At 70.1% G+C, this 48,170-nt stretch carries 41 protein-coding genes and 1 pseudogene (1 of these 42 only partly in view); 25 read left to right on the plus strand and 17 right to left on the minus strand.

The features are described from left to right. The 3 genes from pssA to moeA all read right to left on the minus strand — a co-directional run. Positions 1–826, minus strand: the 5' portion of a protein-coding gene (gene pssA / locus G406_RS0114450; RefSeq protein ID WP_156934870.1) for a CDP-diacylglycerol--serine O-phosphatidyltransferase. 119 nt of this gene lie to the left of the window's left edge; 826 of the gene's 945 nt are visible here — the first part of the coding sequence; the start codon lies at positions 824–826; its stop codon lies off the left edge, out of view. Positions 827–831: 5 nt separating this feature from the next. Beyond that, positions 832–1,551 carry a phosphatidylserine decarboxylase gene (locus G406_RS0114455; RefSeq protein ID WP_028934413.1) on the minus strand — a complete coding sequence of 240 codons (720 nt, stop codon included), beginning with the start codon at positions 1,549–1,551 and terminating at the stop codon, positions 832–834. A 1,086-nt stretch (positions 1,552–2,637) separates the two neighbouring features. Beyond that, entirely contained in the window at positions 2,638–3,867 is a 1,230-nt protein-coding gene (gene moeA / locus G406_RS0114460; RefSeq protein WP_028934414.1) for a molybdopterin molybdotransferase MoeA, read from the minus strand. 115 nt (positions 3,868–3,982) lie between these two features. Here moeA and G406_RS0114465 point away from each other — a divergent pair, with 115 nt between their 5' ends. Together G406_RS0114465 and groL are read left to right on the plus strand one after the other, a co-directional pair. Next, entirely contained in the window at positions 3,983–4,186 is a 204-nt protein-coding gene (locus G406_RS0114465; RefSeq protein WP_028934415.1) for a cold-shock protein, read from the plus strand. A 487-nt stretch (positions 4,187–4,673) separates the two neighbouring features. Beyond that, entirely contained in the window at positions 4,674–6,305 is a 1,632-nt protein-coding gene (gene groL, locus G406_RS0114470; protein ID WP_028934416.1) for a chaperonin GroEL, read from the plus strand. Positions 6,306–6,723: 418 nt separating this feature from the next. Here groL and G406_RS0114475 read toward each other — a convergent pair whose 3' ends face one another. Then, the gene (locus G406_RS0114475) at positions 6,724–7,704 is read right to left on the minus strand and encodes a helix-turn-helix transcriptional regulator (protein WP_028934417.1); all 981 of its coding nucleotides are present in this window, start codon (positions 7,702–7,704) and stop codon (positions 6,724–6,726) included. Between the two features lie 62 nt (positions 7,705–7,766). Here G406_RS0114475 and G406_RS0114480 point away from each other — a divergent pair, with 62 nt between their 5' ends. After that, a complete protein-coding gene (locus G406_RS0114480; protein ID WP_028934418.1) occupies positions 7,767–8,345 on the plus strand; it encodes a TIGR03086 family metal-binding protein in 579 nt (192 codons plus the stop codon). A 288-nt stretch (positions 8,346–8,633) separates the two neighbouring features. Here the strand turns inward: G406_RS0114480 and G406_RS59525 are convergent, their stop codons facing one another. Next, complete coding sequence (locus G406_RS59525; protein WP_156934871.1) at positions 8,634–9,224, minus strand: PspC domain-containing protein; 591 nt, start codon at positions 9,222–9,224, stop codon at positions 8,634–8,636. Positions 9,225–9,319: 95 nt separating this feature from the next. Continuing rightward, positions 9,320–10,987, minus strand: a complete 1,668-nt coding sequence (locus G406_RS0114490) for a DNA repair helicase XPB (protein WP_028934420.1) — start codon at positions 10,985–10,987, stop codon at positions 9,320–9,322. Positions 10,988–11,359: 372 nt separating this feature from the next. Here G406_RS0114490 and G406_RS53980 point away from each other — a divergent pair, with 372 nt between their 5' ends. The 4 genes from G406_RS53980 to G406_RS0114510 all read left to right on the plus strand — a co-directional run bounded on the left by G406_RS53980 (position 11,360) and on the right by G406_RS0114510 (position 17,197). Next, complete coding sequence (locus G406_RS53980; protein ID WP_051342089.1) at positions 11,360–15,388, plus strand: sensor histidine kinase; 4,029 nt, start codon at positions 11,360–11,362, stop codon at positions 15,386–15,388. Then, a complete protein-coding gene (locus G406_RS0114500) occupies positions 15,385–15,810 on the plus strand; it encodes a roadblock/LC7 domain-containing protein (RefSeq protein WP_028934421.1) in 426 nt (141 codons plus the stop codon). The genes G406_RS53980 and G406_RS0114500 overlap by 4 nt, the downstream gene beginning before the upstream one ends. A gap of 102 nt (positions 15,811–15,912) precedes the next feature. Then, positions 15,913–16,620, plus strand: coding sequence for a DUF742 domain-containing protein (locus G406_RS0114505; RefSeq protein ID WP_051342090.1), 708 nt, complete (start codon positions 15,913–15,915; stop codon positions 16,618–16,620). After that, complete coding sequence (locus G406_RS0114510) at positions 16,601–17,197, plus strand: GTP-binding protein (protein WP_084216053.1); 597 nt, start codon at positions 16,601–16,603, stop codon at positions 17,195–17,197. The genes G406_RS0114505 and G406_RS0114510 overlap by 20 nt, the downstream gene beginning before the upstream one ends. 220 nt (positions 17,198–17,417) lie before the next feature. Here G406_RS0114510 and G406_RS0114515 read toward each other — a convergent pair whose 3' ends face one another. Continuing rightward, complete coding sequence (locus tag G406_RS0114515; protein WP_028934424.1) at positions 17,418–19,697, minus strand: helicase-associated domain-containing protein; 2,280 nt, start codon at positions 19,695–19,697, stop codon at positions 17,418–17,420. Between the two features lie 31 nt (positions 19,698–19,728). On the opposite strand from G406_RS0114515, the gene G406_RS0114520 reads away from it, so the two are divergent. The 3 genes from G406_RS0114520 to G406_RS0114530 all read left to right on the plus strand — a co-directional run bounded on the left by G406_RS0114520 (position 19,729) and on the right by G406_RS0114530 (position 22,014). Then, positions 19,729–19,926, plus strand: a complete 198-nt coding sequence (locus tag G406_RS0114520; protein ID WP_051342091.1) for a hypothetical protein — start codon at positions 19,729–19,731, stop codon at positions 19,924–19,926. 10 nt (positions 19,927–19,936) lie between these two features. Further along, positions 19,937–20,512, plus strand: coding sequence for a nucleotidyltransferase family protein (locus G406_RS0114525; RefSeq protein ID WP_028934426.1), 576 nt, complete (start codon positions 19,937–19,939; stop codon positions 20,510–20,512). Between the two features lie 104 nt (positions 20,513–20,616). Next, the gene (locus G406_RS0114530; protein WP_028934427.1) at positions 20,617–22,014 is read left to right on the plus strand and encodes an NAD-dependent malic enzyme; all 1,398 of its coding nucleotides are present in this window, start codon (positions 20,617–20,619) and stop codon (positions 22,012–22,014) included. Between the two features lie 355 nt (positions 22,015–22,369). Here the strand turns inward: G406_RS0114530 and G406_RS59365 are convergent, their stop codons facing one another. Continuing rightward, positions 22,370–23,275 carry a LysM peptidoglycan-binding domain-containing protein gene (locus G406_RS59365; RefSeq protein WP_028934428.1) on the minus strand — a complete coding sequence of 302 codons (906 nt, stop codon included), beginning with the start codon at positions 23,273–23,275 and terminating at the stop codon, positions 22,370–22,372. A gap of 424 nt (positions 23,276–23,699) precedes the next feature. Here G406_RS59365 and moaC point away from each other — a divergent pair, with 424 nt between their 5' ends. The 3 genes and pseudogenes from moaC to G406_RS46840 all read left to right on the plus strand — a co-directional run bounded on the left by moaC (position 23,700) and on the right by G406_RS46840 (position 27,019). Next, entirely contained in the window at positions 23,700–24,179 is a 480-nt protein-coding gene (gene moaC, locus G406_RS0114540) for a cyclic pyranopterin monophosphate synthase MoaC (RefSeq protein WP_028934429.1), read from the plus strand. After that, a pseudogene (locus tag G406_RS59710) lies at positions 24,176–25,092 on the plus strand (molybdenum cofactor biosynthesis protein MoaE). Before moaC ends, G406_RS59710 begins: the two are co-directional and overlap by 4 nt. 385 nt (positions 25,093–25,477) lie before the next feature. After that, complete coding sequence (locus tag G406_RS46840) at positions 25,478–27,019, plus strand: DHA2 family efflux MFS transporter permease subunit (RefSeq protein WP_084216054.1); 1,542 nt, start codon at positions 25,478–25,480, stop codon at positions 27,017–27,019. A gap of 92 nt (positions 27,020–27,111) precedes the next feature. Here the strand turns inward: G406_RS46840 and G406_RS55630 are convergent, their stop codons facing one another. Then, positions 27,112–27,624 carry a transglycosylase family protein gene (locus G406_RS55630; protein ID WP_084216055.1) on the minus strand — a complete coding sequence of 171 codons (513 nt, stop codon included), beginning with the start codon at positions 27,622–27,624 and terminating at the stop codon, positions 27,112–27,114. Between the two features lie 524 nt (positions 27,625–28,148). Between G406_RS55630 and G406_RS0114565 the strand changes: the two genes are divergently transcribed. The 7 genes from G406_RS0114565 to G406_RS0114595 all read left to right on the plus strand — a co-directional run bounded on the left by G406_RS0114565 (position 28,149) and on the right by G406_RS0114595 (position 35,203). Next, positions 28,149–29,051: an AAA family ATPase gene (locus tag G406_RS0114565; RefSeq protein ID WP_028934432.1), complete on the plus strand. Its 903-nt coding sequence runs from the start codon at positions 28,149–28,151 to the stop codon at positions 29,049–29,051. Beyond that, positions 29,051–30,208, plus strand: a complete 1,158-nt coding sequence (locus tag G406_RS0114570) for a vWA domain-containing protein (RefSeq protein WP_051342093.1) — start codon at positions 29,051–29,053, stop codon at positions 30,206–30,208. The genes G406_RS0114565 and G406_RS0114570 overlap by 1 nt, the downstream gene beginning before the upstream one ends. Continuing rightward, on the plus strand, positions 30,201–31,346 hold the full coding sequence (locus G406_RS0114575; RefSeq protein ID WP_028934434.1) for an XdhC family protein: 1,146 nt from the start codon (positions 30,201–30,203) through the stop codon (positions 31,344–31,346). The genes G406_RS0114570 and G406_RS0114575 overlap by 8 nt, the downstream gene beginning before the upstream one ends. A 373-nt stretch (positions 31,347–31,719) precedes the next feature. Then, the gene (locus tag G406_RS0114580; RefSeq protein ID WP_156934872.1) at positions 31,720–32,037 is read left to right on the plus strand and encodes a hypothetical protein; all 318 of its coding nucleotides are present in this window, start codon (positions 31,720–31,722) and stop codon (positions 32,035–32,037) included. A gap of 90 nt (positions 32,038–32,127) precedes the next feature. Next, complete coding sequence (locus G406_RS0114585) at positions 32,128–33,342, plus strand: iron-containing alcohol dehydrogenase (protein WP_425414590.1); 1,215 nt, start codon at positions 32,128–32,130, stop codon at positions 33,340–33,342. Then, complete coding sequence (locus G406_RS0114590) at positions 33,339–34,568, plus strand: GAF domain-containing sensor histidine kinase (protein ID WP_051342094.1); 1,230 nt, start codon at positions 33,339–33,341, stop codon at positions 34,566–34,568. Before G406_RS0114585 ends, G406_RS0114590 begins: the two co-directional genes overlap by 4 nt. Beyond that, a complete protein-coding gene (locus tag G406_RS0114595) occupies positions 34,565–35,203 on the plus strand; it encodes a MadR family response regulator transcription factor (RefSeq protein WP_028934438.1) in 639 nt (212 codons plus the stop codon). The genes G406_RS0114590 and G406_RS0114595 overlap by 4 nt, the downstream gene beginning before the upstream one ends. A gap of 197 nt (positions 35,204–35,400) precedes the next feature. On the opposite strand, the gene G406_RS0114600 is transcribed toward G406_RS0114595, so the two are convergent. From G406_RS0114600 to G406_RS0114625, 6 genes are all read right to left on the minus strand, one after another. Further along, the gene (locus G406_RS0114600; protein WP_028934439.1) at positions 35,401–36,912 is read right to left on the minus strand and encodes a VWA domain-containing protein; all 1,512 of its coding nucleotides are present in this window, start codon (positions 36,910–36,912) and stop codon (positions 35,401–35,403) included. Continuing rightward, complete coding sequence (locus tag G406_RS0114605; RefSeq protein ID WP_028934440.1) at positions 36,913–38,076, minus strand: AAA family ATPase; 1,164 nt, start codon at positions 38,074–38,076, stop codon at positions 36,913–36,915. Between the two features lie 164 nt (positions 38,077–38,240). Next, on the minus strand, positions 38,241–39,533 hold the full coding sequence (gene mdo / locus G406_RS0114610) for an NDMA-dependent methanol dehydrogenase (protein WP_028934441.1): 1,293 nt from the start codon (positions 39,531–39,533) through the stop codon (positions 38,241–38,243). 217 nt (positions 39,534–39,750) lie between these two features. Beyond that, on the minus strand, positions 39,751–41,163 hold the full coding sequence (locus tag G406_RS46845) for a DHA2 family efflux MFS transporter permease subunit (RefSeq protein ID WP_245607116.1): 1,413 nt from the start codon (positions 41,161–41,163) through the stop codon (positions 39,751–39,753). Further along, entirely contained in the window at positions 41,160–41,375 is a 216-nt protein-coding gene (locus G406_RS0114620; protein WP_028934442.1) for a hypothetical protein, read from the minus strand. Before G406_RS0114620 ends, G406_RS46845 begins: the two co-directional genes overlap by 4 nt. 95 nt (positions 41,376–41,470) lie before the next feature. Beyond that, positions 41,471–42,850, minus strand: a complete 1,380-nt coding sequence (locus G406_RS0114625) for an amidase (RefSeq protein ID WP_028934443.1) — start codon at positions 42,848–42,850, stop codon at positions 41,471–41,473. A gap of 54 nt (positions 42,851–42,904) precedes the next feature. Here G406_RS0114625 and G406_RS0114630 point away from each other — a divergent pair, with 54 nt between their 5' ends. Then, on the plus strand, positions 42,905–43,303 hold the full coding sequence (locus G406_RS0114630; RefSeq protein WP_028934444.1) for a MerR family transcriptional regulator: 399 nt from the start codon (positions 42,905–42,907) through the stop codon (positions 43,301–43,303). A gap of 81 nt (positions 43,304–43,384) precedes the next feature. Beyond that, positions 43,385–44,557, plus strand: coding sequence for an FAD-dependent monooxygenase (locus tag G406_RS0114635; RefSeq protein ID WP_028934445.1), 1,173 nt, complete (start codon positions 43,385–43,387; stop codon positions 44,555–44,557). A 42-nt stretch (positions 44,558–44,599) separates the two neighbouring features. Here G406_RS0114635 and G406_RS46850 read toward each other — a convergent pair whose 3' ends face one another. Together G406_RS46850 and G406_RS0114645 are read right to left on the minus strand one after the other, a co-directional pair. Beyond that, a complete protein-coding gene (locus G406_RS46850; RefSeq protein ID WP_211241145.1) occupies positions 44,600–45,463 on the minus strand; it encodes an enoyl-CoA hydratase/isomerase family protein in 864 nt (287 codons plus the stop codon). Positions 45,464–45,562: 99 nt separating this feature from the next. After that, complete coding sequence (locus G406_RS0114645) at positions 45,563–46,039, minus strand: winged helix-turn-helix transcriptional regulator (RefSeq protein ID WP_037076620.1); 477 nt, start codon at positions 46,037–46,039, stop codon at positions 45,563–45,565. A gap of 79 nt (positions 46,040–46,118) precedes the next feature. On the opposite strand from G406_RS0114645, the gene G406_RS46855 reads away from it, so the two are divergent. From G406_RS46855 to G406_RS46860, 3 genes are all read left to right on the plus strand, one after another. Further along, on the plus strand, positions 46,119–46,706 hold the full coding sequence (locus G406_RS46855; protein WP_037076622.1) for a TetR/AcrR family transcriptional regulator: 588 nt from the start codon (positions 46,119–46,121) through the stop codon (positions 46,704–46,706). A 158-nt stretch (positions 46,707–46,864) separates the two neighbouring features. After that, positions 46,865–47,128: a hypothetical protein gene (locus tag G406_RS56810; protein ID WP_028934447.1), complete on the plus strand. Its 264-nt coding sequence runs from the start codon at positions 46,865–46,867 to the stop codon at positions 47,126–47,128. Further along, a complete protein-coding gene (locus tag G406_RS46860) occupies positions 47,122–48,024 on the plus strand; it encodes a Rieske 2Fe-2S domain-containing protein (protein ID WP_051342095.1) in 903 nt (300 codons plus the stop codon). The genes G406_RS56810 and G406_RS46860 overlap by 7 nt, the downstream gene beginning before the upstream one ends. Positions 48,025–48,170 lie beyond the last annotated feature (146 nt).

Genomic DNA, 48,170 nt, shown 5'->3' on the forward strand with positions numbered 1-48,170 from the left:
CGACCCTGCGGCGTAGCGCGGGCCGGACCCCGCCGGGGCGGGTACCGCGCAACGCACGGACCGCGGCCCGGCGCTGACGTGCCGCGACGTACCAGGCCTCGGGGTGGCGGGCCAGCCAGCGGTACCGGTACACCGAGTACGGAAGGTGCACCAGGTAGATCACCATCGCCACGATGAGTGCCAGTACCGGCAGTGTGATCAGCAGTGCGGCCGCGAGCCCGACCAGCACCAGCAGCGGCGCGATGAACTGTGGCGGTACCCGGATCGTCTTCATCGACAGGGTGTGCAGCCGGCTGATCATCAGGCCGGCGGTCAGCACCATCCAGATGCCGACCACGACCGGCGACGACCACGGGCCGGGGCCGAACTGCATGTCCAGCAGCAGCGGCAGCACAGCGACCAGTGCCGCGGCGGGCGCGGGGACGCCGACGAAGAACTCCTTCGCGTACGGCGGCTGCTCGGTGTCGTCCAGCAGTGTGTTGAACCTGGCCAGGCGCAACGCCGCGCACACCGCGAACACCAGCGTGACGACCCAGCCGAGCCGGTTGCCGTCCATGCACCACACGTAGAGCACAAGCGCGGGCGCGACGCCGAAGGACACGCAGTCGGCGAGCGAGTCCAGCTCCGCGCCCATCTTGCTGGTGGCGTCCAGCAACCGGGCGATGCGGCCGTCGAGGCTGTCCAGGATGGCGGCGGCACCGAGGGCGGCGATGCTCAGGTCGAAGTGCCCGGACAGCGCGAACTGCACCGCCGACAGACCGGAGCACAACGCGAGCACGGTGACGGCGTTCGGCAGCAGCCGCACACCCCTGTTGCCATTGGCCACGATGGTCAGCCCGTCTGGGTACCGTTGGGAAGCTCTGCGAGGACCGTCTCGCCGCCGATCGTGCGCTGCCCGGCCTCGACCAGCAGTCGCGCCCCGGCCGGCAGGTAGGTGTCGACCCGCGAACCGAAGCGGATCAGGCCGTAGGTCTCGCCCGCCGCCACCTCGGAGCCTTCGACGACCTCGCACACGATCCGCCGCGCGAGCAGCCCGGCGATCTGGATCACCGCTACCTGGCTGCCGTCGGTGCCGCGCAGCAGCATCGAGTTGCGTTCGTTGTCCTCACTGGCCTTGTCGAGGTCCGCGGAGAGGAACTTGCCCGGCCGGTACACGAGCCGCTCGACCCGGCTGTCGTACGGGATGCGCTGCACGTGCACGTCCAGCACGGACAGGAACACACTGACCCGGGGCAGCTTGACGTCCGGGAGCTCCAGCTCGACCGGCGGTGTGCACTCGTCGACGATCGCCACCGTGCCGTCGGCCGGCGCCACGATCACTCCGGGGCGAGTGGGGGTGACCCGGATCGGTTCGCGGAAGAACGCCGCGACGGCCGCGGTGGCGGCGATCCCGAGCCCGGTTCCCCTGCCGGTGACCAGCCGCGCCAGGAGCGCGGCCGCCCCGACGCCCGCGACGATCGGTCTTCCGCCCGGATGCATCGGCGGGATCGCCTCGCGGACCAGCCCCGCGATGTGGCTCAGGTGGTTCGGATTGTTCTCGATGCTGGCCATCGGCGTGCTTCGGGCCTCCGCGTAGACGGTAGTCGTTGGCTGAACCCTAGAGGACTGTCCTCATACTCTTCCGGCCCGGCGTCTCGCGGCCCCGGGTCCGGGCCGTCCCCGCTGGCTCAGCTGTGTTTCGCGGGGTGCAGTGGTTGTCCCCGCTGGCTCAGCTGTGTGTCGCGGGGTGCAGTGGTTGTCCCCGCTGGCCATCCAGTGTCTTGGCGTGGTCGGGCGGTATCAACCCCCGGCTGACGCCGGCCTCGCGCTGGTTCCTGGTTGCGCGGGTTCGGGGGCGAGGTTTCAGGGTTGACACCACCCGACCACGCCAAGTGCGGGCCAGGATCGCGGGGACGGGGGCAGTCTGCGCGCCCTTCCGGGCACGGCTGCGCCGCGCCCCAGTGAGGTGCACGGGTCGCACTGGCGGGGTCACGAGGAGGCGCCCCATCAGCCCGACCAGCCTCACCCGTCACATCTCGCAGAGCTTCGTGCTGCGTCGCAGATGATCCAACATCTGCGACACGACACAACGCTCTGCGAAGTGCCCCAGCCACAACGAACCCAGCCACGGCTGAGTTGGCTCCGCGAGTCTCCGAAGGAGTTCCGGCGAAGGCCGGGCAGTGAATGTCCGCTACCAGGCTCCCAACCCTGACGGCGGCTCCCAGGGCGACAACAAGCGCGCGCCCAACCGAGGAACGAGGTTTGTTTTTCTGGGAGCACCCCAGCGAGCGCCAGCGAGCCGGGGTGGTCACAGAAAAACTCCGCGCGAAAAAGGCCAGAAAAAAGGCCGGGGCCGTCATCCCCCGAGACGACGACCCCGGCCGTGGAACCGCTCGTCCGCTCCCCAGCGACAAGCGGTAGGTCTGTGGCCAGTGACTGGAACTCACTGCGTGCGCAAAGTATTCCCGAGCGTCCGCTCGGTGGTCCAGAGAGATCGGGCTAGATTCTCAGTAGTTGGACCATTTGGCGGAACGCTCTTACTGGTATTGACGTCCGGGACGCTCTCCGCGTTGCATCAGAGCAGAGTGATGTGCGTCACGCTCGGTTGAACGGTCATCAGCTGCGCGCCGTACAGTGACCGGCTGCTCACCGACGGTGTCAGCCGTCGAGCAACCAGACGTCGACCATCGTGTGCTGTTCGTGCAGGTCGTGGTCCGAGGGCAGGTCGATCAGGCAGTCGGCTCTGGCCATCGAGGACAGCAGGTGGGAGCCGGGGCCGCCGATCGTTCGCACGGTGCCGGTCTTCGCGTCCAGCTCGCCCCTGCGGAACTGCCGCTTGCCGGGCGGCGAGTGCAGGGTCTCGTCGAGACGGGCGCTGATGACCGCGCGCTCCGGGTACGGGTGGCCCATCGCGGCGCGCAGCGCGGGCCGGACGAACACCTCGAAGGACAGCTGGGAGCTGACCGGGTTGCCGGGCAGTGTCACGACGGGGATGTCACCGACGCCGGTGAGGCGCCCGGCACCCTGGGGTCCGCCCGGCTGCATGGCGACCCTGACGAACTCGACGCCGCGGTCGGCCAGCGCGTCCTTGACGACCTCGTACGCGCCCGCGCTGACCCCGCCCGAGGTGAGGATCAGGTCGACGGTGCCGGCCGAGGCGATCCGCTCCTCGAGTGTGGCGAGGAAGCGGGGGACGTCGTCCGGTACGAACTGCAGTCGTTCGGCGCGGCCACCTGCCTCGGTGACCGACGCGGCCAGCATCGTGCCGTTGGACTCGTAGATCTGGCCGTGCCGCAGCGGCTGTCCCGGCGCGACCAGCTCGGTGCCGGTCGAGAGCACCAGCACCGTCGGGGGCCGCCGGACCGGCAGCGTCGCGGCGCCCACCGCGGAGGCCAGACCGAGCTGCACGGGGCCGAGCACGGAGCCCGCCCGCAGCACGACCGTGCCCTCCGCGACGTCCTCGCCGCGCCTGCGCAGATGGTTGCCGGCCGAAGGCGCGGCGTCGATGCGCACCGTCTCCGTGCCGCCGTCGGTGTCCTCGACCTTCACCACGGTGTCCGCGCCTGGCGGCATCGCGGCGCCGGTCATGATCCGGTGCGCCGTGCCGGGCTGCAGCGGCGGCGAGTCGGTGCGGCCGGCCGGGATGTCCTCGGCGACCGGCAGCCGCACCGGCCGCTCGGGAGAGGCGCCGGCGATGTCAGCCGCGCGCACCGCGTAACCGTCCATCGCGGAGTTGTCGAACGGGGGCAGCGGGATCGTCGTGACCAGATCTTCGGCGAGCACCAGGCCGAGCGCGTCGGCGAGCGGCCGGTCCTGCGCCTCGGTGGGTGACAGCAGCGCGGCGACGACGGCGCGGTGCTCCTCGACGGTTCTGAGCGCTTTACTCACACCCGCATCCTGCCCTCCCGGGCTCCCGAAGTCTGGGACGAGGGTCTGGGAAGGGGCCTGATTTCTGGGTAGCGTCGATCGCGGTTTGTCGGGCAAACAAATCGGGAGGATGGTCGTGGCTCAGGGCACGGTCAAGTGGTTCAACTCGGAGAAGGGTTACGGCTTCATCGCCACCGACGGCGGGCCGGACGTCTTCGTCCACTACAGCGCGATCGAGATGGACGGGTTCCGGACGCTCGACGAGGGCGACCGGGTGACGTTCGAGACGACGGCGGGCCGCGACGGCCGAAGCCAGGCCGAGTCGGTCAAGCGCTTGTAGAGAGGGCCACGAACACGAGGGGCCGGACCGCCAACGGTACGGCCCCTCGTTCGCGAACAACCGTCGAGTATGTCAATCCGCCCAAGTCAGGCCTGACCAACCCAGCAACAGCACAGTCGGCTCCGCGAGTCTCCGAAGGAGTTCCGGCGAAGGCCGGCGTAGTGAATGTCCGCAACCAGGCTCCCAGGCCGGGCGGCAGCTCCCATGGCGACAACAAGCGCGCGCCCGGCGACGAAGGAGCTTGTTTTTCTGGGAGTACCCCAGCGAGCGAAGCGAGCCGGGGTGGTCACAGAAAAACTCCGCGCGGAACAGGCCCAAGGGGCCCAGCTTGCTTGCACTCGGAGGGGGAGAGTGCTAGACACGGACCTGGCACTCGATACCTGTGAGTGCCAGGTCGGGTCAGTGAGACCGAGCGCAGGGTTGCCGGTCGTCCGTCGCGGGCACTGCCTTTGACCATCGCGTCATCCCTATCGGAGGACCACACCGCATGGCCAAGATGATCGCGTTCGACGAGGAGGCACGCCGCGGGCTCGAGCGCGGCATGAACACTCTCGCCGACGCAGTCAAGGTGACGCTCGGCCCGCGTGGCCGTAACGTCGTGCTCGAGAAGAAGTGGGGCGCGCCCACCATCACGAACGATGGTGTGTCGATCGCCAAGGAGATCGAGCTCGAGGACCCCTGGGAGAAGATCGGGGCCGAGCTCGTCAAGGAAGTTGCCAAGAAGACCGACGACATCGCCGGTGACGGCACCACCACGGCCACCGTGCTCGCGCAGGCGCTGGTCCGTGAGGGCCTGCGCAACGTCGCGGCCGGTGCCAACCCGATGGCTCTCAAGCGGGGCATCGAGAAGGCCGTCGAGGCTGTCGCCCAGTCGCTGCTGAAGAGCGCCAAGGAGGTCGAGACCAAGGAGCAGATCGCTGCTACCGCCTCGATCTCGGCCGGCGACTCCTCGATCGGCGAGCTCATCGCCGAGGCGATGGACAAGGTCGGCAAGGAAGGCGTCATCACGGTCGAGGAGTCGCAGACCTTCGGGCTCGAGCTTGAGCTCACCGAGGGCATGCGCTTCGACAAGGGCTACATCTCGCCCTACTTCGTGACCGACGCCGAGCGCATGGAGGCCGAGCTGGAGGACCCCTACATCCTCCTGCTGAGCTCGAAGGTCTCCACGGTCAAGGACCTGCTCCCGCTGCTGGAGAAGGTCATGCAGGGCGGCAAGCCGCTCGCCATCATCGCGGAGGACGTCGAGGGCGAGGCTCTGGCCACCCTGGTCGTCAACAAGATCCGTGGCACCTTCAAGTCCGTTGCCGTCAAGGCGCCGGGCTTCGGTGACCGCCGCGAGGCGATGCTGACCGACATGGCCATCCTCACCGGTGGCGAGGTGATTTCGGAGAAGGTCGGCCTCAAGCTCGAGAACACCGACCTGACCCTCCTCGGTCGCGCCCGCAAGGTCGTCGTGACCAAGGACGAGACCACCATCGTCGACGGTGCCGGCGACGCCGACCAGATCGCGGGACGGGTCCAGCAGATCCGTAACGAGATCGAGAAGAGCGACTCCGACTACGACCGCGAGAAGCTGCAGGAGCGCCTGGCCAAGCTGGCCGGCGGTGTTGCGGTCATCAAGGCCGGAGCTGCCACCGAGGTGGAGCTCAAGGAGCGCAAGCACCGCATCGAGGACGCGGTGCGCAACGCCAAGGCCGCTGTTGAGGAGGGCATCGTCGCCGGTGGTGGCGTTGCGCTGCTGCAGGCCGGCGCGACCGTCTTCGACGGTCTCGGCCTGGACGGCGACGAGGCAACCGGTGCGAACATCGTCAAGGTCGCGCTGGAGGCTCCGCTCAAGCAGATCGCCGTCAACGCCGGCCTCGAGGGTGGCGTTGTGGCGGAGCGGGTGCGCAACCTGCCCGCCGGTGAGGGCCTTGACGCCGCCACTGGCGACTACAAGGACCTGATCAAGGCCGGCATCATCGACCCGGCCAAGGTCACCCGGTCCGCGCTGCAGAACGCGGCATCCATCGCGGCGCTGTTCCTCACCACCGAGGCAGTCGTCGCGGACAAGCCGGAGAAGTCGGCGGCCCCGGCCGGCGACCCGACCGGTGGCATGGGCGGGGGCATGGACTTCTGAGTCCAGCTCTCACCTAGCACGACCCGCACGTCCGACAGGGCGGTCCCGGTTCGCCGGGGCCGCCCTGTTTGTTTGGCCTGTTTCGCGCGCGGTATTTTTCTGTGACCACCCCGGCTCGCGTAAACGCTCGCTGGGGTACTTCCAGAAAAAAAGGCTCGGGGACTCGCCCGGGCGCGCGCTTGTGGCCGACTGGGGAGCCGCCGACGGAGTCGGCGACGTTGGTTGCGGACATTCACTGCCCGGCCCTCGCCGGAACTCCTTCGGAGACTCGCGGAGCCGGCTTAGCCGTGGTCGGGGTTGGGCTGGTGGGGCGACTTTGCACGCCTTGGTGCTGCGTCGCACATGTCCGGACGTGTGCGACGCAGCACGACGGTGTGCACAGTGGCCCGAGGCGTCACCGGGGTGACTGGTGAGGTGATCACGGATAGAGGGACGCGGTGGCCGCGGCACGCCTAGACAAAGCCGCGAGCAGTTCGGCGGGCGAAAGAGCCTCCGCATGAGGGCTCAGGCCCCACACGACGTGTTCGGCGTGCCCAAGGTCGGCGAACTCCAGGTCGACCACGAGCCAGCCCGGCACGTCGTCGTGCGTCGCGGTCCTGCCGAGGGCGGTGCGGGTCAGTTCTTCGAGACGGTCGGTGCGGACCCGCACCCTGGCCGCGGTGCTGCGCAGGCGGGCCCGGAAGTCGGACTGGCGGCGTTGCCACAGCTGGGCCAGGTCGATGCCGGTCGGGCGGTGAGCGGGTTCGTCCTCCTCGACCGCCTCGACGATCCGCGACACGCGGTAGGTGCGGTCGGCGCCGTCGTGCAGCGCCAGCAGATACCAGCGGCCGGCCGCGCTCACCAGGCCGAGCGGGTCGACCACCCGCCAGGTCAGCTCCGGTTCCGGGTCGCGGGGGCGCGTCGGGTAGCGGATGCGCAGCCGGGTGCCCGCGAACACCGCGCGCTGCACGATCGCCAACGGCGGCTCTGGCTCCGTCGGCGGGGACACCGTGCGTCTGGTCCAGCCGCCGCTCTTCGGGTCGACCAGGACCCGGCCGGCCGCCTCGGTGGCCCCTGGGCGGGTGCTGGCGGGCAGCGCGGCCACGACCTTGCGGATGGCCGACGCGAACGCCGGTCCCAGCCCCAGTGCCTCCGGAGTGGCGCTGGACTGCGCGGTCAGCAGCGCGACCGCCTCGTCGGGGGTCAGGCCGGTCAGGTCGGTGGAGAAGCCGGGCAGCAGGGCGAAACCACCGTCTCGGCCGCGTTCGGCGTACACCGGGATGCCGGCGGCGGACAGGGCGTCGATGTCGCGCAGCACCGTGCGGGTCGACACCTCCAGCTCCGAGGCGAGCGTCGCGGCGGTCAGCCGACCCCGGGCGCGCAGCAACAGCACCAGGGACAGCAGGCGGTCGGCGCGCATGGCCGGAATTCTCTCCCAGATATACGACAGGAGATGTCGTATATAGGCGACATGCTTCTCCCATGACACAGCAGACCGATCCCCGACCCCTCTACCGCGACGCGCTGACCTGGGTCCGCGGCCTCATCGAGAACGTCAAGACCGACCAGTTCAGCCTCCCCACGCCCTGCCCCGAGTTCGACACCCGCGTCATGCTCGGTCACCTGGTGACCGTCGTCGAGCGCAGCAGGGTCGTCGGCGAAGGCGGGTCGGCGTTCTCCATCCCTCTGGTGACCGAGGAGGTACCGGGCGACGACTGGGCCTCGGCGTTCGGCGACTCGGTCGAGAAGATGCTGTCGGTGTGGTCGGACGACGGCCTGCTCGACACGACGGTCACCGTTCCGTGGGGCACCATGCCCGGACGCGCGGCGCTGTGGGGTTACCTCGACGAAGCGCTGGTACACGGCTGGGACCTGGCGATCGCCACCGGCCAGGACCCGGAAGGACCCGCCGAGGCTTCCGAGGCGGCGCTGGCGGTGTTCACACAGGTCCTCCCGGCCGAGCCCCGCGGTGGCGACGTGCCGTTCGGCCCGCCGGTGGACCCGGCGCCGAGCGCCGGCCCGACCGAGCGCCTCGCCAACTGGGTCGGCCACCGGCGTTAGTCTGGGCCTGTCTCGCGCGGAGTTTTTCTGTGACCACCCCGGCTCGCGCAAGCGCTCGCTGGGGTGCTCCCAGAAAAACAAGCCTCGTTCCTCGGTTGAGCGCGCGCTTGTTGTCCCCTTGAGAGCCGCCCTGGTCGTCGGCGAGGTTGGTTGCGGACATTCAGTACGCCGGCCTTCGCCGGAACTCCTTCGGAGACTCGCGGAGCCGGCTTTGCCGTGGCTAGGTTGGGTGGTCTTGTTCGGGGCCTTGCGGAGCCGACTCGGCCGTGGCCGGCTGGACGGAACGGTTCAGTCTTCCAGGGGCATGAGGATCCAGCAGGCCAGATAGACGATCAGGCCGACGCCGAAGCCGAGCAGGACCGCCACGATCAGGCCGAGGCGGAGCCACAGCGGGTCGATGCCGAGCGTCTTGGCGAAGCCCCCGCACACGCCGCTGATCATCTTGTCGTCCTTGCTGCGCCGCAGCTTCGTGGACAGCAAGTCGGGCGTCGGCGGGGCGGCCGTCGTCGCGTCGTCCGAGGCCGTGCCAGCGGTGAGCTCGGGCGTGGGGACGGCCGGCTTGGCCGAGGGAGGTGTGGCCGGGTGGAGGACATCGGTGGGCGAGTCGTCCCGGGACACGCCGTCCGACGGCGGCGTCGGGGACACCTCGGTGGTCGGGCCGTCGTCCCCGGTGCTGCTCGGCAGCTGCGCGATCGGGCTGTCGGCCTCCTCGGTGGCCGGCAGCTGGGTGGTGGGGCTGTCGTCGACGGTGGGCAGCCGCGTCGTCGGGCTGCTGTCGTCGTCGGTCCTCGGCAGGACCTCGGTGCTCGCCTCGGTCGTGGACCCGGTGTCGGTGTCTGTGGCCTGTTTCGGGCCGGTGGTCGTGGCTGTCTCGTCCATGACCACCAGCGTGCTCGGCGACGCGCGCCGGCACCTCAGGGCCGCACCCCGGTCCCTCCCTGACCGGGCACCCCGGCTCGGTCAGGGGGAACGGCTCAGGCCTCGCCCAGGTCCGTGACCGGTGGGCCGAGGATGTCGTCGGCGTCCATGATCCGGTAGGCGTAGCCCTGCTCGGCGAGGAACCGCTGCCGGTGCGCCGCGTACTCGGTGTCCAGGGTGTCGCGGGAGACGACCGAGTAGAAGTGCGCCTGCCGGTGGTCACCCTTCGGGCGCAGCAGGCGGCCGAGACGCTGCGCCTCCTCCTGACGGGAGCCGAACGTCCCGGAGACCTGCACCGCGACCGAGGCCTCCGGCAGGTCGATCGAGAAGTTCGCCACCTTGCTGACCACCAGCCGGGGGATCTCGCCGGTCCGGAACGCCTCGAACAGGGCCTCGCGCTCCTTGTTGCGGGTCGAGCCCTCGACGACCGGGCAGTCCAGGCCCTTGCCCAGCTCGTGCAGCTGGTCCAGGTATGCCCCGATGATCAGCGCGGGCTCGCCGGGGTGCCGGTCGAGGATCGCCTGGACCACAGGGAGCTTCGTGCGCGCCGTGGCCGCGAGCTTGTACCGCTCGTCGGCCTCCGCCGTGGCGTAGCCGAGCCGTTCGGCGTCGGTCAGGGTGACTCGGACCTCGACGCAGTCGGCGGGCGCGATCCAGCCCTGCTGCTCGATGTCCCGCCACGGCGCGTCGTAGCGCTTCGGACCGATCAGCGAGAACACGTCACCCTCGCGCCCGTCCTCGCGGACCAGCGTCGCGGTCAGGCCGAGACGGCGACGCGACTGCAGGTCGGCGGTCATCCGGAACACCGGGGCGGGCAGCAGGTGCACCTCGTCGTAGATGATCAGACCCCAGTCGCGGGAGTCGAACAGGTCCAGGTGGCGGTACTCACCTTTGGTTTTGCGCGTCATCACCTGGTAGGTGGCGATCGTGACCGGACGGATCTCCTTGCGCTCGCCGGAGTACTCGCCGATCTCGTCCTCGGTCAGCGACGTGCGGGCCACCAGCTCGCGCTTCCACTGCCTGCCCGCGACGGTGTTGGTGACCAGGATCAGCGTCGTGGCCTGCGCCTCGGCCATCGCGGCCGCGCCGACCAGTGTCTTGCCGGCGCCGCAGGGCAGCACCACGACACCGGAGCCGCCCGCCCAAAAACCGGTGACCGCGTCGCGCTGGTAGTCGCGCAGCTCCCAGTCCTTCTCGTCCAGGGTGATCGCGTGGTGCTCGCCGTCGACGTAGCCCGCGAGGTCCTCGGCGGGCCAGCCGACCTTGAGCAGCGCCTGCTTGAGATGACCGCGTTCGCTCGGGTGGACGACGACCGTGTCGTCGTCCAGCCGGGTGCCCAGCATCGGGGCGATCTTCTTCTGCCGGAGGATCTCCTCCAGCACCGCGCGGTCGAGCGAGACCAGCACCAGCCCGTGCACCGGCGACTTGACAAGCTGCAGCCGCCCGTAGCGGCCCATCGTGTCCACGACGTCGACCAGCAGCGGCTGCGGCACCGCGTACCGGGAGAACCGGACCAGCGCGTCGACGACCTGCTCGGCGTCGTGCCCGGCGGCGCGGGCGTTCCACAGCGCGAGCGGGGTGACCCGGTAGGTGTGGACGTGCTCGGGTGCGCGCTCGAGTTCGGCGAACGGAGCGATCGCCGCGCGGGCCTCGGCCGCTGCGGGATGGTCGACCTCGAGCAGCAGGGTCTTGTCTGACTGGACGATGAGTGGTCCGTCGGTCACGGACAGTCCTCTCCTAATGCGCTGGAGGCTTACCTGTGTGAGGCTGAGGGAGCCGTGTGGGGCTGGTGTGGCACTCGCTTCGTCACTCAAGGCTATACTTTGCCGCTTACGAAGGACGCACTACCGCCAGAGGGATCTTACTTGAGCACACGGGGTACGGCCTACTTATTTAACGACGGGCGTGTCGTTGTTCCTGATTTCGGGGGATCTGAAACCACTTGGGTGTACTCGAAGGACAATTGCCGAGTCACGGAGTGGCTCTCTTGACACCCGGTTGCCCCGTGGCTAGGAGCGCGCGGGAAGATATGTGGCGACAACCACTTGTGGTGACAGATTCCGAGGCTACCCGGCGTTCCGCAGGGAGGCGTTGACGTGAGCAGTGAGGTGACGGCGCGACCGAGTCTGCAGACTCGGCTGCGACCGGAGAACTGGAGCGTGCCGCTCAAGCTGACCGCGGTGCTGCTCGTTCCGATCTTGCTGGCGCTCGCCCTCGGCGCCCTGCGCATCGCGGACCAGATCCGCAATGCGGACGACCTCGCGGCGCGTGACCGGTACATCGGCCTGCAGAGCCAGGTCGCGAAGCTGGTCGACGAGCTGCAGACCGAGCGCGACGCGTCATCGGTGTTCGTGGCGGGCAACCGGGTCGGCGACAGCGCGGCGCTCAAGAAGACCTTCGGCGTGGTGGACGGCGCCTGGGCCGACGTGCAGTCCGCGATCGGCGACCCGGACACCCTCGCGGGCGGTTCGCAGGTGGCGTTCGGGCAGGTCAAGGGCAACTTCGACGGATTGTCGCAGCTGCGTGGCCAGGTGACCGGCACCGGTTCCGACACGGCCGGGGTGATCGCTAGGTACACCGGGGTGATCGAGCCGCTGACGGTTCTCGAGGCCTCGCTGGACCGCGAGCTCAACACCCCGGCGCTCGCCGGGCTGTCCGCCGGTCTGACCGCGATGACCTCGGCACGCGAGCAGGTCGCGCTCGAGCACACGGTCGTCGGCGCCGCGATCGGCAGGGGCGAGATGCTGCCGGTCGACGCCGACACGGTGCGCGCGACCGACGCTCGCCTCGGTACCGCGATCGACCAGTTCCGCGCCGGTCTCGACGCGGACCAGCAGCGCCGGTACGCGGGCTTCGCGACCAGCCCGGCGACGAAGAAGTTCCAGCAGCTCAAGCAGACCGCGCTGAGCCGTGTCGGTGCGCGCGGGCAGCTCGGGCTGAGCGCCGCCGACTGGGACGGCGCGTACAAGGCGGTCACCTCGGAGATGCGGACCTCCGAGGACGGCATCCGCGACGAGATCACCTCGACGAGCGCTGACCAGCAGCAGGCGGCTCGCAACGCGGCCGGTGTCAACTCGGTCATCCTGCTGCTCGCCATGCTCGCCGCCGCCGCGGTCGTGTTCCTGGTCGGTCGTTCGCTGCTGCGTCCGCTGCGCGTCCTGCGGAGCACCGCGCTGGAGGTCGCCGAGACGCGGCTGCCCCGGGCGCTGGAGGCCATGCGGGCCGGCAAGATCCCGGACGCCAAGATCAAGCCGGTCGCGGTGCGCAGCACCGAGGAGATCGGGCAGGTGGCCCGCGCGTTCGACGAGGTCCACGGCCAGGCCGTGCGGCTCGCCGCCGAGCAGGCGACCCTGCAGAACAACGTCAGCAACATGTTCGTCAACCTGTCCCGGCGCAGCCAGACACTGGTCGAGCGCCAGCTGCAGCTGATCGAGCGGCTGGAGCGCAACGAGCAGGACGCCGAGCAGCTGGCCAACCTGTTCCAGCTCGATCACCTCGCCACCCGCATGCGGCGCAACAGCGAGAACCTGCTGGTCCTCGCGGGCAGCGAGCTGGCGAAGCGCGGTAGCCAGCCGGTTCCGGTGGTGGACGTGCTGCGCGCCGCAGTGTCCGAGATCGAGCAGTACCGCAGGGTGGTCGTCCAGCAGCCGCCCGGTGTGGAGCTGGCCGGACGCGCGGCGAGCGACGTCGTGCACCTGGTCGCGGAGCTGCTGGACAACGCGACGAACTTCTCGCCACCGGACACCCAGGTGGTCGTCGGCTGCACCCGCACCTCGAACGGCACGTTGCTGATCGAGATCGCCGACCAGGGTGTCGGTATGCCGGGCGACGAGCTCGCGGCACTCAACGCCAGGCTCGCCGGCGACGCCGACATGGACGTGTCCGCGTCGCGGCGCATGGGCCTGTTCGTGGTCGGTCGGCTCGCCTCCCGGCACGGGATCGGCGTGCGGCTGTCGAGCTCGCAGCGTGAGCAGGCGGAGAACGCGGGTGTCACCGTCGCGGTGACCGTGCCCGACGCGCTGATCATCGGCGATGCCGAGCAGGACCCGAGGCGTCAGCAGCAGCCGGAGACCCCCGCGGTCACCCGTGCCGCGGTGGACGACCCGACGCTGGTCGGGATCGGTGGCGCGGCCGGAGTGGTCAACGGCGCGACCAACGGAGCTGTGAACGGCGCCGTCAACGGTGCGGCCAGGACCGCGGTCAACGGTTCCGGCGGCCTGCCGCAGCGCGCGGTGGGTGCGGCGCTGGGTGGTGACCGCCCGAGCGGTGCTCCCGGCCGCCAGCCCGGTGGGCTGCCGCTGCGCGGCCCGGCGATCCCCGGCGAGCCGGGCGGCCAGCGACCGGGCAACAACGGCGCCGGGCGCAATGGTCACGCGATCCGCGAACCGGAGAGCGGCGACGCCGAGGCACCGTCGGTCGAACGGACCGCCGCGGCGCTGTTCGCCACCGGTGGCGGCGCGGAGGCCGCCGACGAGGCGTCCGCCGACGCCGCGCCGAGAGAGCGCAACGCCGAGCCGAGGGCGCAGGTCCGTCCGGAGGCACCGCCGGCGAGGCGGCCCGCGCGTGACGGCGCCGGTCCCCGGCAGAACCGCGGTCCCGGCAACGGCCAGGCCGGACCGGGTCCGAACGGGCCCGCGCGCGGCGAGGGCAGGCCCGGGCGCAACCCGATCGAGTCGAGGCCGGAACGTGGCGCTCCCGGTGCGCGGCCGGAACGTCCGATCCCCTCGGACGCGCAGGCCGCCACGCCGGCCGCGGCGGAAGCGCGGCCGGAACGTCGCCCGGACACCCCGCCCGCCGAGCGGCCGGTCGCCGGTCCTGACCGTCCGGAACGTCCCGCACGGGGCGAGCGGCCGGAGCGTCGCCCGGACACCCCGCCGGTCGACGGACCGGCACGTCCGGAACGCCCCGCACGGGCCGAGCGGCCGGAGCGGGCGCCGGAACGTCGTCCGGTACCCCCGCCGGTCCGTGGCTCCGACGAGCAGCACGGCCCGATCGAGGAGAAGATCGAACAGGCTGAGCAGCCGAACGTCGACGAGATGTGGGATGCCAACACTCCCGCTGTCGAGGAGGAGGAAGCGAGGCGCATGCCGGACGGACCACCATCGAGCCCGCAGCGGACGCGCGCGGGCAGTGCGCCCGCTCGCCCGGACCGGGTCGAGGGTCCGGCCCGGCCGGAGCGTTCCATCGGTCCGGAGCGTGCGGCTGCGCCCGAGCGCCCGGTGCGCCCGGAGGATGCGAAGCACTCGGCTCGCGCCGAGCGGCCGGAACAGGTGGAGCGCGCGCGGCGGCCCGAGGGCCCCGTTCGCCCCGAGGGTCCGCCGCGTCCCGCCGGCCCCGGTCGTCCAGTCCAGGACGACAGGGCCCGGCGAGCGGACGGACCCGCGCGGCCCGATCAGCGCAAGCGTCCGGAACGCCCCGGGCGTCCGGATGGCAAGGGACGTCCGGAGCGGGAGCCCGGCGAGCTGACCATCTTCGAGGAGACCTCGGCGTGGTTCCGCGACAACTGGCAGCTCGAGCCGGACATGCGTCTGGCCAACCGGGGTGCCGAGGTCAGGCCGAGGCGTCCGATCGAGCAGCCGGCGGCGCCGGCCGAGGCGATCGAGCAGTTCGGTGCCGGCTCGGGTGCGGGTGCACCGGCCGCGGCCGCCGCACCCGAAGCGGTCGAGCAGGAGAAGGTCGAGGCCGAGAAGCCGGAGCAGGCCACCGAGCAGCAGCAGAACGGCGGTGACTCGCTGTCCGAGCTGGACGGCTGGTTGCCGGGTGGACCCCGACGTCCCGAGGCCGAAGCGGGCGCCGAGCAGCCGGCCGAGAACTGGACCGGCAACGACGAGCTGCTGCGGCCCATGCCGGAGACGGCGTCGACCGAGCTCACCTCGGCCGGGCTGCCCAAGCGGCGGCCCCGGTCGCAGCTGATCCCGGGCGGACCGTCCGACGGTGGCGCGGCGGCGGTCGGTCCGGTGCCGGCACGCAGCGCCGAACAGGTCCGCGGCCGTCTGGCCAGCTACCAGTCCGGTGTCCGGCAGGGTAGGGAATCTCGCCTTCGCCGGCTCGCCGAAGTGAACGCACGCGTCGCGAACGACGAGAACAATGGTCCGGACAGCCACGACGGGAAGGAGAACGGGTGACCCGCCCCGATAACCAGCCGAGCCGCTTCGGGTGGTTGGTGACCAATTTTGCCGAGCGTGTCCCGGGAGTGGCGCACGCCGTGGTGGTGTCGGCGGATGGTCTGCTGCTGACCGCGTCCGCGCGGTTGCCCCGGGACCGAGCCGACCAGCTGGCCGCCGTCGCGTCCGGCATCGTCAGCCTCACCCAAGGTGCCGCGCGGTGCTTCGAGGCAGGCGGTGTGGTGCAGACCGTCGTGGAGATGGAACGCGGGATCGTGCTGTTGATGTCGATCGGCGACGGCTCGTGCCTGGCCGTGCTGGCCTCGCCGACCTGCGACATCGGCTTGATCGGCTATGAGATGACGTTGCTCGTCGACCGGGTCGGGCAGCTGCTCACCCCGGAGCTGCGGGCAGAGCTGCAGGGTTCGATCAGCAGCAGGTAGTGGGGGCTCTGTTGGGGGACAGGGCTGACAGGTTCGTGCAGAGAAGGATCAGCAGATAGGGCTAGTCCATGAGTGGCATCGGTGTGGTGTGGGGGAGCCGCGATGACTACTGGGCCTGACGGCGAGCGCCGACCGGTCGAGCCGACGTTCGCCGACGTGATGAACGGCTTCAGCTTCGACAGCGGCCGTTCGGCCAAACGTCGTCGCTGGGGTCGTCGGCGTGCCGAGTCGGAGGAGACCGCCGACGTCGAGGAGAATACGGACGACAGTGATGTCGACGCGTGGCCGGATGAGCAGGGTGCCCCGAACACCGGCTCGTACGGCGAGGGGTACTCGTCGCAGGGTGCTGATCCACCTGCTGAGCACTTTGATGAGCCTCAGTTAAGACCTTATCAGGGCACTCATTCACGGCAGGCCTGGGAGGTCGGGGCGAAGCACCGCGACGACTCGCCACCCGAACCGGAGATCAGCACATCCGCCGCGGTCCGGCCCTACGCCTGGACCAGGGGCAGAACCCGCTCCGGGATGGACCTGCAGATCGAGACGCTGGTGTCCACCAGCAGCAGGGGACGAGACGAGCTGGCGATGCTGCCGTTCGAACATCGCAGCGTCGCGGAACTGTGCGAACGGGCGCAGTCGGTCGCCGAGGTTGCGGCGCTGCTCGCGGTCCCACTCGGAGTGGCGAAAGTGCTGCTCGGCGATATGGCGGGGTTGGGCCTCGTTGTGGTTCACCAGTCCGGTGGCAGCAACGGGGATGTTCCAGATCTTGCATTGATGGAAAGGGTGCTGAGTGGACTCCGTCGGCTCTAGGCCTTCCCCGGCCGTGGCCAGCGCGGCAACGACTTCAGCGAAGATCGTTGTCGCCGGTGGCTTCGGTGTCGGGAAGACAACATTCGTAGGCTCGGTGTCGGAGATCGTTCCGCTGACCACCGAAGCCGTCATGACCGAGGCGAGCAGCGGCGTCGACGACCTCAGGTCGACCCCGGACAAGCGGACCACCACCGTCGCGATGGACTTCGGCCGTGTGTCGCTGGACTCCGACCTGATCCTCTACCTGTTCGGCACGCCCGGCCAGCACCGGTTCTGGTTCATGTGGGACGACCTGACCCGAGGTGCGATCGGTGCCGTCGTGCTGGTCGACACCCGCAGGCTCGCCGACTCGTTCGGCGCGGTGGACTTCTTCGAGGACCGTGGTCTGCCCTACATCGTGGCGCTCAACCGCTTCGACGGCATGCTCGCCCACCAGGTCAACGACGTCCGCGAAGCGATGGCGATCGGTCCCCGAATCCCGATCGTCACCTGCGACGCGCGCGACCGCGACTCGACGAAACAAACCCTGATCGGCCTGGTAGAGCACGCAATGCAATCCAGAATGGCCAGCTTCTGACCTTCCCTTCGTGAGTGGCAAGTGGTTCTACCCCGAAGGGGCGCCGAAGGCGTAGCAACCCTGGGCACTCACGACAGCTTTACCGTCGTGAGTGCCCAGGGTTGCTATAGGACCACTTGCCACTCACGAGTCGACGGCGAAGCCGAGATGCCTTGGTCGCAACCACGGGCTGCACGTAGTAGGAGCTGCACTGCCTCGGGGTCCTCGTGAGTGCTGAGGGCTACGCCTGCGGCGCCCCTTCGGGGTAGGCGCCCTCATCACTCACGAGGACGGCTGAGGTGATTCTGTGGAGCATGAAGCGTTGGAGCTCGCCGGGGGCGTCACTGGTCTGGTCGTAGCCTTCCAGGACTCCGCCGCCGACCGTCGTCGGCGCGATGATGCGCTTCGTTGCGATACCGAGTGAGTTGACCAGGCCGATCCAGACCGTGCGGTGTTCCTTGGCCGCGTTCTGCAGTAGTTCCAGGGTTCCGACTTCGCCGTTGCGGGCCGCCGGGCGCATCGCGGCAGCGCGTTCACCCGCGCGGATCGCGGCGACCAGACCGGCCAGCTGGGCACCGTCGGGAGTGGGCAGCGCCGCACGGGTCGCGGGACGGGCCTTCGCCGGGATGCGGCGCCCGGGAGCGCGCAGGTCCAGGACCGTTCCGTCGCCCGCTTCGGCCGCCGGGCTGAAGCCGGCCGCCCTCAGCCGGTCCAGCAGGTCACCGAGGTTCAGGTCGCTGATCAGGACCGTCGGCGCGATCCTGCGCAGCTCCCACACCTCGGAGCTGGGGTGGGCGAGCACCTCGGAGATCAGCACCTCGTCGTCGGCGCGCAGGAACGACCGGGCGGTGCCGCCACGCAACCTGCCGTGCCGCCGGGCGACGTCGTCGATCAGGTAGCTCAGGCCCTGCGGGACGGGTGTCGCGGACCGCGAGGCGAAGATGGAGTGCAGCTCGGCGGGCGCGCGGCCGGCGTCCAGCGCGCGCAGGATGCTGGCCTCGGTGATCCGGTAGACGGTGGCACCGCCGGCCGACTCGACGTCGGCGAGCAGCGCCATCTCCTCGGCGACGTCCGCGCGCAGCGGGCCGGGCGCGACGGCGGTCAGGTCCGCCTGCAGGAGCACCTTGTCCACCGGCTCCGGCAGCGTCGCCCGGAGCGCGGCGAGCACCGGTGCCGCGTCGGTCGAGGTCAGCAGCGCACGCCCCGGACCGGACAGCGCACCCAGAGCGAGCACACCCAGCAGGGTGGCCTCGTCGACCGTCCACCGGACGAGCTCGTCGCGCAGCCGGCCGCCCCGGCGAGGGGCGCGCCAGGCCAGCACCGAAGCGAGGCTGCCGGCGCTACTGATGCCGTGGCCGGGAGGCAGAGCGGCGAGCGCGTCCAGCACACGGCGCCGGTCACGTGGCGCCAGCGGCCGGCGCAGCTCGTCGGACATCGGGGCGAGGACCCGGTCGGCGTCGTCGCGCTGGCCGATGAGACCGGGCAGTCTCGGCAGGTCCAGCCACGCCTTGGCCAGCGCGAGCCAGCGCTGCTCCGAGCCGCCGGCGGCCCACAGGTCCGCCTGTGTCGTCGGGACCCACTCCGACCCGCCGGTCGCGGACCCGGCGCCTTCGGAGTCGGCGACCAGACCGGCGGCGACCACGACCTCGGCCAGCAGCCCGGTCTCCGCCTCGGTCGCCGCCAGCTCACGGGCCAGCCTGCGCAGCTCGCGCACACCGAGCCCGCCGGACCGCAGCACCGGGGGCGGTTCCTCCGACCAGGACGCCAGTAGCAGCTCGACGCGGCGCAGCAGCTCCAGTACCGCGCCAGCGGCGGTGCCGTCGACCCGGCCGGTGCCCCGGTCGGTGACATCCATCTTCGGTTCGGCGGTCGCCAGCCCGCCGAGCGGCGCGGCGCCCCGCAGCGCGAGGCCGATCTGGCGGGGCAGCTCCACGGTCTCCGGGTCGACCCGGACCAGCAGGCCCCTGGTGATCAGCCGCTGCACGACGGCGGCCCCCGGGTCCTTGCTGCGCCCGATCGGCGGTCCGGCCGCCAGCGCCTCCAGGACGCGCCGCTCGTCCGGCGGGGTGGCATCGAGCAGCTGCTGGAGATGAGCCGGATCGGCGAGCGACGGGACCGAGCGGCCCAGACCACCCGGAAAGCGCGACACGACGTCGAGCGCGGCGGGCACCAACCGCAGCTCCGACTTGTCACCCCACACCAATGCCCGCGCGCGCAGCTCGTCCAGCCTCGTCCGCAGTCGCTTCGCCGGGACGCCGGGGCCGAGAAGCGCCGCAACGTCCGACTCGGTGACCGGCGCCGCCTCCGCGCCCGCGACGACCAGCGCTTCGAGCACCGCGAGGGTCAACGTGTCGAGGTCCTCACAGGCTCGGTTGACCGAGGCCCGGATGCCCGCGCGGGTCGCCAGCACCGTCATGTCGGGCGGTGCGGGCACCGCGAGATCAGGGCGCAACCGCAGCAGCGCCGCGAGGGTGTCGTCGGTTTGTGCTCGAAGCCATTCGAGCAGGGAGGTGCCGGCCATCGGCTCCACGGTAGCCTTACCGCAAAAGACCATGACACCAGGAGGAACGGTGGGCAAGGGGCCGAGTCCCGAACGTATCGACCCGAGCTGGCCGCACGTGCCGGACGGTGGTCACCCGGTCAGCGAGCTGGCTGCACCCGTGCAGGCATCGCTGTCGCCATTCGGGGACCTGGAGTTCCCGCTCGACTCGGTGCCCTACGAGCACCCGGTCACCGAGATCAATCGCTAGCCCGACACCGGTGCCGGCCGGGCTGTTGCTCGCCGCCGGCGCCGGGCGTCGGATGGGGCGTCCCAAGGCGCTCGTCGAGCTGGACGGGCAGCCTCTGCTGGTGCGCGCGCTCGACGTCCTGCGCGGCGGCGGTTGTGACCCGCTGATCGTGGTCCTCGGCGCGGCCGCCCCGCGGGCCCGCGAGCTGGTGCCCCCGGGCGTGCGGGTCGTGGTCGCCGACGACTGGGCCGAGGGCATGGGCGCCTCGCTGCGCGCCGGCCTCGATGCACTGGCCGCGACGTCGGCCGGGTCCGCCGTGGTGCAGCTGGTCGACCTGCCGGGTATCGGCCCCGATGTGATCGGCCGGCTGATCGCGACCGCGGGACCGACGGTGCTGGCGCGCGCCGCGTACCAGGGCGTGCCCGGACATCCGGTGCTGCTCGGACGCTCTCACTGGCCCGCCGTCCGGGACTCGGCCCGGGGCGATGCCGGAGCCCGCGGCTACCTGGCCGATCACCCGACGCTCAAGCTTGTCGAGTGCGGTGACCTGGCGAACCCGGACGACGTCGACACGCCGACCGCTCTGCGCGCCTTCCAGAACCCGTGAGTGGCGAGTGGTCCTGGAGGACCACTCGCCACTCACGGGTTCTGGTCATAGTGTCTTCACGTGACGTGAGGCTGGAGGACCCCGCCAAGCATTAGGCTGATCGGGTGCCTGTACCTGGACCTGGATATACGATCACCGCCCGCGTGTCCGCCCCGCCGTCGGCCAGCGCGGCCGGCGACCTCGCCGCCGCCGTCGGCCGGGTCGGCGGGGTCGTGACCGCGTTCGACGTCGTGGACGCCGGCGCCGACCACATCGTGATCGACATCAGCTGCAACGCCCTCAACGAGGAGCACGCGCAGGAGATCACCGAGGCACTCGCCGCCCTGCCCGGCGTCGAGGTCCGCAAGGTGTCGGACCGGACGTTCCTGGTGCACCTCGGCGGCAAGATCGAGGTGACCCCGAAGGTGAGCCTCCGCACCCGTGACGACCTCTCCCGCTCCTACACTCCCGGCGTCGCCCGCATCTGCCGCGCGATCGCGGCCAACCCGGAGGACGCGCGCCGGCTCACCATCAAGCGCAACACCGTCGCGGTCGTGACCGACGGCTCCGCCGTCCTCGGGCTCGGCAACCTCGGTGCGGCCGCGGCACTGCCGGTCATGGAGGGCAAGGCCGCGCTGTTCAAGCGGTTCGCCGGGGTGGACGCCTGGCCGGTGTGTCTGGACACCCAGGACACCGAGCAGATCATCGAGACGGTCCGCGCGATCGCCCCGGTGTACGGCGGCATCAACCTGGAGGACATCGCCGCGCCGCGCTGCTTCGAGATCGAGGCGCGGCTGCGGGAGATGCTGGACATCCCGGTGTTCCACGACGACCAGCACGGCACCGCGATCGTGGTGCTCGGCGCGCTGCGCAACGCACTGAAGGTCGTCGGCAAGTCGTTCGCCGACTGCAAGATCGTGGTGTGCGGCGTCGGTGCCGCCGGTTCGGCGATCATCCGGCTGATGCTGCCCGAAGGCCCCGGCGACCTGCTGGCGGTCGACGTGAACGGCATCGTGCACCCCGGTCGGGACGGTCTGGAGTCCGACCCGAACCTGACCTGGATGGCGGAGCACACGAACGCCGAGCACCAGTCGGGCACGCTCGCCGAGGCGATGGTCGACGCCGACGTGTTCATCGGGGTGTCCGCGCCGAACCTGTTCGGGGAGAAGGAACTGGCGTCGATGGCGTCGGACTCGGTGGTGTTCGCGCTGGCGAACCCGGACCCCGAGGTCGACCCGGCGCTCGCGCAGCAGCACGCGGCCGTGGTGGCGACCGGTCGGTCGGACTACCCGAACCAGATCAACAACGTGCTCGCCTTCCCCGGCTTCTTCCGGGGCCTGCTCGACGCGCAGGCCCGCACGATCACCGACGAGATGCTGCGTGCGGCGGCCGCCGCGATCGCGAAGGTGGTTCCGGAGCCGAACCCGTCGTTCATCGTGCCGAGCGTCTTCGATGCGGCGGTGGCTACCGAGGTGGCTCGGGCGGTCCGCGAGGCGGCAGCGACCGGCCGCGTGGAGTCCTGACCCCCCGCTCCGCTGACGCCGCGCACGTCACGTCCACACCGCGCTAGGTGCACACCGCGCGGCGTGCACGTGGGATGCGCGGCGTGGGCTTGGGGTGGTCGGTGTCCCCGCTGGCCGGTCAGCGTCTTGGCGTGGTCGAGCGGCGTCAAACCCCGGCTTCGCCGGCCTCGCACCCGCTCCTGGTTGCACGGGTTCGGGGCGAGGGTTCCGGGTTGACCCCGCCCGACCACGCCAAGTGCGGGCCAGGACCGCGTGGCGGGCGTGCAGCTTTTCATGATCACCACCGCCTGAGGGCTGTTTTCAAGACCGAAAACAGCCGTGAGGCGGTGGTGACCATGAACGTGAGGGCGGCGGGTCAGGTCAGGTTGAGGGTTTGGCCTGGTTTGATCAGGTTGGCGCTGGTCATTCCTGCTCTGTTGGCCTCGTAGAGGGCCTTCCAGCCTCCGTCGACCTTCTGGGTGGTGGCGATGCTGGCCAGGGTGTCGCCGGGCTTCACCTGGTAGGTCGTGGGCTTCTGGTTGTCGACCAGGGTGGTCTTCGGCTGCTCCACCGGCGCCGGCGCGGGTGTCGCCGGAGCGACCGGCTGCTTGCCCAGGGGCATGGCGGTCAGCGGCAGCGCGGCGCGTTGCTGGGGGATCGGGGTGACCAGGGGGGCGATGCGGGAGGCCAGCTCGGTCACGGGGGTCGGCGGGGCGGGCGGAGCGACGACCGGCAGGACGGGCGACAGCGGCTTCGCGGGCGGAGCCACGGGCTTCAGCGCGTGCTTGCCGGTCGAGGGCGGTGCGGGGGTTATCTGCTTCGCCTGCTTCTTGCCGATCGACTTCCCGGGCGCCTTGCCGCTCAACGCGGCGGTGATCACTCTCGGGGTCGGTGCGTGGCCCCGGGCGCCCGCCTTGCGGGAGCAGACCGGCCACGCGCCCCAGCCCTGACCGGCGAGCACCTTCTCGGCGACCGCGATCTGCTGCTCACGGGTCGCCTTGTTGGCGGACGAGGCGAACTGCGAGCCGCCGAAGCTGCGCCAGGTCGAGCTGGTGAACTGCAGGCCGCCCTGGAAGCCGTTGCCGGTACTGATGGCCCAGTTGCCGCCGCTCTCGCACTGCGCGACCTTGTCCCACACGTTGTCCGGCGCGGCCTGCGCCTGCCCGGCGGTGACCAGCGGGGCGGCCAGCACGGTACCGGCCAGCGCGGTCTTGGCCAGCGTCTTGCCGGCGTTCGACGGCTTGCGGTGGCGGCCCCGCGTCGAGTGCGCGATTCCAGGCATGAGGTGTGGTCTCCGATAACGGCGCGACCGCGCGACCCGGGACCACCTGGGGAGTGGTGGCTGCCCGAGTGAGTCCGCTCGGGCGTCCCGTCCCTGTCCGACGCTCGTTTTCGGGGGCCGATGACCCGCTGGACAGGGGAACGCGCGGCGGGCACCGGGGGTCGCCGGACGAAGGCTGGGGATCGGCGAACCGAGAGTCACGCTAGGCGATTGCGGGCGCCGGGAAAAGCCCCTGTTGATCTTGCGTAGTACATCGAACGGGGGATCGTAACCGATCAAAAATCACCGTCGGTGCTGTTCACGCTCGTGTCAGATAACGAACGAGACACGGAAGAGATACGAAACGGGAATTCAGTAAAAGTGGTGTACATCACATGAGGCCCGAAGTGGGCATGCTCCGGACGGCCGACGTAGGGTCGCCCGAGTGGACCTGACTCACGTCGACGCGGCCGGAGCGGCACGCATGGTCGACGTCTCCGCCAAGACCGCGAGCGCCAGGGTCGCGGTGGCGACCGGTGTCTTCACGACCACCGAGCAGGTGATCGAGCTGCTGCGCCGCGACGGCCTGCCGAAGGGCGACGCGCTCGCCACCGCCCGGATCGCGGGCATCATGGGCGCCAAACGCACCCCGGACCTCGTGCCCCTGTGTCATCCCATCGCTCTCACCGGCGTCACGGTCGACCTGGAGCTGCGGGACGACCACGTGGCCATCACCGCGACGGTCAGGACGACCGACCGCACCGGCGTCGAGATGGAGGCGCTCACCGCCGTGGCGGTCGCCGGGCTGACGCTGCACGACATGATCAAGGCGGTCGACCCGGCCGCCGTGCTGGACCGGGTGCGGGTCGAACGCAAGGACGGCGGCAAGACCGGCAGCTGGACTCGCCCCGAGGACGAGCGATGAGCACCGCCCGGGTGATCACCGCGTCGAACCGCGCGGCGGCCGGTGTCTACCCGGACCGCAGCGGCCCGGTGATCGTCGACTGGCTGCGCGAACACGGCTTCGACTGCCCGGACCCGGTGGTGGTCCCGGACGGTGAACCGGTGGGCGACGCGCTGCGCGCCGCCGTCGCGGAGCGGGTCGACGTCGTGCTGACCACCGGCGGTACCGGCATCTCACCGACGGACGAGACTCCGCAGGTTACCCGTGGCATCCTGGACTACGAGGTGCCCGGCATCGCCGATGCGATCCGCGCCGCCGGTGCGCCCGCGGTGCCCACGGCGGTGCTGTCCCGAGGTTTGGCCGGTGTGGCCGGCCGGACCCTGGTGGTGAACCTTCCCGGTTCGACCGGCGGGGTGCGGGACGGGCTGCGGGTACTGGACGGCGTGCTCGCTCACGCCGTCGACCAGCTGCGAGGAGGCGATCACCGGTGACAGCCGTGGAACACGTCGGCGCGCGAGTGCTGCGCGCGGTCGTGGTGGAGGACCCGATCCGGGTCGAGGAGCACGCGGCGCTGGTCGACGACGAGTCGGCGGGCGCGGTGGTGACCTTCGCCGGGGTCGTGCGGGACCACGACGGCGGTAGGGGTGTGAATGCTCTGGAGTACAGCGGCCATCCGTCCGCGCAGCGGGTCATCGAAGACGTCGCCGGTCAGGTCGCGGCCCGCGCCGAGGGGGTCAGGGCGATCGCGGTGAGCCACCGCATCGGTCCGCTGGCCATCGGCGACGTGGCGCTGGCCTGCGCGGTCGCGGCCGACCACCGGCAGCAGGCCTTCGCGATCTGCTCGGACTTGGTCGACGAGGTGAAGAAGCACCTCCCGATCTGGAAGCACCAGCACTTCACCGACGGCACCGACGAATGGGTCAACTGCCCGTAGCCATCGTGAGTGGCAAGGACGTCTACCCCGGAGCGGCCATCGTGAGTGATCCGGGCGCCTATAGGCGCCCTTGCCACTCACGAGTCGACGGCGAAGCCGAGATGCCTTGAAGCCGGGCACGGGCTAAGCCGGGCACGGGCGCCGTGGTCCCGACCGCGTGCCAAGAGTGCGCTGCCCCGGGGTCCCTCGTGAGTGCTGAGGGCGCCTATAGCCGCTCTGGGCCCTCACGACGAAAAGCGTGTCGTGAGTGCCCAGAGCGGCTACCGCTTCGCGGCCCCTGCGGGGTAGACGCCCTCATCACTCACGAGGGGGGTGGGTCACATTGCTTAGAGGACGCTGAATACTCTCGTTCGACACGCGGCGTTCTTTAAGTACCTTATGAAGTATGGCTGCTCCCGCATATGCTCCGGATCAAGCGGCGGAAGCAGAAAAGGGCTGGTTGCTGCTCCTGGCCGTGCTCGTCGTCGGCACCTTCATGTCCGTCCTGGACAGCAGCATCGTCAACGTCGCCATCCCGAGGATGCAGACCGCGCTGAGCGCGGCGCCGGACGACGTCGAATGGGTCGCCACCGGCTACACGCTGGCGCTGGGCGTCGCCGTGCCGCTCGCCGGGTGGCTCGGTGAGCGGATCGGCAAGGCGCAGCTCTACATCGTGTCCATCATCGGGTTCGCCGTGGCCTCCGGGCTGTGCGGCCTCGCGTGGAACCTGTCCAGCATGATCGCGTTCCGGATCCTCCAGGCGATCCCGGGCGGCATCCTGCCGGTGGTCGCGATGACGCTGCTGTTCCAGATCGTCCCGCCGGCCAAGGTCGGTACGGCGATGGGGATCTACGGCCTCGGCATCGTCGTGGCGCCCGCCGTGGGGCCGACCCTGGGCGGCTATCTGGTCCAGTACGTCGACTGGCGGCTGATCTTCTACATCAACGTGCCGGTCGGCCTGCTCGGCGCGGTCGCCGCGATCGTGAAGCTGCCGCGCCAGAAACCGGTCAGCTGGCCGAGCTTCGACTTCTGGGGCTTCATCACGATCGCCTACGGTCTGTTCGCCGGGCTGCTGGCGGCCTCGGAGGGGCACACCTGGGGCTGGGACGGCTACCGGATCCGCGGCCTGCTGGTCACCTCGGCGATCAGCCTGGCGCTGTTCGTGGTGATCGAGCTCGAGGTGGAGAATCCGCTGCTCGATCTCCGGGTATTCAAACGTTGGCCCTATGTAAATTCCATCATTCTGCTGGCCGTCGTGGTGACCGCACTGTTCTCCGGACTGTATTTCATTCCGCAGTATCTGCAGAATGTCCAGGGACTGCAGGCGTTCGACACCGGGCTGGTGCTGATTCCGTCGGCGTTGATCATGGTGGTGATGATGCCGATCGCCGGCCGGATCTATGACGCGGTCGGGCCGCGCTGGCCGGTCGCGATCGGGCTGGGGATCATCGCCTACTCGTCGTTCCTGCTCGCCGGGCTCACCCCGGACACGCCTCGGTTCGACATCGAGGTGTGGACGACGATCCGCAACTTCGGGACCGGGTTGTGCATGATGGCGATCATGACGTCCGGCATCTCGGCGCTGCCGCCCCGGCTGACCGGTGCCGGCAGCGGGATGAACAACGTCGTGCAGCGGGTGTCGTCGAGTCTTGCCGTCGCGGTGTTCGGCAGTCTCAACTTCTCCGCCGCCGCTCAGCTGTGGACCGACAACAGCGGGTTGCTGAGCACCGGTGCGCAGGCGTTGCCGCAGGTGAGCAGCGCGTCGGCACAGGGTGCGAACGGGCTGATGGGGATGTACCAGGCGATGAACCTCGAGGTCACGACGCTGACCTACGACAACGGGTTCTACATCGTGGCCTGGATGTGTGTCGGGGGTGCGATCCTGGCGCTCGGGCTGCGGTCGGGCAAGCCCAAGGCGTCCGCCGAACCGGTGCACGTGGAGCTGTAGTCGCGCAGCGGGCGGCTCGTGCGGGTGCTGTGAGAACCCGCCCGAGCCGCCCGGCTCGCGTCAGCGCGACACGCTGATGTCTGTGAGACCCGTCAGTTGCCCGAGTGCGAGATGTACTTGCGGTACTTCTTGACCGCGGTCCGGCTGCTCTTGGTGGCCGAGGAGCGCTTCTTCTTGCTCACCGTGGCGACCTTGGACGAGCTGGACTTGCCCTTGGCTCCGACCTTCTTGGAGCAGCTCGGCCACGCGCCCCAGCCCTGAGCCGCGAGGACCTTCTCCGCGACCTGAATCTGCTCGGCCTTGCTGGCGCCGTGGGCACTGCCCTTGCCGCCGTAGGCCCGCCAGGTCGACGGGGCGAACTGCAGTCCACCGGAGTACCCGTTTCCGGTGCTGGTGTTCCACTTCCCGCCGCTCTCGCACTGAGCGATCTGGTCCCAGACGCCGTCCGAGGCGCTGGGTGCTGGGGTTGTTCCAGGTGTTGCTGCTGTGGAAGTCCCCGCGAGTGCGAGGGGGCTTCCTGCTACGACGACGCCGGCGACGACGACACGAGCCAGATTCCGCGTGCCGAACTGGCGCACACGGGAGGTGCCTCGAGATCGGGTCATGACTGTCTCCACACCGCGCTTACAGGGTTAGCTGTCGGGTTCGGGCACAGCGCTTGGTGATGAGCAAGGCGCGCGTCCGACGGTTCCCACCGAATAATCCCGCTGGTGCAGGCCCGGATGTGTCAAGGGCTTGCACCGAATGATTGGTTCCCCCGTCCCTGCCTGGTGCTTATTCCTCTCGATGGCGCTGACTCGCTGGCAGGGCTCGGCGCAGCGGGTCAGGGTCATTTTGCGGACGACGGTTTGTCGGCCGCGTCAGCACGCTACGGAATGGTGCTAGGGATTCGTCAAGTTCCCGGTTTGCGACGCTCATCACGTGTGTTGCGCAAGTGACTTGCGATAGAACGCACACGCTTGTGTTTCCGCAGGTCATAACGTCTTTATTACGAAAGGAACTCGTACCGAACAAGTTATTTGTAATCTGGAAGAGGTGATACAGATCACATGACGGCTATCACTAATTTGGATGTTGCGGAGCGGGGGCTCAGGTGGCACTTGTTCTCCGGACTGGTCATGCTTGCGGGGTGAGTAGTTCTGCAGACAGGCCCGTACCAGGCTCCCCGGCTGAGCTGGCGAAGGCCCTCGAAGCGACCGGTTACCTGGCCGACGACGGCCTCGCCACCGCCGCCTACCTGGCCTTGAAGATGAACCGGCCGCTGTTCTGCGAGGGTGAGCCCGGCACCGGTAAGACGGCGCTGGCGCAGGCGATGGCCGAGGTGCTGGGTGCCGAGCTGATCCGGCTGCAGTGTCACGAGGGAATTGACGCGAGCCAGGCGCTCTATGACTGGGATTTCCCCCGACAGCTACTGCATTTGCGGGCATTGGAGGCCGCTGCCGGCGCAGCTTCGGAGAAGCTGGACGCCGACGCGGTCGAGGCCTCGCTGTACGACCAGCGCTTCCTGATCGCCCGTCCGGTCCTGCGTGCCCTGCGCACCTCGCCGAGCGTGCTGCTGGTCGACGAGGTGGACCGGGCCGATGACGAGTTCGAGGCCTTCCTACTGGAGGTCCTGACCGAGCACGCAGTGACGATCCCCGAGGTGGGTGAGGTCCGCGCGGTGACACCGCCGCTGGTCGTCCTCACCTCCAACCGCACGCGTGAGGTGCACGACGCGCTCAAGCGCCGGTGTCTGTATCTCTGGCTGGACCACCCGGACCTGACGCGGGAGATCGCGATCCTGCGCAGCAGGCTGCCCGGCGTCCCGGAGCGTCTCGCCGGTCAGGTAGCGAAGGCCGTACGCACCATGCGCGGGCTGGAGCTGCTCAAGCCGCCCGGGGTCGCCGAGTCGCTCGACTGGGCGCGCGCGTTGCAGCTGCTCGGGGCGTCGGAGCTGGACCTGGACTCGGCCGCCGCGAGCCTCGGTGCCGTGCTGAAGTACCGCGAGGACGCCGACCGGGTCCGCGCCCAGCTCGACGCCGTCATGGCCTGATGGAGGACGTCGTGAGTGTTGAGTCTGGCTATAGCCAGACTCAACACTCACGAGGGGACGCGGTGGAGGGGCTGGTGGCGTTCACCTCCGCGCTGCGGCACGCGGGGCTGGGGATCACCACCGACCGGGTCGCGGCCTTCTTGACCGCGCTGGACGAGCTGGACGTCACGAGCAGAGTGCAGACCTACTGGGCGGGCCGGCTGACGCTGTGTGCCGACCCGGACGACATCGGCCGGTACGACGCGGCGTTCGACGCCTGGTTCGAGCCGAGACGCCGGGGCCCGTCGGTCGAGGTGCGCGACGAGCGCAAGCCACCGCCCTCGCAGATCGCCGCGCTCACCCCGGAAGCCGGCGGCCAGCAGGGTGAGCTCGACGAGGCGCCCACGCTGCGGGTCGCGGCGAGCGCCAGTGAGGTACTGAGGCACCGGGACCTCGCCGAGCTGACCCGGGCCGAGCGCGAACACCTGAGGGCTCTGCTGGCGCTGCTGAGGGTCCGGCCGCCGCTGCGGCCGTCGCGGCGGCGCCATCCCGCCGACCGCGGTTCCCCCGACCCGGGACGGACGCTGCGGGCCGCGCTGCGCAACCACGGCGAGCTGCGCGAGCTACGCCGTCGCAAGCCGGGCGTGCGGGCCCGCAAGGTCGTGCTGCTGATCGACGTGTCCGGCTCGATGGCGCCGTACGCGGACACGCTGCTGCGGTTCGCGCACGTCCTGGTCCGCCGGACGACGGGAACCGAGGCGTTCACCGTCGGCACCCGGCTCACCCGCGTCACCCGCGAGCTGCGCCACCGCGACGCCGAGCGTGCACTGTCCGGTGCCGGACGCGCGATCCCGGACTGGTCCGGCGGCACCCGCCTCGGTGAGGTGCTGCGGGCCTTCACCGACCGGTGGGGACAGCGCGGTGTCGCGCGCGGCGCGGTGCTGGTGATCTTCTCCGACGGTTGGGAACGCGGTGACCCGACACTGCTCGGTGAGCAGCTGGCGCGACTGCGCCGACTGGCGCACCGCATCGTCTGGGTCAACCCGCACGCAGGTAAGGACGGCTATGCGCCGGTCCAAGGGGGAATAGTCGCGGTGCTGCCGTACTTGGACGAACTGTTGGCCGGGCACAGCCTGGCTACGCTGGAGCGGTTGCTGGAGGTGATGGCCCGTGCGTGACGTACTGAACTCACTGGCGTCCTGGTGGGACGACGGAAAGTCGGTAGCGCTGGCCACGGTGGTGGGAACGTTCCGTTCGGCGCCGAGGCAGCCCGGCGCCTCCATGCTGGTCGGACCGGGCGGCGAGGCGGTCGGGAGCGTGTCCGGCGGCTGCGTCGAGGGTGCGGTCTACGAGCTGGGCAACCAGGTGCTCGGCGACGCGCGCCCGGTGCTGCAGCGCTACGGGGTGTCCGACGACGACGCGTTCGCCGTCGGGCTGACCTGCGGCGGCATCCTGGACGTGTTCGTCGAGAAGGTCGACCGGGACACGTTCCCGCAGCTGCGCGAGATCGCCGAGGCGATCGAGGCGGAGTCGCCGGTGGCGATCGCCACCGTCGTGTCCGGCCCGGTCGAGCGCACCGGCAAGCGGCTGATCATCTGGCCGGACCGGGTCGACGGCAGCACCGGGTCGACCCGGCTGGACGACGCGCTGCGCGACGACGCACGTGGGCTGCTCGACGCCGGCCGCAACGCGATGCTGCACTACGGCATCGACGGGCAGCGTCGCGGTGAAGGACTCGACGTGTTCGTCGAGTCGTTCGCGCCGCCACCCCGCATGATCGTGTTCGGCGCCATCGACTTCGCCGCCGCGGTGGCCCAGATGGGCTCGTTCCTCGGCTACCGGGTCACGGTGTGCGACGCGCGGCCGGTGTTCGCCACGTCGAGCCGGTTCCCCGGGGCCAACGAGGTCGTCGTCGAATGGCCGCACCGGTACCTGAAGGCCGAGTCGGAGGCCGGGCGGATCGACGGGCGCACATCGATCTGTGTGCTCACCCACGACCCGAAGTTCGACGTGCCGGTACTGGAGGTGGCGCTGCGGCTGCCCGAGGTCGGCTACATCGGCGCGATGGGGTCGCGGCGGACTCACGAGGATCGCCTGGAGCGGCTGCGTGAGGTCGGGCTGACCGACGAGGAGCTGAACCGGATGGCCAGCCCGATCGGTCTGGACCTCGGCGCGCGCACCCCGGAGGAGACCGCGGTGTCGATCGCGGCCGAGATGATCGCGCTGCACTGGGGCGGCGGCGGCAACCGCCTCGCCGACCGTCCCGGCCCCATCCACATAACCGACCGCCCAGCAGACCTCGTCTCCCCCTCGTGAGTGATGAGGGCGTCTACCCCGAAGGGGCGCGAAGCGTAGCCGGAGTGGGCACTCACGACAGCTTTTCCGTCGTGAGGGTCCAGTCCGGCTATAGGCGCCCTCAGCACTCACGAGGACCCCGAGGCCGTGCACTCTGTGCACGCGGTCGGGACCACGGCCCCGTACCCGGCTTAGCCCGTGCCCGGCTCCAAGGCATCTCGGCTTCGCCGTCGACTCGTGAGTGGCAAGGGCGCCTATAGGCGCCCGGAGCACTCACGACGAAAAGCGTGTCGTGAGTGCTCCGAGCGCCTACGCTTCGCGCCGCTTCGCGGTAGACGCCCTTGCCACTCACGAGGGAGGGGGGCTGCACGGGCGGCCCGAGGTCCCGGTGTGGGTGACCGAGTTCGGCTCCTCCACCTGCCCGACCGGTGACGTCGTCGAATCGGCGGTCAAGGGCTGCGTCGACGAGGCGGGCCAGGCCGGTGAGCTGGTCACGACCCTGCGAGACCTGGGACGCAACTACCCGTGGGTGCCGGTTGCGATGGTCTACGAGGCGCAGGACGAACCCGATGCCTCCGGCGGCGCCGCGGAGCGTTCCTTCGGGCTCTTCGAAGCGTCTGGAAACGGCACGAACTGGACGGAAAAGCCGGCTGTGGCGGCGATTCGGGAGCTTTACACCCGCTCCGGGGAAATTCGCCGGGGACGCAATTGAGCCGCGATTCGGTCGCCTCACCGCGCGTGCTTCTCGGGGCGGGCCCGGTCTTGTAGCCTGGGTCACAGGGGTCGAGTTCGGGAGCGCATCGTGGCACTCATCAGCGACATCCGGGAGATCGACCAGGGAGCGACCGCCGCGGGGGCGGCGCCGGGCAGGCTGGCGAAGTTCCATGCGCCGGAGATCGTGTTCGGCACCGGGTCGCTGTCCGAGGCGGCGCACGCGGCGATCCGGCTGGGTGCCCGCCGGCCGTTCCTGGTCACCGATCCCGGTCTGATGGCGGCGGGCTGGCCGGACGAGCTGCTCGGCCAGCTGGGCGAGGCGGGCTTGTCCGCGCGGGTCTGGCACGGCGTCACGCCGAACCCGAAGGACCACGAGATCGAGTCCGGCGTGCAGCGCTACCTCGCCGAAGGCTGCGACGTGGTGCTCGCGCTCGGCGGTGGTTCGGTGATCGACGCGGCGAAGGGCGTCGCGCTGCTCGCGTCCAACGGCGGTTCGATCCTGGACTACGAGGGGATCGACAAGATCGTCCACCCGATCCCACCGCTGGTCATGATGCCCTCGACGTCCGGGACCGGGGCCGACGTATCGCAGTTCTGCATCGTGTCCGACACCGCGCGGCTCAACAAGATCACCATCATGGGCCGCGCGCTGGTGCCGGACGTGTCGGTGATCGACCCGCGGCTGCTCACCACGATGCCCGAGGAGCTCAACGCGGCGACCGGGCTGGACGCGCTGACCCACGGCATCGAGGCCTACGTGTCGCTGGCGCACAACCCGCTCACCGACAACCACGCGCTGCACGCGGTCGCGCTGGTCACCGAGAACCTCGCGCGCACCATGGAACGGCCCCGCGACAGCCCGGCGAGGGTCAACATGGCGCAGGCCGCGCTGGAGGCCGGGCTGGCGTTCAGCAACGCGATCCTGGGCGCGACGCACGCGATGAGCCACCAGGTCGGCGGGCTGCTCGACCTGCCGCACGGGGTGATCAACGGGGTGCTGCTGCCGCACGTCATCCGGTACAACGGGGTCGCCGAGCCGGAGCGGTTCCGCTGCATCGCGCGCGCGATGGGGCTCCTCGCGCCGCGCGGGATGCCCGGTGAGGACGCCGCCGAGCTGGTCGCGCTGCAGGTCCGCGCGCTCGCCGACGAGGTCGGGGTGCCGAAGGGGCTCGGCGATCTCGGGGTGCGTGCCGAACACGTCGGCAGGCTGGCCGAGCTGACCCTCGCCGACGCATGCATGTCGACCAACCCGCGTGGCGCGACCGCCTCGGACGTCGAGGCGTTGTTCCGGGCCGCCCTGTGACCTCCTTCTACCCGCGTCCGACGACGCGGCGGGCGCCCGACCTGGACTCGCTCACCGGCATCCGCTCGGGCAAACCGTCCTTCTACCCGGAGTACCGCCATTCCGCCGAGCGGCTGCGCCGGGTCATCCACGCGCTGGACCAGATCTCGGCCGCGCTGGTCCGCACGGTCGAGGGGTCGGAGGCGCTGGTGCGGGCCGTGGTCGCGGCGGCCGCCGACCACCTGAGCGCCCGGTGGGTCATGTTCGCGCTGGTCGACGGGGCATTGCCGGAAGCGGCGCCCCGGCATCTGGTGCTCGGCCGTGACGGTGTCGAGGTGACCGACAGCGGCCGGCTCCCCGACGAGATCCGGGGGCACGTCGAGCAGGTCAGCCACGGTTCGTTCGCCGACGACCACGACGGTGACGTCCGGCGGCGCCACGCGCACGTGCCGATCGTGCTGGACGGCGAGGTCGTCGGCGGGTTCGCCGCGTGGACCGGCCCGGACCGGGACATCGACGCGACCGACGAGTCGGTGCTGCGCATCCTCGCCGGTCAGACGGCCGCCGCGCTGCAGAACTGCGTGCTCTACCAGAACCTCGCGGCGGCGCGGCAACATCAGGCGCTCGACGAGGAACGGCACCGCATCGCGCGCGAGCTGCACGACAGCGTCACCCAGTACGCGCTGTCCGCGGGCATGCAGATCGAGCTGTGCCGGGGTGAGGTCACCGACCCCGGGCTGCTCATGCGGCTGGACACCGCGAAGGACCTGGCCCGACGCGCGGTGGAGCAGCTGCGGTCGGCGATCTACGCGCTGAGCGACGACGAGCGCGACGACAAGAGCCTGCCCGCGATGCTGGAACGGCTGTCCTCGGTGCACCTGCCGGAGGACCTGCGGGTCGAGGTGCGGATCGGCGGGCACCCGGTGCCGCTGCCCGCGGCCGCCGAGCAGTCGCTGGTCCGGATCGCGGGGGAGGCACTGTTCAACACGGCGGTGCACGCGCAGGCCCGGCACGCGGTGGTGCGGTTGGCGTACCGCGCGGACCGGGTCGTGCTGTCGGTGTCCGATGACGGCAACGGCAGGCCGGAGGAGGTTCGCCGCATCCTGCGCGCCGCCGGGTCCGGCCCGTCCGGTGAGCACCGAGGGCTGGCGAACATGCAGAACCGGGCGCGGGAGCTCGGCGGGACGTTCGCGATGACCCGCTCGCGCCTCGGTGGCCTGCAGATCCAGGTGTCGGTGCCGCTGTGATCCGGGTCGTGCTGGTGGACGACCACTCGATCATGCGCCAAGGGCTACGCGCGGTGCTGGAACGCGAGGACAACCTGCGGGTGGTCGGGGAGGCGTCGACCGCGGTGGCGGCCGTCGCCGTGGTGGCCGCCGCGCGGCCGACCGTGGTGCTGCTGGACCTGAAGCTCAGCACCGGCCCGCAGGCCGACGGGCTGGAGCTGTGCCGGGAGCTGACCAGCGCACACCCGGGCCTGGGTGTGCTCGTGCTGACCACGTTCGTCGAGGACCGCCTCGTCGTGGAAGCGGTCCAGGCCGGCGCGCTCGGGTACGTCGTGAAGGACGTGGACACGACCGAGCTGGTGCGGGCCATCCGGGCGGTGGCCCGGGGCGAGAGCGCGTTCGACCCGCGCAGCGCGTCCGCGATGGCCCGTGCGCTCAGCGGCGCGGGCACCGGACCTGAGCGGGAGCGGCTGACCGAGCGGGAGCTGGAGGTGCTGCGGCTGCTCGCTCGCGGGCTGTCCAACCGGGAGATCGGCCGCGAGCTGTTCATCTCCGAGACCACGGTGAAGTTCCACGTGGGCAACCTGATGCGCAAGCTTCTGGTCGGCCGCCGCGCCGAGGCCGTCTACGCCGCGAGCAAATTGGGGCTCTTGTAGCCGGCTCCGCGAGTCTCCCGCAGGGAGTTCAGTGCGAAGCACTGCACAAAACGCACCAGGCGAGGCAGAACGCAATCAGACAGACGCGCGGCCGGCGCCGCCAGGCGAGCCGCCTCGAACGGTCCCGGTGGCGCCCGGAGAGAGCGCTAGCGAACGGAGCGGTCCGCCGGGACCGTTGCGCGCGAGGGCAGGCCGGCTTAAGAGGTGTGGAGGGTGGCTGAGTCCAGGCCGGTCAGGTCTCTTACCACTCTCACCCGTTGGCAGTACTCGGCGTAGTGCGGGAGGTCGCAGGCGCCGAGGAGCCAGGAGTACCTGGGTTCTGGGGTGAGCCAGATCGTTTCTCTTGCCCTGCGGGAGATCTCGGCGAACGCCGGCAGGTTGGGGTCGTTGCCGTTGCCCCTGCCGTCGCCGAGCACCAGAACCGTGGTCCGTCGGTTGACCGCCGAGCCGTACTCCTCCAGGAAGTGGCCGAACGCCAGACCGTAGTCGGAGTTCGCGTCCACATCCAGGATGTCGCCACCGAACACCAGCCCCAGCGCGTTCTCCACCGGATGGTCGGCGAACAGGTCGGTGATCTCGGTCAGCTCACTGACGAACGCGAAGCTGCGGACCTGGCCGAACAGGTTCTGCAACCCGTGCACCAGGTGCAGCGTGAAGCGGGCGGTCGCGCGGACCGACAGGCTGACGTCGGTCAACACCACGAGCCTCGGTTTGTCCTCCGTGCGCGCCACCGTCACCGGGGAGAACGGGATCCCGTCGAAGCGCATGTTGCGGCGCATCGTGCGGCCCGAGTCGATACGGCCGCGCACCGACGCCCGGCGTTTGTGAGTCAGCCCGCCGTGCAGTGTGCGGGCCAGGCGGCGCAGCGACTCCTCCAGCTCCATGCGCTCGTGCTCGCCGACCCGGTCGACCGAGGCGACCTCGCGTTCATGGGTCTCCATCACCCGCTGCTCCAACGCGAGCAGCGCCTCCAGGTGGCGTTTCAACGCTTCCGGCAGCCCGGCCAACACCCCGGTCATCCGGCGGCGCAGCGCCGCCGCGTCCTCCTCGGTGCCCTCCTGCGGTTCCTCGACCGCGTTGAGCCAGCCGAGCAGCGCCTCCTGCTCGGCCACCGACAGGTCCGCGTCGACCTTGGTGCCCTGCTGCTGGGAGATCCGGCCCGGCGCACCCGCGCCGTGCAGCCGGTCGGTCTCGATCTGCACCCGGTTCGAGTCGTCGCCGTCAGTGATGCCCTGGTTGTCTTTCGACAGGACGATCTCGTCGGTCATCGCGGCCAGGTCGACCTTGTTGGCCTCCTGGTGCAGGTTGTACTGCTGCGCCAGGTCGTCGGGGTCGAAGAAGTCGCGGATGTCCACCGGCTTGCCGTGCGTATGGCCCTCCTGCGGGGTCTCGCTCGGCTCCTCGGACAGGGTGAACTCGTCCTGTGTGCCGCCGTCGCTGAGGTCCTCGTGGCCGTGCCCGTGGCCATGCCCGGTATCCGTCGGACCGACCTTGACCAGCGCGAAGAACGCGTCGAAGATCTCGTCGAACACCTCTTCGTCGCGGCGGTCCTTGATCAGTGCGACGCGCAGGGCGTTCCTGAGCACCTCGCGGTCGGCGAGCATGCCGGGCTGCGCGGCACAGGTCATCGCATCGAGCGCCTCGGACACCGAGATGCGCACCTGGCGCAGTCGGAGCAGCCGGACGAACCGGTGCAGCGCGGCCTCCACCTAGAGCGCCCGTCGACGACCGAGGTTCGCGCCGAAACTGCGGGCGCCCCGGTCCGCCGTCACCTTGCGCGGCGTGCTCGGCTCCGGAGCGGGCTCGTCCGGATCCTTCGTCCGGTAGTACCCATCATCGTGCCGCCCTGGCTCGTCCTTGCCTGCTCGAACGGCACGCCCGTCCACCTCGGAGTCGTCGTGGCCATGACCGTGGCCGTGCCCATGGCCGTGTCCGTGGTCGTGCTCGGGGACCTCCGCGTTCGGGTCGACCAGCCGGGGCAGTGCGGACACCGCCTTGCGGACGTCCTTGTCGTACTTGACCACCACCGACGCCGTGTCGGACAGGATGCCGGCGGTCAGCTCGGTCACCCCGAGCACCGCCAGGGTGCGCGCCCAGTCGATCGTCTCGGAGATCGACGGCGCCTTGCGCAGCTCCAGCTCACGCAGCCCGCGCACCACGTCGACCAGCTGTGCGGCCAACGCGTCCGGCAGACCGGTGTTCTTCGACTTCACGATCGCCAGCTCGCGTTGCGCCGACGGATAGTCCAGGAACAGGTGCAGGCAGCGGCGTTTCAGCGCGGCCGAAAGATCGCGGGTGTTGTTGCTGGTCAGCACCACGTACGGGGGCTGCTCCGCGACGAACGTGCCGACCTCGGGCACCGACACCTGGTACTCGGCCAGCGTCTCCAGCAGCACCGCCTCGAGTGCTTCGTCGGCGCGATCCACCTCGTCGATCAGCAGCACCACCGGCTCCTTCGACCGCACCGACTCCAGCAGTGGCCGGGACGCGAGGAACCGTTCGGAGAAGAACACGCTCTCCTGCGCGCCGATCCGCTCCACGGCGTCCTGCAGGTCCGGTGAGTCGGCCACCACCTGGCCGATCTTCTCCCGCAGGATCTGGGTGTAGAGCAGCTGCTTGCCGTAGTCCCACTCGTACAGCGCCTTGGTCTCGTCCTGGCCCTCGTAACACTGCAGCCGCAGCAGCCGCCGGCCGCTGATCTTGGCCATGGCCTTCGCCAGCTCGGTCTTGCCGACGCCGGCCGGACCTTCGATGAGCAGCGGTTTGTCCATCCGGGTCACCAGGAACACGGTGGTCGCCAACCTGGTGTCCGCGATGTACCCCTCCTCGCCCAACGCCTCGACCACTTCGTCGACCGAGTCGAACCTGCTCATGCTGCTCCTTGCTCCGTCGCCTTCTGTGGTGGCTGGGTTGGGTTCGTGAGTGGTGAGGCCGCCTATAGCCGGTCTACGCACTCACGACGGAAAAGCTGTCGTGAGTGCGTAGACCGGCTACGCTGCGCGCCCCTTCGGGGTAGACGGCCTCACCACTCACGAGCTCACGAGAGCAGGTCGTCGAGGTCGCCGGTCATGCAGTGCGCGACGACCGGGCGGACCGTCTCGAACGTGCACTCCTTCGGGTTGCCCGGCGTGCACGCGTCGCCCAGGACGTGGCTGGTGATGCGGTCGACGTCGGCGTCGTCGCCGTTGATCACCGAGGCGTTCTCGTAGAACTTCGTCGGACCCGTGCCGAGCCGGTTCTTCGAGTAGCTGTCCTTCGTGACGTCCACGAACCGCTCCGGGATGCCCACGTCGCGCAACAGCCGGATGGCGGCGGCCAGCGCTGCCTCGGCGGCGGCGACCTTGGTCATGCCGTGCGTGTCGACGCCCATGGCCTCGGCCATGTCCGCGAACCGGTCGTAACACACCGGCATGTTGAACGCCCAGACCCTGGGCAGCGCGATCGCGTTGTTCAGGCCGTGGTGGGTGTCGTAGAACGCGCTGACCGCGTGCGAGATGGAGTGCACGATGCCCAGGCCGCCGGAGTTGAACGCCTGCGCGGCGATGTACTGCGCGTACATCATGCCTTCGCGTCCGGCCAGGTCCTGGCCGTTCCACACCGCGGCCCTCAGGTGCTTCGCGGTCAGCTTCACCGCGTGCAGCGCGTTGCCGAGCGACGGCTCGAAGTTCAGCCGGGACACGTACGGCTCGGACGCGTGCGCCAACACGTCGAAACCGCACTGCGCGGTGTAGTCGATCGGGCAGTCGTAGTAGAGGACCGGGTCGTCGATGGCCAGCGACGTCACGCAGTAGTCGTCGAACGCGACGAACTTGTGCGGGTTGTCCGGGTCGGTCGTGGTGTCGGTGATGACGTACGCCCAGGACGTCTCCGACCCGGTGCCCGCCGTGGTGGAGACGGCGATGTGCGGCGGGTTCTTCGGGTTCTCGCTCTTGTTGAAGCCCTCGAACTCGTTGATGTTGCGGCCGTCGTGCGCCACCGACACGCGGGCGCCCTTGCACGCATCGTGCGACGAGCCACCGCCGATCGACACGAAGCTGTCACAGCTGTTCTGCTGGTACAGCCCCACGGCATCCATGACGTTGTAGTCCTTGGGGTTGGACTCGACCTTGTCGTACACGACGACGTCGAGCCCGTGGTACTTCATCGACTCGACGATCTTGTTGACGACGTTCGAGCCGCGCAGCCCCGAGGTCATCACCAGGGTCTTCTTGAACCCCAGCTTGAGCGCCTCGGGGCCGATCAGCTCGTGGCAGCCCGGGCCGAGCAGCGCACGGGGGAACGGATGAAACTCCTTGATCGGGAACGGTTTGAGCAGTTCGTCAACCTGCATGGCGAGCCCCTTCGATCGGTCGTCCACCCGAAGCTAGGACGCCGTGTGACCCGCACAACACCCATGAGGCCCGCAAACCGTCGCAACGACTGCCCAGCACCCCCCACCCGGCCAGGCCCCCACCTACCCGAAGGGACAGGTCCACCCGCCACACCACGAAACCACCGGCACGAATGTGGCTTTAGGGACGTTCAGCGTCCCTAAAGCCACATTCGTGTCATCGGGATGGGCGGGCGGGGAGGGTCAGGGCGGCTGTTGCGGCCGCCGTTGCCAGGGCGGCCGCGGACAGCACGAAGGCGACCAGGTAGCCGTGCGCCAGCGCAGCGAGGGTCGGGGCCGGGCCGGTGGCCGCCGCCGCGACCGTGGCCAGCACGGCCAGGCCGATCGCGCCGCTGGTCTGGCGGACGGTGTTGAGCAGACCGGCCGCCAGTCCCTGCTGCGCGCCGACGACACCGCTGGTCGCGGCCACCGTGATCGGAGTGAACGCGGCCGCGCTGCCGAGACCGAACACCGCGCCGGGCACCGCGACCGACCACAGGTACGAGCTGTGCACACCCAGCGACAGCCCCAGCCAGAGGCAGCCGAGCGCGCCCACCGAGCAGCACAGGACACCGGCCCGCCGAGCACCCAGCCGCACGGTGAGCGGCGCCGCGAGCTGCGCTCCGACGAACATCGCCACCCCGATCGGCGCGTACCCCACTCCCGCCTGCCACGGCGTGTACCCGTGCACCTCGCGCAGGTACAGCGACAGCAGCACCGGGCTGGCGAAGAACCCGAGGCCGAGCAGGAACATCACCACGTTGCCACTGCCCACCGCACCGACCCGGAAGATCGACAGCGGCACCAGCGGATGAGCGGCCCAGCGAGCCTGGTGAACTCCGAACACACCCAGCAACACCACACCGCAGACCAGCGGCACGAGCACCGAGGCGCTGCCCCACCCGCTCACCGAGGCCCGCATCACCGCGTACACCACGCCGACGAGCCCGAGCGTCGCGATCGCTGCCCCCGGCACGTCCAGCGCACTACGCACCCCACGTCCCGCTGTGAGCACGAGGGCGGCTCCGACCAGCGCGAACACCCCGATCGGAACGCTGACGAAGAACACCCACCGCCAGCCGAGCCACTGGGTGAACACGCCACCCACGATCGGCCCGAGCGCGGCGCCGACCGCCCCGATGGCGCTCCACGTACCCAGCACCCGCGCCCGGCGGGCCGGCTCGGTGAACGTCGTGGTCAGCAACGACAGCGTGACCGGCATGAGCAGCGCCCCGCCGAGCCCCTGCACGGCGCGCGCCACGAGCAGCGCCGCGGGTGACCCGGCGAACCCACAGCACACCCGTGCCACGCCGAACAGCGTCATGCCGATCACGAACATGCGCCGTTGCCCGAACACGTCCGCGCATCGTCCGCCCAGCAGCAGGAACCCGGCGAACGCCAACGTGTACGCATTGACCACCCAGGGCAGCGACGCGGAGGTGAACCCGAGCTCGGCCCGGATGTCCGGCAGCGCGACCGGCACGATCGTCGCATCCATGATCACCACGAAGGACCCTGCACAGGCCAACGCCAGGACCGCGGGCTCACGGCGCCGGGTGGCCGGTCGCTCCGCGACTCGGTCGATGCTCACGGTCGGTCCCGCCGATCGGTGTCACGGGTTCCCGGGCGCCGGTGCAGCACCGGGACGGTGTCGGAATGGCCGGGGAACACGTCGTGCAGCGCCGCGAGCGCCAGCCGCAGTCCGGGTAGTGACCGGGCGAGGCCGGCGATCTCCGGCTCGGTCGGGGTCAGCCGGGCGTGCGCGAGTGAGGCACGCGCAGTGGTCAGGTCATCGGGATTCATCTGGCTACTCCTGCGGGCGTGGGTGACACGGGTCGTATGGGGTGAGCGAGCGGGTCGTTCCATGGCTCCCGGGCATGTGACGGCCACGTCGCGGCTCACGCCGCCGCGCCGGTGAGCGCGGGCCGACGCAGGTGCCAGTCGGTGTGCCGCTGGAACGCGTCGCCGATCCGCAGGAGCCTCGCCTCGTCGAAGGCCCGTCCGGCGAGCTGCATCGACAGCGGCAGCCCGTCCGCGGTCATGCCCATCGGCAGCGCCAGCACCGGGCCACCGAGACCGTTCCAGTACGGCGTGAAGACCAGCGAGAACACGCCCTCGTTGTCCTGGGTCCCGGCCTCGTCGGCGAGCTGGCCGAACGGCGGGGCGCCGATCCCCGCCGTGGGACACGCGATGACGTCGACGGTGTCGAGCAACTCCGCCATGGCCTGTTCACCGGCCATCCGCACCCGCTGCGCCTGGACGTAGTCGGCGCCGGACACGAGCGCACCACCGGCGAGCAGCCCCCTGGCGGCCACGGTGTAGTCGTCCCAGCGCGAGGTCAGGGCGCCCCGGTGATAGGCCAGCCCTTCGCACACCGCGGTGATGAAGGTGGCCGTGACCAGCTCGGACGCGTACGGCAGCAGGACGTCGCGGACCGAGGCACCGAGCCCGGCGAGCACGGCGACCGCCGCGTCGAAGCCGCGTTCCACCGCCGGGTCGGTCCCGGAGGGCAGGTCCCGTACGACACCGACCCGCAGCCCGCTCAGGTCCTCGGCGGGGGCAGCGGGACTCGCGTGCTGTCCGGTGATCACCGCGAGCACCTCGGCACAGTCCCGGGCCGTGTGCGCCAGTGGCCCGATCCGGTCCAGGCTGTAGGACAGCGGCAGGCACCCGGACTTCGGCACCAGCCCGAACGTCGGCATCAGCCCGGTGACCCCGCAGAACGCCGCCGGCATCCGGATGCTGCCGGCGGTGTCGCTGCCCAGCCCGGCGAAGAACATGCCGGCCGCGACACCGCTCGCCGTGCCGGAGCTCGAGCCGCCGGTCCAGCGGTCCGGGTCGTGCGGGTTGCGCGGCACCGGCCCGGCACCGGCCGGGTCGGGCAGACCACAGCCGAACTCGGTCAGGCTGGTCTTGCCGGTGATGACCGCTCCCGCCGCACGCAGGCGGCCGACCACCGGAGCATCCAGCCCGGCGCTCCACGACGGGTCGGTCACGGCGCTCTGCCCGGTGGTGGGTACGCCGGCCACCGCGATGTTGTCCTTGACGCCGACCGGGATGCCGTGCAGCGTCCCTCGGTCCAGTCCCGAGGCCAGCTCGCGGTCGGCCCGTTCGGCGTCGCGTCGCGCGGTGTCGTCGAGCCTGGCCAGGTAGACGCCGAGGGTGCTGTCGAGCCGGTTCGCGGTGACGATCGCCTGTTCGGTCAGCTCGACGCTGCTCACCCGCCCGGCCCGGAGCGCGGCGGCGGCATCGGTGAGAGTGAAAGGGGAGGTATGCACAGGCTCACCTAATCCGGTGAACCATGGTTCAGCTCAACTGGTTCACTGTGCGTTATGACCCAGCTCACCGAGATCACCGAGGTCGCGGAGCACTTCGGGCTCGCGCTGTCCACACTGCGGTACTGGGAGCGCCAGGGGCTGCTGACCTCTCACCGGCGCGCCACCAGGCGGTGCTACGACACCGACCAGCTGTACCGGATCGCGCTGATCAAGCACTGGCGCGACACCGGGCTGATGAGCATCAACGACATCCGCGCGATCCTCTCCGAGACCCCGGGCAGCGACACCTGGCTCGCCACCACCTCGGCGCTGTTGACGACCATCGAGGAACGAACCGCCCAGCTGGAGACCGCGCACCGCTACCTGCAACACCTGAGCGGCTGCCGTCATCCGGGCGCTCCGGAGATGTGCCCCGGCTTCCAGGAGACGGTCGACCTGCCACCGGGGCTGTGAACACCCCTGGAGATCTATCGGTTAGGCCGTTCGAGAGGATGACCGCACAATCTGTGGAACTGTCAGCGAGGGGATGTCTGGATGAACGTCGTCTGCGTCGGAGCCGGTCCGGCCGGCCTGTACTTCGCCATCCTGACGAAGCTGCGGGAACCCGGTGCGGCCGTGCGGGTGGTCGAGCGCAACCCGCGCGGCGTCACCTACGGCTGGGGCGTCGTGTTCTGGGACGACCTGGTCAACAGCCTGCGCCACAGTGACCCGGAGACGACCCGGCTGATCCTCGAGGACGCCAACAAGTGGCACGACCAGGAGGTGCAGGTCGGTGAGGCGAAGCCGGCCCGCATGGGTGGCTACGGCTACAGCATCGGCCGGGCCCGCCTGCTGGAGATCCTGACCGCGCGTGCCGAGTCGCTCGGTGTGACGGTCGAGTTCGACGCCGAGGTCGGCCCGGACGAGACGTTCCCGGACGCGGACCTTGTGGTGGCCGCCGACGGCGCGAACAGCCGCACCCGAGCCCAGTACGCAGAGCACTTCGCCCCGACGATCGAGTCCGGCCGCAACTACTACATCTGGCTGGGCACCCGGAAGCTGTTCGACATCTTCACGTTCGCGTTCGAGCAGACCTCGGCGGGCTGGGTGTGGCTGCACGCCTACCGGTTCAGCAACGAGTACAGCACCTGCATCTTCGAGTGCTCCCCGGAGACGTGGAAGGGCCTCGGCCTGGACACGATGAGCATCGACGAGGGCCTGACCCTGATGCAGAAGGTGTTCGCCCGCGAGCTGGACGGCCAGGAGCTGATCACCCAGATCGGCCCGACCGGTCGGCCGTGGCTGAACTTCGCCGACATCACCAACCGAGCCTGGCACCACGACAACGTGGTACTCATGGGCGACGCCGCGCACACCACACACTTCTCCATCGGCTCCGGCACGAAGCTGGCACTGGAGGACGCGATCGGCCTCGACCGGGCGATGCGTGCGCACGCCGACCTGCCCTCGGCACTGGCCGCCTACCAGGCCGACCGCGCCGCCTCGGTCGCGGTGCGCCAGGCGTCGGCGCGGGCCAGCACGGCGTGGTTCGAGAACGTCGCCGAGCACATCAAGACCGACCCGGTGCGGTTCTCCTACGCGCTGCGCACTCGCCGCGAGCAGCCCGCCGGTCTCTCCTGGCTGCTGCACCGCGCCACCCAGTACCGCGCGGGCCAGATCGCGCGCCGCTGGGTCAGCACCGCGAAGCGCAAGATCCGCCCCGCCTGACCCCTCGTGAGTGTTGAGTATGGCCATAGCCACACTCAACACTCACGAGGTCCGGGCGGTGCCCCGAGAGGTCAGCTGTGCGAGGACGCGCGGGCCAGGTAGTCGCCCATGTTCAGCTCCAGGTCGGTTCGTTGCTGCAGGCCTTGGTTCCAGGGCCTTGCCGAGGCGGCGCTGGGCGCCCTCGCGGGCGACCGAGGCCCAGAACTCGTCGAGCACCGGCGGCATGAGTGCCGGGTCGGGGAGTGACACGTCGCCGACGCAGCGCTTCGTCTCGGCGAGTGCGATCTTGTCGAACGAGGCGATCCGGTCGGCGATCCGGTCGACGAAGTCGTCGAGCTCCGCGTCCGGCAGTGCGCGGTTGACGTATCCGTACCGCTCGGCCAGCTCGCCGTCGAAGTCCTGGCTGGTCAGCATGATCTCCAGGGCCCGGCCGCGCCCGACGATGAACGGCAGCCGGTGCATCGGGTCACCGCCCGCGACCAGGCCGAGGCCGACCTCCAGCTGGGCCAGCACCGCCCGCTCACGGCTGGCGAACCGCATGTCGCACGCGAGCACGAACTCACTGCCGGCACCGCGAGCACGCCCCCGCAGCTTCACGATGCTGGCAACGGGGGCGTTGCTGATGCGGACGAGGAAGTCGAGCCACGGGTGCATTCCGGTCGGGCCGTCCGCCGGCATCGACGTCGTCTCGCTCGGGTCACGCGAGATGTCGTAGTGCGCCAGGAAGAAGTCCGGGTCGGCGCTGTCGAACACGACGACGCGAACGTCCGGGTCGGTCTCCAGCTCGGTGACCAGCGCGACCAGCTCACGGATGGTGCCCGGGTCGATCAGGTTCATCGGCGGGTTGTCGAACGTGACGTTCCACCTGGTCACCGCGCTCCGGTCGATCCGCACCTGAGTGGGCATCGGGGCCTCGTTTCCGCATCGTCAGATGATCAGTAGCTGGTTTGGAGAACCAAACCTAGCATCTGAGTAGGAAAACAGGATCCAGGGCGAAGGTTCGCGTCAGTCGGTCCTGGACGTCGACGGGTCGACGAGCAGGTCGACGTCGTCGAGGGGTACGCCGGAGTCGCTCTCCTCCTCGATGAACGCGACCCGCAGCGGCCGCCCGGTGCGGGTGCTCCGCCGCAGGGCCGAGGGGCCGTTCGGATGCGGCTGGTAGTCGTCGCCCCACTGCTGGAGGGCACCGAGTAGCAGCTTCGCCTGCTCGCCGGCGTCGGTCAGGTGGTAGCTGTCCCGAGTCCGCGAGCCGGGTTCACGGTAGGACCGCTTCTCCAGCACGTTCCCCTCGACCAGGACGCCGAGGCGCTGGGACAGGATGTCCGGCGCGATGCCCAGTGCCGCGCGGAAGTCGCTGTACCGGGTCACGCCCCGGAACGACTCGCGCAGGATCAGTAGTGACCACCGATCCCCGAGGACGTCGAGGCTGCGCTGAACCGAGCACAGGACGTCCGAGTCTCGCGATGCTGATGCTGCCTTCACCAAGTCAGGGTAGCTCGGTCGACGGCAATGGGTCGTGACAGACCGCATCCGATGATCACCGCCGGTGTAGCGTGAGCAGGTGGGCTACACCCCGGAACGGACCAAGGCCGCCATTTTCCAGGCCGCGGTCGAGGAGTTCGCGGCCCGGGGGCTGGCGGGGGCGCGGGTCGATCGGATCGCCGCGTCGGCGGGTGCCGACAAGAAGGCGATCTACCTCTACTTCGGGGACAAGCGGGAGCTGTTCAACGCCGTACTGGCGCACGAGCTGGAGCGCCTCGCCGAAGCGGTGCCCTTCGACGGTGACGTCCCGGACTACGTCGGGCGCCTGTTCGACTACCACTGCGAGCATCCGCAGCACCTGAGGCTGATGCTCTGGGAGAGCCTCGAGCTCGGCGCCGACGAGGTCCCGGCCCAGGCCGCTCGCGCCGCACACTATCGACGCAGGCCGGCGCCGCTGGCGGAGGCGATCCGGGACGGGAACCTCGACCCGTCCCTCGACCCTGCCGGGCTCATGCTGATCCTGGCCGGAATGGTCGGCTGGACGTTCGCCGTCCCGCAGATGGCGCGCATGGTGCTCGGCGACGCCCCGTCGGTGCTCGCCTCGCAGCGCGCGTTGCTGCTCGACTGCGCCCATCGACTCGTCGGGACGACCCCGCCCCGGTCGTAGTCCCGGCTGACCTCCGCTCGCCGCCTTCCGGCGCGGTGTGATCTTCCGTCGTGCGCTGCTCCGGGATCGGCTCGACCACCTTCTCCACCAACTAGTGGACATGAGCACTGCTCTCTTTTACACTAACTAGTGGAGATGCTGGTCGAGGAGGAGAAAGCATGAAGACGTCCCTCGTGCGGCTGCTGGACAGCGCATGCACCGAGATCCTCGACGGCTACCGCGACGGACGGGCTCGACCGTGGCAGCTGCACGTCAGCCCGGCCGCGTTCGAGGCGATCTCGCGGATCAAGCAGAGCGAGGTCTCCCGGGGAAATCCGCTGATGCTGCTCGACCTCGGAGTCGTCGCCGACCGTTCCCTCGACGGCGACGCCACCGTCGTCACCTGGCACCCGAACCCACCACCGGAGGAGACGCCATGCTGAGCACCGAAGAGAACGAGTACCTCTGCCGCATCGGCCCCGGGACGCCCATGGGGGCGTTGCTGCGCCGCTACTGGACGCCCATCTGCCTGTCCAGCGACGTTCCCGATCCGGACGGCCCGCCGCGCGTCTTCCGCCTGTTCGGTGAGGACTTCGTCGTCTTCCGGGACACCAACGGCACCGTCGGCGTCCTCGACGAGAAGTGCATGCACCGAGGCGCCTCGCTGGCCATCGGCCGGGTCGAGGACTGCGGCATCCGATGCCTGTACCACGGCTGGAAGTTCGGGGCGGACGGAACGATCCAGGAGACGCCCAACTCCGAGAACTCCCGCTTCCGTGAGCGCCTGCGCGCGCCGGCCCACCCGGTCCACGAGGCCGGTCAGCTGGTGTGGGTCTACCTCGGCCCCGCCGACAAGCAGCCGCCGCCACCCCGGTTCGGCTGGATCGACCTGCCGAGGGAGAACCTGGCGATGACGAAGATGGTCGTCACCGGGAACTGGGTGCAGGCGGTCGAGGGTGAGATCGACTCCTCGCACGTCGGCCTGCTCCACCAGACCGAGCTCGAGCTGGCCAGGCAGGGTGTCTTCGACCCGGAGGGAATCGGCAGTGACCGGTTCCCGGCGACCGACGACGCGCCGCGTCTGGAGGTCGAGGACACCGAGTTCGGCTTCCACTACGCCGCGCTGCGCAAGCTCAGTGGTGACCAGGACGGCTCCTACGTCCGGAGTCGAGTCGGTATGGGGCGCGGTTCCGGTGTTGCTACCGGCCCGTTTCCCCATACCGCTCGCCGAACCCGCCGTGCGCCTTTCAACGCAACGGGCTCTCCACGGTTTCTGTCGTTGGGCGTGGTTCGCGCAAGGACCAAGGGCTGGGAATGCTGCGTCGGCGGTACCGGGTGACCGGTGTCGCCGCGATGTTGCGCAGCTCGATCCCGTCCACCGCGATTGGCCGCCACCCCGTCGGGGTACGCAGCCAGCGGTGGACGTCCTTCCACCTCCAACGCCGTTTGGTCTTCACCCATCGAACGATCCGCCACCAGATGAAG

Source organism: Actinospineispora spinosispora DSM 44797 (assembly GCF_000429025.1).
GTDB classification, from domain to species: domain Bacteria; phylum Actinomycetota; class Actinomycetes; order Mycobacteriales; family Pseudonocardiaceae; genus Pseudonocardia; species Pseudonocardia spinosispora.

Coding starts and splice junctions, on each gene's coding strand:
- G406_RS0114455 (WP_028934413.1), bottom strand. CDS start 1,551: ATGGCCAGCATCGAGAACAATCCGAACCACCTGAGCCACATCGCGGGG.
- groL (WP_028934416.1), top strand. CDS start 4,674: ATGGCCAAGATGATCGCGTTCGACGAGGAGGCACGCCGCGGGCTCGAG.
- G406_RS0114475 (WP_028934417.1), bottom strand. CDS start 7,704: ATGCGCGCCGACCGCCTGCTGTCCCTGGTGCTGTTGCTGCGCGCCCGG.
- G406_RS0114480 (WP_028934418.1), top strand. CDS start 7,767: ATGACACAGCAGACCGATCCCCGACCCCTCTACCGCGACGCGCTGACC.
- G406_RS59525 (WP_156934871.1), bottom strand. CDS start 9,224: ATGGACGAGACAGCCACGACCACCGGCCCGAAACAGGCCACAGACACC.
- G406_RS0114505 (WP_051342090.1), top strand. CDS start 15,913: ATGACTACTGGGCCTGACGGCGAGCGCCGACCGGTCGAGCCGACGTTC.
- G406_RS0114515 (WP_028934424.1), bottom strand. CDS start 19,697: ATGGCCGGCACCTCCCTGCTCGAATGGCTTCGAGCACAAACCGACGAC.
- G406_RS0114520 (WP_051342091.1), top strand. CDS start 19,729: ATGACACCAGGAGGAACGGTGGGCAAGGGGCCGAGTCCCGAACGTATC.
- G406_RS59365 (WP_028934428.1), bottom strand. CDS start 23,275: ATGCCTGGAATCGCGCACTCGACGCGGGGCCGCCACCGCAAGCCGTCG.
- G406_RS46840 (WP_084216054.1), top strand. CDS start 25,478: ATGGCTGCTCCCGCATATGCTCCGGATCAAGCGGCGGAAGCAGAAAAG.
- G406_RS55630 (WP_084216055.1), bottom strand. CDS start 27,624: ATGACCCGATCTCGAGGCACCTCCCGTGTGCGCCAGTTCGGCACGCGG.
- G406_RS0114570 (WP_051342093.1), top strand. CDS start 29,051: ATGGAGGACGTCGTGAGTGTTGAGTCTGGCTATAGCCAGACTCAACAC.
- G406_RS0114605 (WP_028934440.1), bottom strand. CDS start 38,076: ATGAGCAGGTTCGACTCGGTCGACGAAGTGGTCGAGGCGTTGGGCGAG.
- mdo (WP_028934441.1), bottom strand. CDS start 39,533: ATGCAGGTTGACGAACTGCTCAAACCGTTCCCGATCAAGGAGTTTCAT.
- G406_RS0114620 (WP_028934442.1), bottom strand. CDS start 41,375: ATGAATCCCGATGACCTGACCACTGCGCGTGCCTCACTCGCGCACGCC.
- G406_RS0114630 (WP_028934444.1), top strand. CDS start 42,905: ATGACCCAGCTCACCGAGATCACCGAGGTCGCGGAGCACTTCGGGCTC.
- G406_RS0114635 (WP_028934445.1), top strand. CDS start 43,385: ATGAACGTCGTCTGCGTCGGAGCCGGTCCGGCCGGCCTGTACTTCGCC.
- G406_RS46850 (WP_211241145.1), bottom strand. CDS start 45,463: ATGCCCACTCAGGTGCGGATCGACCGGAGCGCGGTGACCAGGTGGAAC.
- G406_RS56810 (WP_028934447.1), top strand. CDS start 46,865: ATGAAGACGTCCCTCGTGCGGCTGCTGGACAGCGCATGCACCGAGATC.
- G406_RS46860 (WP_051342095.1), top strand. CDS start 47,122: ATGCTGAGCACCGAAGAGAACGAGTACCTCTGCCGCATCGGCCCCGGG.